This window comes from Zobellia barbeyronii (assembly GCF_018603515.1).
In the GTDB taxonomy this organism is placed as follows: Bacteria; Bacteroidota; Bacteroidia; order Flavobacteriales; family Flavobacteriaceae; genus Zobellia; species Zobellia barbeyronii.
This window is the reverse complement of sequence record NZ_JACATN010000001.1, coordinates 807401-865071: the sequence shown is the minus strand read 5'-3', so window position 1 is coordinate 865071 and position 57671 is coordinate 807401. Positions and strand designations below refer to the sequence as shown.

General features: G+C 36.9%; 37 protein-coding genes and 1 tRNA gene (2 of these 38 running past the window's edge). 16 read left to right on the top strand and 22 right to left on the bottom strand.

The features are described 5' to 3' along the window. The 4 genes from HW347_RS03435 to HW347_RS03420 form a co-directional block, all read left to right on the top strand. Nucleotides 1–12789 carry the 3' portion of a T9SS type B sorting domain-containing protein gene (locus tag HW347_RS03435; RefSeq protein ID WP_214610532.1) on the top strand. Its footprint begins 1782 nt before the window's first position, so 12789 of the gene's 14571 nt are visible here — the last part of the coding sequence; the start codon falls outside the window, past its left edge; its stop codon occupies nucleotides 12787–12789. A 31-nt stretch (nucleotides 12790–12820) separates the two neighbouring features. Beyond that, nucleotides 12821–13774, top strand: a complete 954-nt coding sequence (locus HW347_RS03430) for a PorP/SprF family type IX secretion system membrane protein (protein WP_155595328.1) — start codon at nucleotides 12821–12823, stop codon at nucleotides 13772–13774. A gap of 103 nt (nucleotides 13775–13877) precedes the next feature. Beyond that, nucleotides 13878–14240 (top strand): dihydroneopterin aldolase, encoded by a 363-nt coding sequence (gene folB / locus HW347_RS03425; RefSeq protein ID WP_214610531.1) that lies wholly within the window; start codon nucleotides 13878–13880, stop codon nucleotides 14238–14240. A 147-nt stretch (nucleotides 14241–14387) separates the two neighbouring features. Further along, a tRNA-Cys gene (locus tag HW347_RS03420) sits at nucleotides 14388–14458 on the top strand. Nucleotides 14459–14555: 97 nt separating this feature from the next. On the opposite strand, the gene HW347_RS03415 is transcribed toward HW347_RS03420, so the two are convergent. The 3 genes from HW347_RS03415 to rnr form a co-directional block, all read right to left on the bottom strand. Next, complete coding sequence (locus HW347_RS03415) at nucleotides 14556–15224, bottom strand: LysE family translocator (protein WP_214610530.1); 669 nt, start codon at nucleotides 15222–15224, stop codon at nucleotides 14556–14558. Nucleotides 15225–15346: 122 nt separating this feature from the next. After that, nucleotides 15347–16027: a head GIN domain-containing protein gene (locus HW347_RS03410; protein ID WP_155595331.1), complete on the bottom strand. Its 681-nt coding sequence runs from the start codon at nucleotides 16025–16027 to the stop codon at nucleotides 15347–15349. A gap of 61 nt (nucleotides 16028–16088) precedes the next feature. Continuing rightward, nucleotides 16089–18278: a ribonuclease R gene (gene rnr / locus HW347_RS03405; RefSeq protein ID WP_214610529.1), complete on the bottom strand. Its 2190-nt coding sequence runs from the start codon at nucleotides 18276–18278 to the stop codon at nucleotides 16089–16091. 650 nt (nucleotides 18279–18928) lie between these two features. On the opposite strand from rnr, the gene HW347_RS03400 reads away from it, so the two are divergent. The 3 genes from HW347_RS03400 (at nucleotide 18929) to HW347_RS03390 (ending at nucleotide 20903) form a co-directional block, all read left to right on the top strand. Then, nucleotides 18929–19360: an RpiB/LacA/LacB family sugar-phosphate isomerase gene (locus HW347_RS03400; protein WP_214610528.1), complete on the top strand. Its 432-nt coding sequence runs from the start codon at nucleotides 18929–18931 to the stop codon at nucleotides 19358–19360. 168 nt (nucleotides 19361–19528) lie between these two features. Beyond that, on the top strand, nucleotides 19529–20455 hold the full coding sequence (locus HW347_RS03395) for a cation diffusion facilitator family transporter (RefSeq protein WP_214610527.1): 927 nt from the start codon (nucleotides 19529–19531) through the stop codon (nucleotides 20453–20455). Nucleotides 20456–20459: 4 nt separating this feature from the next. Continuing rightward, entirely contained in the window at nucleotides 20460–20903 is a 444-nt protein-coding gene (locus tag HW347_RS03390) for a GNAT family N-acetyltransferase (RefSeq protein ID WP_214610526.1), read from the top strand. Nucleotides 20904–20948: 45 nt separating this feature from the next. Here the strand turns inward: HW347_RS03390 and HW347_RS03385 are convergent, their stop codons facing one another. From HW347_RS03385 to dcm, 3 genes are all read right to left on the bottom strand, one after another. After that, entirely contained in the window at nucleotides 20949–21323 is a 375-nt protein-coding gene (locus tag HW347_RS03385; RefSeq protein ID WP_155595336.1) for a hypothetical protein, read from the bottom strand. A gap of 261 nt (nucleotides 21324–21584) precedes the next feature. Further along, a complete protein-coding gene (locus tag HW347_RS03380) occupies nucleotides 21585–22199 on the bottom strand; it encodes a hypothetical protein (RefSeq protein WP_214610525.1) in 615 nt (204 codons plus the stop codon). Nucleotides 22200–22229: 30 nt separating this feature from the next. Next, a complete protein-coding gene (dcm, locus tag HW347_RS03375) occupies nucleotides 22230–23456 on the bottom strand; it encodes a DNA (cytosine-5-)-methyltransferase (RefSeq protein WP_214610524.1) in 1227 nt (408 codons plus the stop codon). Between the two features lie 58 nt (nucleotides 23457–23514). Here dcm and HW347_RS03370 point away from each other — a divergent pair, with 58 nt between their 5' ends. Then, nucleotides 23515–24708, top strand: a complete 1194-nt coding sequence (locus HW347_RS03370) for a C40 family peptidase (protein WP_214610523.1) — start codon at nucleotides 23515–23517, stop codon at nucleotides 24706–24708. Between the two features lie 32 nt (nucleotides 24709–24740). On the opposite strand, the gene HW347_RS03365 is transcribed toward HW347_RS03370, so the two are convergent. Together HW347_RS03365 and HW347_RS03360 are read right to left on the bottom strand one after the other, a co-directional pair. Further along, entirely contained in the window at nucleotides 24741–25604 is an 864-nt protein-coding gene (locus tag HW347_RS03365) for a fructosamine kinase family protein (RefSeq protein ID WP_214610522.1), read from the bottom strand. Nucleotides 25605–25634: 30 nt separating this feature from the next. Beyond that, entirely contained in the window at nucleotides 25635–28058 is a 2424-nt protein-coding gene (locus tag HW347_RS03360; protein ID WP_214610521.1) for a glycoside hydrolase family 95 protein, read from the bottom strand. Nucleotides 28059–28228: 170 nt separating this feature from the next. Here HW347_RS03360 and HW347_RS03355 point away from each other — a divergent pair, with 170 nt between their 5' ends. Then, nucleotides 28229–29335 carry an acyltransferase family protein gene (locus HW347_RS03355; protein WP_214610520.1) on the top strand — a complete coding sequence of 369 codons (1107 nt, stop codon included), beginning with the start codon at nucleotides 28229–28231 and terminating at the stop codon, nucleotides 29333–29335. A gap of 40 nt (nucleotides 29336–29375) precedes the next feature. Then, nucleotides 29376–30170 carry a 3-keto-disaccharide hydrolase gene (locus tag HW347_RS03350; RefSeq protein WP_214610519.1) on the top strand — a complete coding sequence of 265 codons (795 nt, stop codon included), beginning with the start codon at nucleotides 29376–29378 and terminating at the stop codon, nucleotides 30168–30170. Nucleotides 30171–30179: 9 nt separating this feature from the next. Here the strand turns inward: HW347_RS03350 and gloA2 are convergent, their stop codons facing one another. The 6 genes from gloA2 to HW347_RS03320 all read right to left on the bottom strand — a co-directional run bounded on the left by gloA2 (nucleotide 30180) and on the right by HW347_RS03320 (nucleotide 37499). Further along, the gene (gloA2, locus tag HW347_RS03345; RefSeq protein WP_214610518.1) at nucleotides 30180–30566 is read right to left on the bottom strand and encodes an SMU1112c/YaeR family gloxylase I-like metalloprotein; all 387 of its coding nucleotides are present in this window, start codon (nucleotides 30564–30566) and stop codon (nucleotides 30180–30182) included. A gap of 18 nt (nucleotides 30567–30584) precedes the next feature. Then, entirely contained in the window at nucleotides 30585–32216 is a 1632-nt protein-coding gene (locus tag HW347_RS03340; RefSeq protein WP_214610517.1) for a S41 family peptidase, read from the bottom strand. A 54-nt stretch (nucleotides 32217–32270) separates the two neighbouring features. After that, complete coding sequence (gene rnpA, locus HW347_RS03335; RefSeq protein WP_214610516.1) at nucleotides 32271–32660, bottom strand: ribonuclease P protein component; 390 nt, start codon at nucleotides 32658–32660, stop codon at nucleotides 32271–32273. 87 nt (nucleotides 32661–32747) lie between these two features. After that, the gene (locus HW347_RS03330) at nucleotides 32748–34607 is read right to left on the bottom strand and encodes a M1 family metallopeptidase (protein WP_214610515.1); all 1860 of its coding nucleotides are present in this window, start codon (nucleotides 34605–34607) and stop codon (nucleotides 32748–32750) included. 6 nt (nucleotides 34608–34613) lie between these two features. Continuing rightward, entirely contained in the window at nucleotides 34614–36245 is a 1632-nt protein-coding gene (locus tag HW347_RS03325; protein WP_214610514.1) for a S8 family peptidase, read from the bottom strand. A 393-nt stretch (nucleotides 36246–36638) separates the two neighbouring features. Continuing rightward, nucleotides 36639–37499, bottom strand: a complete 861-nt coding sequence (locus tag HW347_RS03320) for an MBL fold metallo-hydrolase (protein ID WP_214610513.1) — start codon at nucleotides 37497–37499, stop codon at nucleotides 36639–36641. Nucleotides 37500–37701: 202 nt separating this feature from the next. Between HW347_RS03320 and HW347_RS03315 the strand changes: the two genes are divergently transcribed. Next, a complete protein-coding gene (locus tag HW347_RS03315) occupies nucleotides 37702–39729 on the top strand; it encodes a cation:proton antiporter (protein ID WP_214610512.1) in 2028 nt (675 codons plus the stop codon). An 81-nt stretch (nucleotides 39730–39810) separates the two neighbouring features. On the opposite strand, the gene HW347_RS03310 is transcribed toward HW347_RS03315, so the two are convergent. Genes HW347_RS03310 through HW347_RS03300 form a run of 3 tightly spaced genes read right to left on the bottom strand, consistent with a single transcriptional unit; the run spans nucleotide 39811 to nucleotide 45260 of the window. After that, nucleotides 39811–42120 (bottom strand): type IA DNA topoisomerase, encoded by a 2310-nt coding sequence (locus HW347_RS03310; protein ID WP_214610511.1) that lies wholly within the window; start codon nucleotides 42118–42120, stop codon nucleotides 39811–39813. A 51-nt stretch (nucleotides 42121–42171) separates the two neighbouring features. Beyond that, a complete protein-coding gene (locus HW347_RS03305) occupies nucleotides 42172–44400 on the bottom strand; it encodes a SulP family inorganic anion transporter (RefSeq protein ID WP_214610510.1) in 2229 nt (742 codons plus the stop codon). Then, nucleotides 44397–45260 (bottom strand): universal stress protein, encoded by an 864-nt coding sequence (locus tag HW347_RS03300; RefSeq protein ID WP_214610509.1) that lies wholly within the window; start codon nucleotides 45258–45260, stop codon nucleotides 44397–44399. Before HW347_RS03300 ends, HW347_RS03305 begins: the two co-directional genes overlap by 4 nt. Before the next feature lie 112 nt (nucleotides 45261–45372). Between HW347_RS03300 and HW347_RS03295 the strand changes: the two genes are divergently transcribed. Continuing rightward, nucleotides 45373–47241: a cation:proton antiporter gene (locus HW347_RS03295; protein WP_214610508.1), complete on the top strand. Its 1869-nt coding sequence runs from the start codon at nucleotides 45373–45375 to the stop codon at nucleotides 47239–47241. A gap of 66 nt (nucleotides 47242–47307) precedes the next feature. On the opposite strand, the gene HW347_RS03290 is transcribed toward HW347_RS03295, so the two are convergent. Next, nucleotides 47308–47541 (bottom strand): GTP-binding protein LepA, encoded by a 234-nt coding sequence (locus HW347_RS03290; RefSeq protein WP_155595355.1) that lies wholly within the window; start codon nucleotides 47539–47541, stop codon nucleotides 47308–47310. 254 nt (nucleotides 47542–47795) lie between these two features. On the opposite strand from HW347_RS03290, the gene HW347_RS03285 reads away from it, so the two are divergent. After that, nucleotides 47796–48161 (top strand): hypothetical protein, encoded by a 366-nt coding sequence (locus HW347_RS03285; RefSeq protein WP_214610507.1) that lies wholly within the window; start codon nucleotides 47796–47798, stop codon nucleotides 48159–48161. A gap of 54 nt (nucleotides 48162–48215) precedes the next feature. Here HW347_RS03285 and lepA read toward each other — a convergent pair whose 3' ends face one another. Beyond that, nucleotides 48216–50012, bottom strand: a complete 1797-nt coding sequence (lepA, locus tag HW347_RS03280) for a translation elongation factor 4 (protein ID WP_214610506.1) — start codon at nucleotides 50010–50012, stop codon at nucleotides 48216–48218. A 714-nt stretch (nucleotides 50013–50726) separates the two neighbouring features. Between lepA and cysC the strand changes: the two genes are divergently transcribed. Then, complete coding sequence (gene cysC / locus HW347_RS03275) at nucleotides 50727–51317, top strand: adenylyl-sulfate kinase (RefSeq protein ID WP_214610505.1); 591 nt, start codon at nucleotides 50727–50729, stop codon at nucleotides 51315–51317. A gap of 72 nt (nucleotides 51318–51389) precedes the next feature. Here the strand turns inward: cysC and HW347_RS20810 are convergent, their stop codons facing one another. From HW347_RS20810 to HW347_RS03260, 3 genes are read right to left on the bottom strand one after another with little or no spacing between them, the layout of a single operon-like run. Further along, nucleotides 51390–51737, bottom strand: coding sequence for a GtrA family protein (locus HW347_RS20810; protein WP_225901817.1), 348 nt, complete (start codon nucleotides 51735–51737; stop codon nucleotides 51390–51392). Nucleotides 51738–51791: 54 nt separating this feature from the next. After that, a complete protein-coding gene (locus tag HW347_RS03265) occupies nucleotides 51792–53063 on the bottom strand; it encodes an ArnT family glycosyltransferase (RefSeq protein ID WP_214610503.1) in 1272 nt (423 codons plus the stop codon). Next, entirely contained in the window at nucleotides 53060–54100 is a 1041-nt protein-coding gene (locus tag HW347_RS03260; protein WP_214610502.1) for a sulfotransferase, read from the bottom strand. Before HW347_RS03260 ends, HW347_RS03265 begins: the two co-directional genes overlap by 4 nt. 592 nt (nucleotides 54101–54692) lie before the next feature. Here HW347_RS03260 and HW347_RS03255 point away from each other — a divergent pair. Both HW347_RS03255 and dusB read left to right on the top strand, forming a co-directional pair. Beyond that, nucleotides 54693–57095, top strand: a complete 2403-nt coding sequence (locus HW347_RS03255; protein ID WP_214610501.1) for a TonB-dependent receptor domain-containing protein — start codon at nucleotides 54693–54695, stop codon at nucleotides 57093–57095. 188 nt (nucleotides 57096–57283) lie between these two features. After that, nucleotides 57284–57671 carry the 5' portion of a tRNA dihydrouridine synthase DusB gene (gene dusB, locus HW347_RS03250; RefSeq protein WP_214610500.1) on the top strand. The gene runs 617 nt beyond the window's last position, so only the first 388 of its 1005 coding nucleotides appear in the window; the start codon lies at nucleotides 57284–57286; the stop codon falls past the right edge of the window.

Here is a 57671-nt window from a genome sequence, read left to right as displayed (position 1 = left end):
GGTAGTTTTGATTCTACAGATACCGTATTACAAAATAGCACTTCCAATACCCTAGTTGTAACACAACCGGGAACCTATATTGTAGATAAGATTATACCTGCGCCATGTAAAGGCTTTAGAGAAATTATGATTGTAGAGCGTTTTGGCGCTACTCAAACTAATCCATTAGTCGACTTTTTTAACGACACCAATAATGATGCTGATCCTACTAATGATATTCAAGGTGAAATTGTAGAATGTAGTATTGATGGTGACTTTTTACCTAAAATATTTCTTTGTGGTACGGCAGATATACAACCTATTACATTAGATATTCTAGATGCTCAAAGTATTGCTTGGGAGAAATTAGATGAAGGAAGCTGTACAGCTGCACCTGATGATTGTGCTAATAAGAACTTAGGCTGTACGTGGAATCAAGTGGCTACAGGAAGCGATTATAACGCAGATACAGCTGGAAAATACCGTTTGGTTATTAATTATACCAATGGGTGTTTTAGTCGGTTCTATTTTGATGTATTTCAGAATAATTTGGACATTCTTTACAATGACCGAGATATCATATGTACTACAGATGGTAACATCACTATAACCAACTTAGGCAGTAACTATGGCTACCAATTGGTAGATGTTGCTAACAACGCTATAGTAATACCATTTAGCGCAAACAACGGTCCTAGTTTTGATATTTCTACTAATGGTGCCTATAGAGTTGACGTAACTCAATTAGACGCTTCAGGAAGCCCTATTGAAGATGCTTGTATATTTAGTACTCCAGACATTGGTATACTAGATAGAGACTTTCAAGTAAATGTAACTACCACTCCAGCTAATTGTAATGCTCAAGGAATTATAAAGATTGACGTTCTTAATGTAGAGCCCAACTATGCGTATATCCTAAAAAGAAGTGATGGAACCTTAATTGATGACGAAACTGCAGAACCGGATAACACAAACTCTTTTAATGTAAATGCAGGAGACTACATCATAGAAGTTTCTACCGCAGATGGTTGTGCCTATTCTGAAGATGTAACTGTTACCAGAACACCAGACCCAACTATAACGGCATTAACCACAAGAAATATTGGTTGTACTGCTGGAACTATAACTCTTACAGGTGCTGGTGGACTTCCTAATCCTGATTATTCGTATGCCATTTGGAGTAAAAATGGAACCAATTTATATGCCGATGTAGCATCAATACCTGGTGATGCTTATGATACAAATCCTACTTTTTCTTTCGGTTGGAGAGATTCTGACAGTGATGGTACCGATGAGTATTTTCCAGGAGAAGATGGCGATTATGTTTTCGTAATTGTTGATTCTAACAACTGTTTTGCCTTTTCTAACGAAGTAACACTTAATGATAATGGGGCAATGACCCTAGACTCCATTACTGAAACCGCACCATCATGTAGTGGCGATTCAGACGGAGCAATTACTATAAATACAACTGGTGGTGTTGCACCATTTCAGTTCAGTATAGATGGTGGAACCACTACACAAGGAACTCCTAATTTTGTAAACCTTATTGCTGGTACATATGAAGTATATGTAACCGATTCATCTGGTTGTAATTTTTCACAAACTGTAGATTTAACGGAGCCATTTCCTTTAAGTGCTTCTGCAGGAGTTTCTAGAGATGCTACTTGTGACCCTAATGGTGCAGAAGTAAGAGTAACGAATGTTACGGGCGGTACACCTCCCTATCAATATAGTTTTGATGGAGGTGCCAGCTATGGTTCTTCTAGTACAGCAACGCTTCCTCCTGGAGATTATACGATTATCGTAAAAGATGCTGCTTGTGAATTTCCTATGACCGTTACTGTTGATGATGTTCCTGACGAACCAAACGTAACCCTTACTCCAGAAGTAAGCTATGATTGTGATGGATTGGCTACGGTAACTGCTACCCCAAATATTTCAACATACAATTATACTTTTGCCTTAGATGGTGTGGTAAATTCGCCAGACCCAACAAGCAATGTTTTTGAAAATGTAGGGCCGGGAACGTACACTGTGAGTACAAATTATGTCTCGCAAACCCCACCTACTCCAAGCTTATTATTGGCCGAAGATTTTGGAAGCGGTTCTACAATACCAAACCCAAATACATCTGGGTACTTTTATGAAAATCAGCTTGATAACACAACTCCAAGTGGTGCCCCAATAGACAACGGAGCATACGTAAATGATTACGAATATGCGGTAACGAGTAATATAGAAAGACCTTTCGGTTCTTGGATTAATCCAATTGACCATACATCAGGTTCAAAAGCATCACAAGGTCGTTATTTAGTAATAAATGTAGGTACGCCAAGTCCTGGCCAAATCATATACAGAAAGGCTATAAACGATATAATTCCGAACCAACCATTAAGTATTTCTCTTTGGTTAATCAACCTTTTAAAAAATGGTACCAGTGGTTTGGATCCTGATTTAACTATTGAAGTTCGTAACCCAAGTACAGATGCTGTAGTAGCATCCATCCGAACAGGAGATATTGCCAAAAATACGGGAGCTAGCAACTGGATAGAGTTTTCAGCTGATTTAAATCCTGGTAGTAATACAACACTTGATTTTGTTATTAGAACGGAAAAAATAGGTAACGGAGGTAACGATGTTGCTATTGATGATATTAGTGTTTTTCAAGTACCGGAAGTATGTGTACAAACTGTTGAGACCGCTGTAACCGTTGTTGCAGGTAAAGTTTTTACCACAACTATTACTGGTTCTACAGATGCAAGTTGTAACGGACTTTCTGATGGTACACTTACCTTTGAAGTAGAAGATTTTAATGCAGCAGGATTTCAATATTCAATAGACGGAAGCGCATTCGTAACTTCAACTACTTCACCGGTTACTTCACCAGCAACCCTTGGTGCTGGTTCACATACATTGATTGTTAGAAAAGCAGATGAAACAACCTGTTCAAGAACGCTTACACAGACCATTAACGCACCAGAGGCACTAGAGGCTTTTGCTTCAATTACAACAGAATTAAGTTGTACTAACGGAGGTGCTACTATTACAGCCAGTGTTACCGGTGGTACTTCAGCATATGAATATCAATTAGAAGATAATCTGGGTGCCGTTATCGGGACATTTGATTATGCAACGAACGGAGCAAACACTGTTTTCTCTGGTTTAGCTGCTGGAGATTATATAGTTCGTGTAAGAGATGCCAACACTTGTGAAGACGCCATTAACGCTCCTTTACAGGTAGCAGCAGCAAATCCTATCACTTTTGATGTTATACCTACTGCCTGTTATCCTGGTGGAAATACTGCTACGATTCAAGTAGATGTTACGGACGGAAATGGAGATTATACTTTCAGCATAAACGGGAATCCTTGGGTAATTCCAACTCCTGCAAATGCTACAATACATACGTTTAGTGGTCTTTCAAATGGTACGTATACTATAAATGTACAAGATGCTTTAAGTTGTACTGGTGTTTTACAGACCATTACAATCGCCCCACAATTAACGGTTAGCGCATCGGCTCCAACCATTACAGCTTGTGCAACTGATACTGATATTACTATTGCTGCCTCAGGTGGGGACAACAACTATGTATTTGCTGTTGTAACCAATGGAACTGCAGTCCTTGATGGAGATTTTAGCACAACAAATCCTGTAGCAGTTTCGGCTGCAGGAGATTATGATGTCTATGTACGTGACCATAGTGGTGGAACTGATTATTGTCCGGCAATGTATACTATAACTGTTGCTAAAGATGCGCCAATTGTCATCACTCCAACACCAACAGCGGTGACTTGTTTTGGGGATTCTAACGGAGCTATTTCAATTGTTGTAGATTCTGGTGGAAACGGACCATTTACCTATAGTATTGATAATGGAGTTACTTATGTAACAGAAAGTAATTTCCCCAATCTTCCTGCAGCTACATATCCTGTGCGTGTTAAGGATTCTAATGGTTGTGAAACTATTGCAGAAAACGTAATCGTTACGGAGCCAGCACAACTGGTTGCAGAAGCTACTATTACACAAACTTATACTTGTCTAGTTAATGGAGAAATTACCGTTGGAAACGTTACACCAACAACAGGTGGTTCAACAAACTATCAATACAGTATTAACGGAGGTGCTTGGACAGCTTCTTCTTCAACGGGAGTACATACATTTATTTACCTAACGGATGATACGTATAGTATTAGAGTTAGAGACGCCAATGCCACTTCGTGTGAAATTACTTTGGCCGATATTATTATTTCGCCATTACCAACAGAGCCTACACTTTCTACTTCTGTAACCTACAATTGTGACGGAACAGGAAATATCACGGTGTTACCAAATGATGCTACTTATACCTATAGCATTGATGGAGCAACAGCTAAGACACCAAATCTTTTTAGCAATGTAGCTATAGGAAGCCATACTATTACCGTAAACTACGGTAGTGATTGTACGGTAGGTACAACAGTTATTATTGAAGACGGACATACTTTTGAAGCCTCTATTACCGCTTTCGAAAACCTTGATTGTAATGCAGATAATTCTGGAACAATTACCATAGATGCAGATAACTACGGAGCAGGCGGTTTCGAATACAGCTTGAACGGTGCTACTTTTGTTGGTCCGTTTACAGCAGCAGCACAAATTACAGGTCTTGCTGCACAAGCACATAGTATTGAAGTCCGAGATGTAGATAATGCCATTGCCAGTCTTCCAAATTGTACAGTGTTATTAAGCCAGAGCTTAACTGAACCTAACGTTATCGTTGCTTCGGCCAGTGTTACGGAACAATTTACTTGTAACAACACAGGTGCTACTATTACAGCAAGTGCAACAGGTGGTACACCAACATATGAATATCAATTGGAAGATAATTCAGGTGGAATACTAACTGCTTATCAAACCGAAACAACATTTACCGGAGTAATTGCAGGTGATTATATCGTAAGGGTAAGAGATGCAAATACCTGTAGTGATCCTATAAATACCGCAATAACGGTAACGGCTCCAGCTGTACCTACTTTTGATGCTATACCTACGCCTTGTTATTCGGGAACAAACGATGGCTCTATACAGGTTGATGTTACAGCAGGTAACGGTGGATACAGTTTCAGTATTGACGGCGGACCATTTGTAGCTGCAACCCCTATTACTGGGTTGACACATACATTTGACAACTTAGCCAATGGAACGTACACTATAGACGTTAGAGATTCCTTTGGATGTACAGCTGCTCAACAAACGATTACAATAGACCCACAATTAGTAGTCTCTGTAGATGTTGTTGATATTAGTGCATGTAATGACGGTTCAATAACTGTAAATGCTACGGGAGGAAATGGAACATTGGTATACGCCATTGTACCTGCCAACACAAGCCCTTCTGGTCTTTATACTACAACAAATTCATTGACCATAACCAGCGCCATGGCAACAGCCAACCCAGCAGGTTATGATGTACATGTGTTGGACAACAACGGTGCATCGCCATCATGTTCTTTCCTACAAGAAGATATTATTTTAACTCCTGTTGCCACATTAACCGCAAGCGGAACAGCAACCGACCCTGAATGTTTTGATGGTCTAGGTTCTATTGATGCTACAGTTGGCGGAGGTACAGGTCCATTCACATACCAATTAGTAGACCTTACTCCTGCTGATGGAATTGATTACGGAGTAACAAATAACAACATCGCTACAACAACATTGACCTTCAATGGTATTGGCGTGGGTAATTATGAAATTACGGTTACCGATACCAAAACTTGTACGGTTACTTCGGCTACAATTACTATTAATAATGCTATTGAAATAACTGCAGATATTATTCCTATTTTACCTGCAGCATGTAATGACCCTGATGCCAATGAATACGGATTCCAATTTGATAATGTAACTGCTCCTGCTGGAGGAACTATAGAATATAGTGATGATGGCGGTACTTCTTGGCAACTGTCTAATGAATTAAGAGGTAGTGTTTCAGGTACAGAAGTATTCCCTTCTATTAGAGTTACTTTACCTAGTGGTACCATTTGTCAAATGGATTTTGATAGATACATTATTCCATATCCATTAGATAACCTAGATATCAGTATTAGTGCAATAGTTGTAGACTGTAATGATTTACAAGTGCGTGTTCAAGGTACTGCAGGTGTAGCTCCATATGAATACGCTTTTTCAGAAGATCCAGCCAATTTTGATCCAACTACCACAACTTGGCAGCCAGGTGGAACCATAAATTCTAGTGGTGCTACAGTTCCAGCGGGTGAAGGTTCTTATACTTGGACAGGATTGACACCAGGTAGAACGTATGTTTTCTATGTTAGAGATAATACCGGATGTGTACGTCAAAGTCTTGTGAACGTAAATGACCTAATTGTTGAGCCTATTACAATTACTACGGACGTAACCCCAACTTGTTTTGGTTCTTCAACTGGTGAAATTGAATATACAATAAACCCGACTACAGCATACTCACATATGCGTTGGGAATTCTTTGAAGTAGGTAATCCTATAGCTCTTCAGACCAGTGGAGGAAACATCTTTTATAACAATACTATAAACGTTATTGGTCTACCCGAGGGCAATTATTATATAGAAATAGTACAGTCTGACGGAACAACAGATTCATGTACAGGAGGTAGTGAAAACACCTATGTACCAGAATTAAGGGTATTAGATGCCACAGCAACTGCAACAAGAGACATCTCATGTAACTTGCCAGGTTTAATTACTGTTGACAATATCACTGGCGGTGGTGGAGCTCCTTATACCTATGATGTAACTGGACCTCTAGGTTTTACAGCTTTAACAGACTTAAATACAAACCCGGTTCAAATTCCTGTAAACTCGCCAGCAGGAGCTTACACGGTTACAATCAATGATCAATATGGTTGTTCGTTTACCATGTTACCGGTTAATTTAAGTTTATCGGCAAATCCAACTTTTACATCAATTTCTCAAGATAACTGTAGTGCACCAATTGACCTTACTGTAGTTGGAAATTCAGCCGCAGGCAATATTCGTTATGCTATTGTACCTGCAGGTGACCCTGTACCTACAACGTATCTTGATAATGCCGGTTTGTTCGAAAATGTAACCGCTGGTTCTTATGATATATATATTATAGACGGAAACGGTTGTACCAACTCACAATCTACTTTTGTAGTAAACCCTGTTCTTTCTGCAAAAGCAGAGCTCACCAAAATATTGGATTGTACTGCTTCACCAGATGCCGTAATAGCAATCGAAGTTTTGGATGGTTCAGGTAGTTATGAATATTCAATTACCAATACTGCCGGAGTTCCTGCGGTAACACAAACTATTATTCCTGGTAACCCTTTCAATTACCAAGCCCCTGCTGCAGGAGATTATACAATTACTATTTATGATACCAATACACCTAGTAGTGTAATTTGTAACAGAGAGTTTGTTGTAAACGTTCCAACTAGGGTAGAGCCTGTTGTTAATACAATTGCATTTACCGACGTTACTTGTTTGGGTGATTCTGACGGTACTATTACTATTTCAGCAATAGACAACGCAACAGGACCATATACTTTTGAGATTACTTCTATGGATGGTGCTGTAACAAGTATCAACCCAACAAGCTTTACAAATACTACGGCAACGTTTACTGGTCTTGCACCAACAACAACAGCTGCTGGATATGTAGTAACCCTTACTGGTAATTCTACTACTAACAATTGTACGACAGATAGTGCTGCTATTATCATTGCAGAACCAACAGCTATTGTTGTAACAATGAATCCGGTTGTAGAATTTGGCTGTACAACTGCTAACAATCAAAATGATGCGAGTATCTCGGTAACAAGTGCAGCAGGAGGTTCAAATACCTTTGTTCGTTATGAATTCATTAAAAATGATAACCCAGCTACAGCAGCAATAGAAGCAGATGTTATTGTTCAAAACGGTTCTAATGACACCTACATTGAAACTGATGTATTAGGTGGTGCATATACCATAAATGTTTATGATGATAATGGTTGTTCTGGTTCTACTACCCAAACAATTATTCCTTATGTAGAAATCAGTAATCCTACGGTTACTATTGATACGGATGTAAGCTGTAATCCTGGTAATGATGCTCAGGTTACGATAGGAGTTACTACAACTCCATCTTCAGGGACCGCAACACTAGAGTATTCAGTTGCTGGAACTGACAATGCGTATAGTTCACTAAATCAGCCTACAAGTACATTTAATGGAATAGGAGTAGGAAACTATGAAGTAACAGTTACGAATACCAATACCGGATGTTTTGTACAGACCACTTTTGAAATTGAAGATCCAAATACATTTGAAATTGATGCTACTACTGTCGATGTAGTTTGTAATGGAGATAATGGTTCTGTTAGCTTTACTATAAGCGATGCTACCAATCCATATGCTGCAGGTTTCACATGGCAAATTTATAATTCACAAGGTACAGTTGCCACAGGAGATGATACTATCATTGTTGGAGCAACTGGAACTTCCGCTAATGTAGGTCCCACAACACCATTTAACATTGGAGCGGGAGAGTACCGTGTTGAGGTTACACAAGATAGTAATCCTTCTTGTGTTGCTTCTGAATTATTCACCATTGCAGGTCCTAGTGACCCAATTAGCGCAAACAGGGTATTTACCGATATCACTTGCGTTCCTGGTAACAACGGAACCATAACAATTACCAATGTTACTGGTGGATGGGGTGGTTATTCGTATCTCATCTTTGATGCGGCCGGTCCAGTTATTGACACTACTGACCCTGCAAGCTATATTTCAAACCAGAAAGAAGAGAACTTAAGCGCGGCTACCTACCAAGTTTGGGTTATGGATTCTAGAGGATGTGCTGAGCAATTGGCAGATGTAGTTCTTGCCGATCCAACCCCAATTACTGCAGATTTAAGAATCAATCAACCTAATTGTACCGATTTAGAAGGTGAAATTGAAGTTATTAATGTATTGAATGGTCAAGGTAGTAACTATAGTTATCAATTACAGTTGTTCAACACTGGTACTTCTACTTTTGAAGATATGAGACCTATACAAACCTCAGCTATATTTAGCGGCTTAGGTGCAGGCGAGTATCAAGTAGTTGTTAGCGATCAATGGGGTTGTGTAGGTACTACAAGTACAAACATTGACTTACACGAACCTATTTCACCATTGGCATCCGTAGTTAAAACAATTGATTGTTCTACTACAGATCCTGGTGGACAGATTACCATTTCACAAACAGGTGGTTCTGGAAGCTTCAGATATGATGTACAATATCCATTATCAGCTCCAGCTACAGTAGATGATACCAACAATACAGGTATTTTTACAGGTCTTACGCAAGTAGGTGATTATATATTTACAATTACCGATTTAGATACAAATCATAGTTGTAGTACAACTATAACTCAGCGATTGGAAACAGCAGTGATTCCTGAAATAAATGCAAATTCTTCTACCAATGTAACTTGTAATGGTGCCGATGATGGAACAATTTCAGTTGGCGTTACTGATAATGGAGTAGGACCGTATACATTTAGAATTATTACGGGACCAGGTAGTTCGGCTACTTTCCCAATTGCTGCAACATCATCAACGTCAACCTCAGCTTTCTTTGATGGACTTGAAGGTTCTATTGCAGGTATAACATATACAATAGAAGCAAGAGGTGCTAACAACTGTACTATAACAACAGATATTACTATTACTGAATTAGATGTTATTACCGTAGACGCCATTAGCGTTCTTGAATATGGTTGTACTCTTGGTAATAATGGTAATAATGCGAGTGTATCGTTCACTAGTGCATCAGGTGGTACAGGTACTTTTTCTAGATACGTATTTATACGTGATGGAAGTGTAGTTCAAGATGGTTCTAATACCACTTACTTTGAGACTGATGGTTTAGGAGGTTCTTATGAAATACGTGTGTATGATAATGCAGGATGTTCTGCACTATCAACAGCTGATACAGTTTTACCTTATGTAGAAATAAGCGATGCAACCGTTACCACAACCCAAGAAGCTGCTTGTTCTCCTTTGAACAATGGCGAGATAGAAGTTGGAGTAACAGTTAGCCCTGCCACAGCAACACCTAACTTAGAATATATTGTAACAAGTATAAACGTAACTTATGCACAGACCATTACATCTACTAATAATCCAGAAACTTTTACAGGATTAGAAATAGGTAACTACAGTGTTAGAATTACCAATTTAGATACTGGTTGTGTTATAGAAACTGTTCATAAAATTGAAGATCCAGACGTTATAGAAGTTACTGCAACCAAATTAACTGACGAACAATGTTTGAACGATCTTGTAGATGATGGAAGTTTCAGTGTTGCTATTAGCAACTATACTGGTCCTTACAGTTACCAAGTTTATGATTTAAATGATAATCCTGTTGCCGGATTTAGTGGAACAGGAAACACTAGTACACCTTTAACTATTTCAAATATTGTTGGAGGAAGCTATTACATACGTATTACAGAAACTACCGCACCATTGTGTGATGATGATTCTAATGTAATAACAGTATTGGCTCCAAGTGCTCCAATTACAGCTACGGTTAGGGAAGAAGCCAATGTTTCGTGTAGTAATGATCAAGGTGAAATATTTGTTGATCCAACAGGTGGTGAAGGTCCATATACTATCGTATTAGAAAATACCACTACCTCTACTATATATACTGAAACAAATGTTGAGGCATTCATTTTCAAAAACTTATCTGCAGGCGATTTCCATGTGACTGTTACGGATGCATTCTCATGTGTATTCTCTGATAACCTTACTTTAATTAGACCTGATGATATTGTAGCTGATATAACAGCAACGACCTTATCATGTTTTAACGGAAATACTGCTAGCATATCAACTACGGTAGGTGCAAGAAATATTACACCTACATACCAATACAAATTGAATGTTTATGAAGACATAGCCGGAAGCATTTTGTTGACTACTTCGGTAGGGCAGGCTACAGGTGACTTTAATAATTTAGCTGCTGGTTTCTATAGTGTTACCGTTAGTGATGAAGTAGGGTGTTCTGAAGAAACACGTATTATTGAAATCGTTAATCCTACGGAAGTAGAAGCTTCATTAATAAGAACTAGTCCGTTGACATGTACAACAGGCGTAGAATTCGAATTAAGTGCCACTGGAGGAAGCGGATCATACGAATATAGTATAGACAACGTAACATGGACAGCAATGTCAGGAAACAGCGTTAGTTTACCTCTAAGCGGTATGTTAAGTGCTGGTGTCTATCGTTATTACGTAAGAGATGAGACAAACTCATGTACAGCTGTACAATCTAATTCTATTGAAGAAGACCCTATTGATCCATTAATATTAACAGTAGATGAGACTGCTGCAGTAATTAACTGTAATGGAGATAATACCGCTACCATTTATGCAACTGCAGATGGTGGTTTAGGAAACTATCAGTACTCGCTTTATACTGATGCTTCATTAAGTGTTGCTTCACGTATTGCAGGACCTCAAAGTAATGGAACATTTAGCTCATTGTCAGCAAATACATATTACGTAGATGTAATCAGTCAGGATTGTAGAATAACTACTCCAGAACGAATTGATATTTCTGAGCCTACAGCTTTAGATTATACAGATGATGTTATCAATGTAACTTGTAATGGTGAAGAAGACGGTAGTATAACCGTTACTTTATCCGGTGGTTCAGGAGGTTATCAATATGCTATATCACCAAACCTTAATAAGTTTGATGATGAAAACACTTTTGAAGACCTTGCTCCTGGAAATTACAGGGTAATTGCACAAGATCAAAATGGTTGTTTCATAGAATTGGAATATACTATTGACGAACCTGCTATTATTGAGGTTTTAGGTACATCAACCCCAGAAATATGTGTAGGTGAAGAAAATGGTTCCATAGAGCTTACTATAACGGGCGGTACACCTATTTATAGTACTAGAATGCACACTGAAACTGATTTTGTAGAAGACAGAACAACGTTCACTGATCTGGCTGAAGGAAACTACATCATTTTCATTCGTGATGCTCAAGGTTGTGAAGAAAATATAACCGTAACGGTAGATGCCGGTGTTAATCTAAATGCATCTGTAGAACCAGTATATGGTTGTAATGGAAACACGCCAAATAACTACATCAACATTGTGATGGAAGATACTAGTATTGCGGACCAAGTCCTTTTTGGAGTTGATACTACCGATCCAGCAGAAATGCAACTTAATCCATTCTTTAGAGACCTAACTCCAGGTACACATTATATATCAATTTCTCATGCCAATGGTTGTATTATAACTTATGATATAGAGATAGAAGACTACCAACCTTTGACCATTGTTTTAGAGCAAACCAACATCAACCAGATAACAGCAAATGTTACAGGAGGAAGAGGTGAGTACAATATTACTTTTGGTGATAAAGATAATGGTACCGACAATACATTCTATATTAACCGTACTGATACTTACGTGGTTACCGTAACAGATGAAAATGGTTGCGAAGTTGTAGCCAGTATCTTTATGGAGTTTATTGACCTTGATATTCCTAACTTCTTTACCCCAAATGGAGATGCGGAAAATCAGACTTGGAAACCTAAAAATGAAGATGGCTTCCCAGAGATACTAACCATCATATTTGATCGTTATGGTAGAGAGGTGTACCGAATGGGTGCTGGTGATCCAGGATGGGACGGTCTTTATTTAAATAAAGAACTTCCTTCAGGAGATTACTGGTACGTTATCAAACTCAACGGAGAGAATGACGACAGAGAATTCGTTGGACACTTTACCCTATATCGCTAAATAAAATACTTAACCTACAACCTACAGTACCATGCGCAAATTCATATGGACCTTGCTGCTCCTATCCGGCATTATAACCGCTAGAGGTCAAGAGCTCAATTCGCCTCAACTTACTCAATATTTGGCAGATAACCCGTTTGTTCTATCACCAGTATATGCTGGTATAGGAGACCATGTAAAAATTAGGCTTAACGGTCTTACACAATGGGTGGGTATTAAAGATGCTCCACAAACACAATCCTTGGCAGCAGATATGCGCTTAGGCGAACAATCTGGTATAGGTCTGTTTTTATATAATGATAAAAACGGTTATACAAAACAACAAGGTGCTAGGGTTTCTTTCGCCCATCACTTAACTCTTGATAGATATGACGATGAGTTTCTATCATTTGGCCTTTCATATAACTTTAATCAGTTTAGAATAGACATTGATAAATTTGTGGATGCTAATCTTGATCCGGGTGTTATTAACAACCGCCAAACTAGTAACCATAACTTTGACGTAGGTGTTTTATACCGGTATGGTAAATTCTACATAAGTGGTAATGCATCTAACCTTTTAGGTAAAGATCCAAGTAACTTTACATTTAATGTAGATGAGCCTAATGAGTTAAGAAACTATTATGTGTATACTGGTTACCGTTATAGAAAAAACAAGCATAGCGATTTAGAGATAGAGCCTTCTATTTTATTTAAAATGTTTGAAAGTGATGGCCGTTCTGAAACAGATTTAAACCTAAAATTTAGATGGTATAATTTTGATGATTATTTCTACGCTGGTGTTAACTATCGTTTCTTAAATGATCAAATTGGTAGCCCACTCTTTATAGCTCCTTTTGCCGGTCTAAAGAAAAATAACTTCTATTTTGGATATTCATACCAAATAATTCTTAATGAGTTACTTACGTACAGTACAGGTACCCATGTGGTAACCATAGGTGTAGACTTGTTCCAAGGGCTTAGTAACTGCCGTTGTACGTATTAAGAAAAGAACTGTTTCAATATCTATGTACTTATAAAAATTACATATAAGCTTTCTATCCTTTATTTGAACCGTTTGAATTAAGTTTGCAAAAATATATTTGATTTTGGATAAGGTTAAAGTTAGTAATATAAGGGTATATGCCCACCACGGTTGCTTAAAAGAGGAAACCGCCATAGGAAGTGAATATTTGGTAAACGTATCTGTTGATGCTGATTTAACCAAAGCTTCAATTTCCGATAAACTATCTGAAACGGTAGATTATGTTCACATAAACCATATTGTAAAGGAGGAAATGAAAATCCCTTCTAAACTATTGGAACATGTTGGCAAGCGTATCTTAGATCGCATCTTTTTAGAAATAGAAATTGTAAAAAAAGCTGAGGTTGAGGTTTCAAAAATTAACCCTCCAATAGGTGGTGATGTTGAAAAAGTGACCATAGTTTTGAAGCAAAAGCGAAAAAAGTAACTATCTAAATACCTTAAATTCACCTCCTAAATAACTGCAAATCTTTACACTTACATATTTTCTTACACCTTGTAAATATACATTGTGAAAAAAAAGTAAAGTAAAAATAGCATTTCCATCAAAAAAACTATCTTTGCACCTGCAAATGGCATCGTGGCCGAGTGGCTAGGCAGAGCTCTGCAAAAGCTTGTACAGCAGTTCGAATCTGCTCGATGCCTCAAAAAAAAACCTTCGTTTATCACGAAGGTTTTTTTGTTTTATGACTTTAGGTACTCCTTAAAAAAGGAATTACGGTTAGATTCTTACTACACGATATTATAGCTTTTCTATACGCTCAATACCATTCTCTATGTTGAACTGGTCTTTAGGTAGAAAGCCTTTTACAATAAGTACAATACCACATACAATTAGAATAACGCCAAGTCCTTTCTTTATCAAATAAATTCTATTACCTGTTAGCTTTTTCTTCAATTGTTTCGCTAATAGAATTTTAAAAATATCGGTTACAAAATAGGCTCCTACCATCGTTGAAAAGAATACTACTATCCGGTTAGGGTCATTATTTAAGCTGGGTCCAACTACAATTATAATACCCAACCAAAAAACAAGAACACCAATGTTAATAAAATTGAGTAGAAAACCTTTTACAAAGAGACCTAAATAGTCACTCTTGCTAACCCTAATATCACTATCCACATGCTTAGGAGGTTTTTTAAAAATAGTGGTAATACCATAGACCAGAAGAATTACCCCACCAAAAACATATAGTCCCGGTTGGTTACTTAAATTCTCTAAAAGCTGATAACTACTAAAATAAGCAATGACAAGAAAAACACCATCGGCAAGAATTACTCCAAAATCAAAAACAATAGCAGCTCTAAAACCTTTAATTGCGCTTGTTTCTAAAAGGACAAAGAAAACTGGCCCAATCATAAAGCTTAATAAAAAGCCTAATGGAACTGCTGCCTGAATATCTTCCCACATGTATTATTCTGGGTGTTTCTTATTAGTAGTTTAACTAAGGAATAGCAGCTACTATAACTCTTTTACAAGTAAGTACTAGCTGCTATGCAAAGCTAAGGGTTTAAAATTGGAAATGAAACCGATTACATACGCGTTACAGTACCGCCAAATACAGTTTTTTCATCCATCTTCTTTGGATCACCATACACCAATACTTCACCACCAGCTTTTACACTAGCCTTTACGTAATCTGATGCGTAAATTTCTGCACGAGATCCTGCATTTACATTTATGGTAGAAAACTTGGTCTTGAACTCTTTACCTTCATAAATACCACCTGTATTTATAACTATGTCTTGCAAATTAGAGGAACCAATAGTAGATATGCTTCCACCGGTTACGGTTTTGATCAACATCTGTTCTACCTCGGCATTAATTACCAATTCCCCACCTTCTTGTGCTTTTAACTCAAGAATTTCCTGCTTTATAATTTCTTCAGAGGCAATACGCGCATCTTCGTTAACGTCTATTACAACAAGGTCTTCAGTATAGTATAGATCCACAAATGTGCGATATCCACTAAAAATCTTACCCAATTGCATTCGTATTTTAAGAACACCATCGTTATTAACAATGGCAACTTTATCTATATTCTCACCAGATATGACCGCTTTGTTCACATCAGATTTTATAAGCTTAACAGAAAGACCGTCAAAAGCTTTAACCTCTGAGAATTTAGTTAGGTCTTGTGTCATACTTGCGTCTTGGGCAAAACTAAATTGCAGCCCAAGAATACAAATGACAAGCAAAACGAACTTTTTCATAATGTACCTTTTTAGGTTATTTTGATAGTCAAAGACAAAATCCGTTCCAAAAAACTAATCACTACTCATGCTTCCCTATCAAAGAGAAATCTAAATGACGTTTTATTAAATCGGAATTCTTTACCATAACTACAACTTCATCACCCAATTGGTAGGTTTTCTTAGTCTTTTCTCCTACAATTGCGTACTCCTTTTCGTCAAAGGTATAATAATCATCCTTTATATCGCTGATCCTAACCATGCCCTCGCACTTGTTCTCTATAATCTCAACATAAATACCCCATTCGGTAACACCACTAATAACACCAACAAATTCTTGATTTTGGTGATCTTGCATGAACTTAATCTGCATGTATTTAATAGAATCCCTTTCTGCACTAGAAGCTAAATATTCCATATCTGAAGAATGCTTACATTTCTGTTCGTAAACTTCTTCTTTAACAGAGGCGCCGCCATCCAAATAATGTTGCAATAAACGATGTACCATTACATCTGGATATCTTCTAATTGGCGATGTAAAATGTGTATAGTAATCGAACGCCAAACCATAGTGACCAATATTCTGGGTAGTATAGATGGCCTTACTCATACTACGTATAGTAAGCGTATCTACTAAATTCTGTTCTTTCTTGCCTTTAACGTCGCTCAAAAGCTGATTTAAAGACGCGCTAATGGATTTTTTATCTTTAAAGTCCAACTTATGTCCGAACCTAGAAACAATGCTATTAAGGGCTATTAGTTTATCTTCATTAGGATCATCGTGAATACGATATACAAAAGTCTTTTTCGGTTTTTGTTTTCCTATAAATTCAGCAACTTTTCTGTTAGCCAACAACATAAACTCTTCAACTAATTTATTGGCATCTTTAGATTCTTTAAAGTAAACACCAACCGGCTCACTTTCTTCGTTTAAATTAAAACGTACTTCTACCTTATCAAAAGAAAGTGCACCTTCTTGCATACGTCTACTACGCATGATTTTAGCCATACGATCCATTTCTAAAGTAGCTTCAACTACATCTTCTTGAACGGTATAAGCATCTTCGCGGATAGATATATCCTTTGGTATACTACCTTCTTTGGTTTCTATAATATGCTGTGCTTCTTCATAAGCAAAACGCTCATTAGAATTTATAGCTGTTCTACCAAACCATTGATCCTTGATATTGGCATCCTTATCCATCTCAAAAATTGCAGAAAAGGTGTATTTCTCTTCGTTTGGTCTTAATGAACACGCATTGTTAGATAATACTTCTGGAAGCATAGGAACCACACGATCTACTAAATAAACAGAAGTAGCCCTTTCATAAGCCTCATCATCTAAAATAGTATCTGGAACTAAGTAATGAGAAACATCGGCAATGTGAATACCAATCTCATAATTACCGTTCTCAAGAACTACAAAAGAAAGTGCATCATCAAAATCCTTAGCATCTTTTGGGTCAATAGTAAAGGTCAATACATCTCGCATATCCCTTCTTTTTGCAATTTCTTCTTCTTTAATAGAAGTATCAAGAGTATCTGCAAAACGTTCTACTTCGGTAGGAAAATCGTAGGGAAGACCATACTCGGCCAAGATGGCGTGAATTTCGGTATTATGTTCTCCTGGTTTACCTAAAACCTCTATGATAGTTCCAGTAGGAGAATCATCTTTACTATCCCAACTATCTAATCTAACAATTACTTTATCGCCATCATTTGCTCCTTTTATTCCATCTTTTGGAACAAAGAAATCTGTATACATTCTAAAATCTGTAGGACGGACAAAAGCAAAAGTCTTTTGTATATCTACAATCCCAACAAATTCAGTCTTCTTACGTTCAACAATATTGGCAATCTCACCTTCTAGCTTCTTCCCTTTTCTTCTTGGGAAGATATATACCTCTACTATATCACCATGAAAAGCTTTGTTCACTTTATTAGCTTGTACAAAGACATCGTCATCCATACCTTCTATAACAACATAAGCATTACCACGGCCTGTAAGATCAACCTTACCTGTTTGGTATTTTTTAGTTGATTCCATGGCCATATAATTACCTCTGCCTTCTTCTTGTATTCTATTTTTTTCCTTAAGTTGCCCTAACCTTTTAATCAGTTGATTACGGTCTTGGGTATTATCTAAGCCTAATTTAGCGGCTATTTGCTTATAATTGAAACTCTTTTTAGGGTCTTTTTCCAACACGGTAAAGATTCCTTTTGTTATCTCGTTTGCTTTATGGTTACGAGCTTTCTTCTTGTTATTTGACATTAACTATTTTTAATTTATAGGGTAAATTACGAATTATAATTCATTACCCAGTTATTGACGAACCTTGACCTGAAAACAAGGTTATCAACAACTATATTATATATTTCTTTTTCTTTTAAATTTTAAAAATTAAAATGGTGATTATGATAGTGTGTTAATAAGGCTTATAAAATTATGTGGAAATAGTTGCTCTGAACGACTTAAAGAAGTTGTTGACAATCTTTACAATTATAATATAGCACAGAATCAGGGTAGTAACGTAATTATCAATATTCGTTGATAAACGATATCAACATAAATTATTTAATAAGTAAACGTAAATTTAATGTTAATTACTGGCAATAACATTTTAATAGCCCATTATAAAAAGAGTAAAAGTAAATTTCTCAATTAGAGATTAGTTTTGTAGAGTACTATTCAAGTGAGAAATCAAAATTTAAGATCTACTTTCTGTAGTAAGGTTATTAACATTATAAACACATTTTAACAATAACAAATTAACAATGAATACCTGTTTGAAGAAAACTAATGTTGTGACCACCATGTTTATTGTGGTGAAGTACTAGTATTCGTACCTTTGTGAACAATTAGAAGGTTTTATATAACAGTAAAACCGTATTCAAAAAAAGGTTTAAACAAGATTACGCATAATGAAAATAGCTATTGGAAATGATCACGCAGGTACGGATTACAAATTAGCCATAGTAGGTTTACTTAAATCTATGAATATAGAGGTTAATAATTATGGTACCGATGGAGCGGATAGTGTTGATTATGCAGATTTTGTTCATCCCGTAGCTTCAGATATTGATAAAGGCATTGTTGATTTTGGTATTATTATTTGCGGAAGCGGTAATGGAGCCTCAATGACCGCTAATAAACATCAGCAAGTGCGTTGTGCGCTTTGTTGGACCAAAGAGATTGTTCAATTAAGTAGAGAACATAATGATGCTAACATCTTAAGCTTACCAGCTAGGTTCATTTCTTTACCTCAAGCACTAGAAATGGTAAAGACTTTCTTAAATACTGATTTTGAAGGCGGTAGGCATGAAAGAAGAATAGAAAAAATTCCTTGTAAGTAAAAGTTCAAAGCTTTACTTTTAAATATAGTAGACTCTAATAAAGTCTTGCCAAACCAACCACTTCATAATACTTAACACTAGTTGTTCATAACTTGGGTATTCCTTGTTAAGAAGGCATTTTAGGTACCATTACATATTTAATAACGTATTAATTATTTTCCATATTAAATGGGGCATTCTCGCGAAGACCATTCTCATGGGCACAGTCACAACCATTCTAATTTAAGGGGTAGGAATTTAATTATATCCATCCTATTAAATATACTTATTACGGTAGCTCAGGTTATTGGTGGACTTGCTTCTGGCAGTCTTTCATTACTTTCGGATGCGCTTCATAATTTTAGTGATGTACTTTCGCTTATTGTTAGTTATATAGCTACTTTATTAGCTAAGAGACAAGCTTCTACCAATAAGACTTTTGGTTATAAACGTGCTGAAATCATAGCGGCTTTTGTAAACGCTGCTACACTAATAGTTGTAGCCGTTATATTGATAAAAGAAGCCTCGGTAAGGTTTCTTGAGCCGCAGAAGATAGAATCTGATGTGGTTATTTGGCTTTCCTTATTAGGTATTGTTGCCAACGGTTTTAGTGTACTCTTGCTTAAGAAAGATTCAAAGAGCAATATGAACATGAGATCTGCTTATCTGCACTTATTAACAGATATGTTAGCATCGGTAGCGGTACTCATAGGAGGCTTGTTAATGAAGTTCTATGAGGTGTATTGGATAGATGCAGCCTTAACCTTTGCCATTGCTATCTATCTTATTTTTGTAGGTTATGATTTATTAAAAGAAGCAACACGCGTACTCATGCTTTTTACGCCAAATACCATACAAGTACAGCAAATTGTAGATGAAGTAGATTTAATAGACGGTGTAAAGAATATTCACCATATACATATTTGGCAATTAAATGAGGATGAAGTGCACTTAGAGGCACACGTAGATTTCAATGAAGACATCAGGCTTTCGGAGTTTGACAACATTCTTCAGGAAATAGAGGAGGTCGTTTATCACAAATTCGGTATCAATCACGTTACTATACAACCAGAACACGGGAAAAGCGACAGTAAGCAAATAATTGTACAAGATTGATATTATGAAAATAACGGTAAAATCATTTGGAGCGCTCACAGCAGCAGAGTTATACGACATATTGAGAATTAGATCAGAAGTTTTTGTCGTAGAACAAGAATGTATTTACCAAGATGTAGATGGTAAGGACCAAATAGCATTACACGTTATAGGGACTAGAAAAGGTGAATTAGTAGCTTATACCCGAATATTTAAACCAGGAGATTATTTTGAAGAAGCAAGTATTGGAAGGGTAGTGGTGAACCCTACTGAAAGAAAGTATGGCTACGGAAAAGAAATTATGAGAGCCTCTATCACTGCAATAGAAAAGCATTTTAAAGTAGATGTTATTAAGTTATCTGCTCAGTTATATTTAGAACGCTTTTATCATACGCTTGGTTTTGACCAAGTAGGAGATGGTTATTTAGAAGATGGCATACCACATATAGGTATGGTTAGAAAAAAATAAGGTCCGCAATTGCGGACCTTATTTTTTATATATAGTTACGTGTAATTAAATGCGAATAGGTTCTTTGTTCGTAAGGTTAATATCTTCCAACATATTATCGGTAAACTTATAATGACCTTTAGTGGTTATAATACGAAACCGGTTAGAGTTCATTCTACTTAAAGTATCCAAGAAAAGCCACTTCGTTTTAAGAAGTCTAGGTTTAGATGATTTAAGGCTTATTTCAAAGTAATATTTCCTTCCATTTTTAAGCGCAACAATATCTGGGGTTATCTTAAAATCGGTACCTTTTCTAACGTACGATTTTGGAGTTACATACCCGTCAATATCCGCCTTAATTTCTTCGAAGCCGGTGGCCTCTAGATGGTGAATTGACTTCTCTAAAAATTCCTTGTTTTCTGACTTTTCCGTTGTTACCATAACGGAGAAGATAGTAAAACTTAATGCAACAACAAACTTTTGAACGTTGATTAACAGCATTTTAAGAACTAAAATCAGGGTTATTCAATACAATCTAAAAGATGGTAAAAACAGACCAATCGGTTTGTTGGTTATGTATTGGTTCAGTAAATGGACCTTCCTTTGAGCGATAAAATACCAATTTCAATCGCTGTAAGTGCATAATAGTCAAGATTCTTAGGGTTATAGGAATTTTACAAACCAATTGGTTTGTAAAATTGATTAAGCTAACCTTTTCGCAACTCCTGTTTCTTCTAGAAAATCTAGTTTCAAAATAAGGTTCAAAGGTTTTTCAGCTTTGTTTTTGGTAGAAGCAAAGAGATATCCTTCACTTCTGTGGTGAAGTTCATCAATTTTTATTTTGCCATGAGTACGCTGTTCAGGCAAAATATACTTTTTTAAAGCCGATAATGTTATAGCGCGTTCCGTTAAAAGGTCCAGTAATTTTTGGCGATTTACCAAGGTGATTTTACAGGAAGTAAATGTGTTTGGATCATCTGCATAAATCGAAGTTATTAACGCATAGAATTCTGTTTTTTTTGAGGTATCAAATAGCCAACCTTCTTTTAAAATACCCTTCTTTTCATAACTGAGTTCAAAGGCAAAAGTGGGTAAGTTTTCGTTTATATAATCCAGTTGTGCTTTTTCATCTATATAGAATTTTTTTCCATTCGTTTTATGAATAAAAATCAAATCTATACCGGCCAATTGCTTTGGCATTTCGGATACCCGCTCAAAGGTATAATGCTTCAAATACTGTTTATAATAACGGTCTAATAAAACGCAAAGCTCCTGTTCCCTTTCTAAATCTGACTTAAAATTACTTTTAAGGGGCATATTACATTTGTTAGTATGAAGTTTAAAGAGCTAAACTTCAATTTTATCGGCCAGTGCCTTGCCAATTCTTTCAACAACGCCAACAACTAAGGCATTACCCATAAAAAAGGCCCGTTTGGTATCGCTTACACCTTCTAATAACGTATGATTATCAGGAAACATATTTAAACGCTCTAATTCAACAGGGGTTAAACGCCTTAATCCTTTTTTAGTCTGCACCACATGCTTAAATCTAGATGGAGACTTTCCGCCTTCGCCGGTTATAATAGTTCTTGAAGCATTATCTAATGCATCGGGAAAAATCATTCCACCTTCACTATAATTATAAGTGAAACCTGTTTTAGCCGTTCGAACTTCTTTTTTTGCACCTTTTAAATATTCCCATTTATGGAAATCTTCTTCGGGAATATAAAATGCTGATGTTACTTCTCCGTTTTGAAGCACATCTCCTAAAACGGTTCGTTTACCATCATAACTGGCTTGGGTTTTTACCGTAAAAACTTTTCCGTTTATGAAAACACCTGAATTCTGAAAAGGAGAAAGCTTTTCGCCTAGGTTGAAGTTTTCTGAGATATGCACCAAATCGTCCTTAATTTCAAAAGAAGTTGGTTTTTGAGTGGTTTGCTGCACAGGAAAAGCCGAAGCAATTGTTCCTTCCGAAAGAACCCAATTTGACGGACTGGACTTTTTAAGTGCTTTATAAAGTAATGTAGACTTGTGATATCCTAAGAAAAATATTCGTCTACGTCTTTGGGGCATTCCATATTCTGCCGCATTAATAACACGCCATTCAACTGCATAACCTAAGTCATCAAGACTTTTCAACATAATGGCAAAATCACGTCCGCGCTGGGCAGAGGGTGATTTTAGCAAACGGTCTACATTTTCAAGAAATAGATATTTGGGAGGATTTTTCTTTTCCGATAAAATTCGGTGAATACTCCACCAGAGCACCCCTTTTTTACCAATCAAGCCTTTGGAGTTCTGTAAAGTGGTCGCCACGGAGTAATCTTGACAAGGAAATCCGCCTACGAGCACATCGCCATCGGGAATAACTTCCGTAGAAACTTCAGATATGTCTTCATTACAATGGTTTTCTTTACCAAAGCGCTCCTCGTAAACGATAGAAGCATGTTGCGCTTTTGTAGAAGGTTCCCATTGGTTACTCCAGACTACCTCATATTGTCCGGTTTTTTCTAGTCCGAGGCGAAATCCTCCGACTCCTGCAAAAAGTTCTATTGCCTTGAGTTTGCTCATTTGCGATAAAATTACATAATTTCACTAAAGCAAAGTAAACATGATAATAGATTTAAGAATGAAGAGATATAAGATAGTAGGTTTGCTCACTGGTTTTTTAGTGTTGTTTTTAGGTTCCTGTACCGAAAAAAGTAAAAAGGAAGCAAAGCTTTTAGAGACTATTACTCAGATACGAAAAGAATATGCTCCGGATAAAAGAACAGCTCTTTTTGATGTGCATACCTATATAAATACCAAAAAGTATATTTTAAGAGGAGAGACTAATATGCCTGAGGCTGCCAATGCATTAGAGGCTAAATTGGATAATCTAGATATTAAGTATACCAGTGAAATAGAAATATTACCCTCAAAATCATTGGATGGTAAAACCCAGGCCGTTATTAATATTTCGGTAGCAAACCTTAGGAGTAATCCAAAGCATTCTGCAGAGTTGGCAACACAGGCTACATTAGGCACACCGGTAAAAGTGTATAAGAAAGAGGAGGATTGGTACTATATTCAAACACCAGATAATTATTTGTCTTGGGTAGATGCAGGAGGCATTGTTTTGATGGATGACAACCAAGCTCAAAAATGGAAAAGCACTGCTAAACTCATTTATACCCAAACAGCGGGATATTCGTATCAAGATGCTGAAGTTGGACAGCGGGTGTCCGATTTGGTTGCTGGTGATATTTTAGAATTGAAAGGTGAGACCGAAGAATTTTTTGAAGTGCAATACCCAGATGGTAGAAAGGCCTTTGTGAGCAAAGAAGAGTCGGAACCGTATGAAGGTTGGTTAGAGAAATTGGATCCAAGCCAAGAGAGCCTTGTAGCGACTTCAAAAACGCTTATGGGAGTTCCATATTTATGGGGAGGAACCTCAACCAAAGGAATGGACTGTAGCGGATTTACTAAAACTATATTTTTCCTTAACGGAATGGTCATTCCCAGAGATGCCTCACAACAAGTACATACGGGCAAAGCCATTGATTCCGTAAAAAACTTTGATAAGCTCCAAAAGGGCGATTTATTGTTCTTTGGAAGAGAAGCAACGGATTCTAGCACAGAAAAAGTGGTACATGTTGGTATGTGGATCGGTAATAATGAATTCATTCACGCCTCAGAGATGGTACGCATAAGCAGTATGGACAAAAATGCCGGTAATTATGACGAGCATAACCATAACCGTTATTTGCGCTCAAAACGCATCTTAAAGGAAAATGACGATGCTTTTATCAGCTTGGTTAAAAACCCTGTTTTTAAGGATTAGGCTATAGTTATTAGGGAAATGACAGTAGAAACCTAAAAATACCGCTGCAATATTTCCGTAACCGAAGCTTTATAAGAATTTCCAAAAAGGTTTAAATGCACTAAGAGATAGTAAAGTTGATAGATATCAGTTCGTTCTTTTTCATTACCAATTGGTGCAAAATGTTCTTGATAGGCTTTATAGAAAGAAGCGCCAAAACCTCCAAAGAGCCGGGTCATGGCCAGATCTACTTCATGATGGCCAAAATACACCGCTGGGTCTATTAAATAAGGGGTGCCGTTTTCTGATATAAGGTGATTTCCGCTCCATAAATCGCCATGTAATAAAGATGGTTTTGTGTTGGGAAATAGATTTTTACAAGTTGTTAAAAGCTGGTTTTCGGAAGGAATTTGGTTATCATTCAGTCTGCCAGTATCTTTTGCTAGCTGCAATTGGGGAACAAGTCGTTCTTGCACATAAAATTCAGCCCATTGTGTGTTATTGGAATTGGATTGCTCAAGATTGCCAATATAGTTGTCGGAAGAAAACCCAAATTTATCTTGTGTAGTATTATGGTGCAACGCGGCCAATTGATGACCCAAAAGTTCATAGTCGGTTTCTGTGGGGCGTTTGGGTTCAATATAATCCATCACTAAAAAGCCACCCTTTTCTAAAGGTTCACACAACAAAATATTCGGTACGCTTATGGTTTTGGATTGGGCAATAGCCTGCAAGCCTATTTTTTCGGCTTTAAACAGTTCATACCCGTTTTCCCCATGATTAATTTTACAAAAAAAACGTTCCGTTTCGGTCTCCAGCAAGTAGGCTTCGGAAATATCACCCCCAGAAACAGATTGAATACGCTCAATTTTTACACAGAGTAAATACGCAATATGTTCCTTGAGGTTCTTGTTCATTTTACTTACTACTTAATATTTTTTACATTTTTACCAATTCAACTCTACTGTTTCATTGGGTTTTAAAGTAACCTCTTTTTGTTTTGTGCCGTGTTTTAAAACGGTAGTTCCTCCGGTAATGGAATATATTTTTACTTTGGTCGGAATTTTATTGCTCCAAGTAATGGCAATTTCAAAATTTCCACGGGCTTTTAGACCTTCAACTGAACCATTGGCCCACACATCTGGCAAAGCAGGTAAAAGCTGAATCTCTTTCAAAGAGGACTGCACCAACATTTCTACTACTGCAGCGGCACCACCAAAATTTCCGTCAATTTGGAAAGGTGGGTGTGCATCAAATAAGTTGGGATACGTTCCGCCTCCTTTTTCATAAGAAGCTTGTACACCATCTGGTGCAACGTAGCGTAGCAGTTCACGATATTGTTTATAAGCACGGTTTCCATCTAATAATCTAGCCCAAAGATTTATACGCCATCCTTTTGACCATCCTGTAGTTTCATCGCCCTTAATGTTCAAGGTTTTTCTGGTAGCATCCGCTAATTCTGGTGTCTTTTCCGGACTGATATGATGCCCTGGGTATAAACCGTACAAGTGCGATTGATGACGATGCTTTGGGTCTACGTCTTCCCAATCATGGTACCATTCCTGTAAATTTCCTTTTTTTCCTACTTGGTACGGATATAGTTTGGCAAGAGCCTTTTCTAGTTGAGCTCTGAACTCCACATCGGTTTTTAAGGTTTCTGATGCTGCTATGGTCTGTTGAAAGCATTCCCTGATTATGGCAAGGTCTGCTGAGGAACCGTACAAGGTTGCACCTTGATATCCGTCTGGAGTAATAAACTTATTTTCTGGCGATGTTCCCGGTGAAGTAACCAAGTTTCCATTTTTATCTTCCACCAACCATTCTAAACAAAATTCTGCGGCTCCTTTCAGTAGGGGATAGGCTCTATTTTTTAGAAAATCCAAATCTTGAGAAAAAGTATAGTGTTCCCATAAATGAGAGCTTAACCACGTTCCGCCCATATTCCAGTTGGCCCAATTGATTCCACCTTGGCCAAAATCGCCCACAGGGTTGCTCATTGCCCAAATATCCGAATTATGGCATGCGGCCCATCCGCCGGCACCGTAAAAGGTTTTGGCTGTTGTTTTTCCGGTTTTGGCTATATTTTCTATAAAGCCTAACATAGGCTGGTGCATTTCAGAAAGATTGGCATTCTCTGCTAGCCAATAATTTTCTTCGGCATTAATGTTTAAAGTGTAATTGCTACTCCAAGGCGGTCTTATGTACGGGTTCCAAATTCCTTGTAAATTGGCAGGCACATTTGGTGTTCTTGAACTAGAAATTAATAAATACCGCCCATATTGAAAGTAGAGCACTTCTAGGTTTTTATCTTCTTCCCCTTTTGCATAGCGTTTTAATCGTTCGTCCGTAGACAGGTCTTCTGCAGTAGTTTTTCCAAGGTCTAAATGCACTCGGTTAAAATATTTTTGATGGTCTTTAAGATGATTTTCCAATATGGTATCAAAAGATTTTGAGCTTGCTTTTGATAGTTGTGAGGTAGCAATTGCTTTATGGTCTGCACCTTCCGTAGCGGGGTTCTTATCAAATCCGTTGAAGCTAGTGGCCATTGAAATATAGATAACAGCTTCCGTAGCATTTTTTAGGGTGACCGATTTGTCTGTGCTTTCCAATTCTCCGTCCGTATTCTGTATTTTAAAAAGTGACGTAAAGCGCATTCCTCTATTTGGGTTAAACTGAACTGGGTTTGGTATTTTTCCGCGATAACTTGGCTCTACGTGATAAGGGGCATAACCGCTTACTTCTAAAGTAGATTCGTTACTGGTAACCTCATATTTAAGCAAACTTTTAAATTCAATATTAAAATTAAGTGCTCCTTTTTTACTGCTCTTTAGGCGAATGACCATGGCTTGCTCATCATAAGAAATAAGATACTCACGAGTAAAAGTGATGCCATCTACTTCGTACGTTACCGTAGAGAGTGCTTTTTCTAGCTCAAGCTGGCGGTGGTAGGATATTGGTTTGTTCTTATGTTCAAAATTCAGGTATACAGTACCTAAAGGCATGTACGATTGGGAGAAGCTTCCCTGTAATTTCGTTTGCAAAGAATCTGCAAGTTTGTAATTTTCGTTTTTTAGCGCTTCGCGGATTTCAGGAACATTTTTATAAGCTTCTGGACTCATATTTGGGTCTACGGGTTCGCCGCTCCAAAGTGTAGCATCGTTTAAATAAATAGAATCGGTAGCAACACCCCCAAAAATTGATGCTCCGCCTTTTCCATTGCCCAAAACCAAGGTTTCCTCAAAATGTTCTGCCGGCCTGTCAAACCAAAGGGCATTTGAAGATTGCGAAGAAAGAAGGTTTACTGAGGCCAACGTAAACAAAACAGGTAGTACAAATGCTTTTTTTAGCAAACTAATGAACGGCTTTATCATGAAAATAGAGGTATGTAAAATTAGACGGTAGCAAGATAGCAGCAATTAGTAAACGACAATGGTATTATTTTTTCTAAATTAGGGCAAATTTCAACCTAAAAGCCCCTATTTATCAAGTTAGGACGAAAAACGACCAAAAGAATAAATTCTTAATCTTATCCAACCAGCCTATGTCTCAACTAGCCGATAATGTCTCAAAGCGTCTCTTTTCCTTAGATGTTTTTAGAGGACTAACTATGTTTTTACTCATTGCCGAGGCGGCAGGTTTTCACCATAACTTTTCAGAACTAACGGAAGGAACGGCATTCTCGGGTCTTGCACATCAATTGCATCACCACCCGTGGAACGGACTCCGGTTTTGGGATTTAATCCAACCGTTTTTTATGTTCATTGTTGGGGTGGCCATGCCTTTTTCTTTACGGAAACGTTTGGCATCAGGAGATAAAAAAGGGGTGACCAAACACATTTTACGTAGATGCTTTTTGTTGTTCGCTTTTGGTGTTTTATTGCATTGTGTGTATAGTCACGCGCTGGTTTGGGAACTTTGGAACGTACTGGTACAATTGGCCTTCACCATTTTAATTGCCTATGCGGTAATGAGTCTTCCTAATAAAATACAGATTGGTATATCTTTAGGATTGCTGGTTCTAATCGAAATTTTGTATCGAGCTTATAATCCTGAAGCCCCCTATGCGCAGAACCATGAGAGTTTTGGTTCATATATAGATATGTTGGTCATGGGTCAAGTGAATGACGGGTACTGGGTGTTCGTAAACTTTATCCCAACTGCAGCTCATACAATCTGGGGTGTAGTCTGTGGAAAGGTTTTATTATCACATATGTCTTCTGCCGAAAAAATAAAACCATTTCTTATTTGGGGAACGGCTTTGGTAATTCTTGGGTTTGCAATGGATTTTGCAGGTATTACACCTATAGTTAAACGTATTGCTACAAGCTCTTTCACTTTGGCATCAGGAGGCTTGGCTATTCTTACATTAACACTTTTCTATTGGCTTATTGATATAAAAGGATATCAAAAGAACTGGCTTAAGGTTTTCTCTGTAGTCGGCACGAATTCAATATTCATTTATCTATTTGCCGAAACCGTCGGTGCTCAGTGGTTTCAAGGGTTTGGTCTTATCTGGACGGAGGGCTTGCTGGCTCCCATGGGTATTTCAGAAAAAGTAATCATGGTCATCAATGCTTTCTTTGTACTGTACATCTTTTGGTACATTACCTACTTTTTAGACAAGCATAAGGTGTACTTTAAAGTATAAAACTCATATCTCAATTATAATTTTACTCAACACGAATACTATGAATAGTACTAAAATTGCTCTCTTTATCTCTTCTATTGCCCTTATGGCTTGTAATTCTACCAAGCCAACCGTTGCCGAAGCCGGCTGGGAGGATATGTTTAATGGTAAGAACTTAGATGGATGGACCACTAAAATCCATCATTATGAAACTGGCGATAATTTTGGAGACACTTTTCGCGCAGAAGATGGTATGATTAAAGTGCGCTACGATAAATACGAAGGGGACTTTAACGACAGGTTTGGCCACTTGTATTTTGATAGGCCTTATTCTAGTTTTCATCTTTCTATGGAATATAGATTTGTTGGGGATTTACATCCGGGAGCACCCGTTTTTACCGAAATGAATAGTGGTGTTATGTACCATTCGCAAGACCCAAGAACGATGTTGAAAGAACAGAACTGGCCTATATCCGTAGAAATGCAATTTTTAGGAGGTATTAATGAAGGCGAAGCAAGACCAACGGGTAACATGTGTTCTCCGGGAACTGAGATTGTTTATAATGGAAAAATATACCCAAGTCACTGTTTAAGCTCTTCATCTAAAACCTACTATGGAGACCAATGGGTAAAAGCAGAATTGATTGTAAGAGGAGATTCTTTGGTAACACAAATTATAAATGGTGAAGTAGTTTTAGAATACACCAAACCACAAATTGGTGGTGGTACGGTAGTTGGTTTTGACCCTAAGGTTAAGCAAGACGGAAAACTATTAAAAGAAGGCATGATTGCTTTACAGAGCGAAGGACAGCCTATAGATTTTAGGAATGTAAAAATCAAAAACTTAAAGCCTTAATTCAAAAGGCTATTTTTCATAAAGTTCAAGAGGAAGGTCATCCGGGTCTGCAAAAAAAGTAAATTTCCGGCCCGTAAATTCGTCAGTTCTAATCGGTTCTACGGAAATGCCTTTATCCATAAGTCTTTGCCTTTCTAAGGTTACGTCGTCTACTTCAAAAGCTAAATGGCGTAAACCTTGCGCTTCGGGTCTAGAAGGGCGTTGAGGTGGATTAGGAAACGAGAATAGCTCAATTATGTATTCTCCATTAAGGGCAAGGTCTAGTTTATAAGATTGTCGTTCTTCCCTGAACACTTCTGTCATAATATCTAGACCTAAAATGTCAACATAAAAATGTTTGGACTTTTTATAGTCAGAGCATATAATAGCAATATGATGTACTTTGTTGAAGGCCATAGCTAATGGTGATAGTTCTTATTTTAAGATACCCCAATATTTAGTTTCGTTGCTAAGAAGTTCGGTAGCAGCTAAAATTGCATCATCATTTTTTAAGTAATAATCATACAACCCTTCACGATAGAAATAACGCTTCACGATTTCATCTTGAAGCTTACTTTTAATTTCGCGTTGGTAATCGTCTAAAGCAACAATTTTACTTTTTTCGATATCTAACAATAACGTTTTAAAGTCATTTTCTATAGCATCATTAAAAATAACCTCTTCACGGTTGGTCATGGCCGCTCTTAAAGTTTTTTCAGTTTTGGTCTCGTATGAGAAGTCGCTTTTGGAAACAAAGGTTTTAAAATCTGCATAATCCTTATCGGAAAATTTAAATTTAGCCACGTCATCCATTTGGTGCTTGTAGAAGTAATTGGTAGCGTAATCAAAAATAACATTGTTGTTCAATAGGGCAGTAGTAAGTTCATTTGCTTTGGTAGAAGCAACCTCAATATCTGGCAAAACACCACCACCATCTTGCACTTTACGACCATTACGGGTAGTAAAGTCCTTAAAAGCACTCTTTTTAACAGCGTTATTGTCTTCATCTCGGTTCCAGTAGTCCAAAGACTGTATGCATCTACCAGAAGGCGTGTAATAGCGGCTTATAGTAACTTTTAGCTGCGTACCATAAGTTAGCTTCAACGGGCGTTGTACTAATCCCTTCCCGAAGCTACGTGCACCCATAATTACTGCACGGTCTAAATCTTGTAATCCTCCGGATACAATCTCACTTGCCGAAGCACTGCTTCCGTTTACCAAAACCACTAGCGGGATTTGAGTATCTACTGGTTTGTTTTTGGTCTTGTACTCAGAATTGAATTTTTTGACCTTTGATTTGGTAGTTACGATCAACTCCCCTTTATCAATAAAAAGGTTAGTGACATTTATCGCTTCCGAAAGCAGGCCACCAGGATTGTCTCTTAAATCCAATACAATCTTTTCAGCGCCTTTTCCTTTAAGATCAATAAGGGCTTCTTTTGTTTGGGCAGAGGCTTTTGCATTAAACCTAGACAAAACAATATACCCTGTCTTGTCATCTATCATTTTATAAAACGGTACAGCATCAACTTCTACAGCTGCACGGGTAATGGTGGCTATTTTTGTTTCGCCCTGTCTGTTATATGTAACTTCAACAGCGGTATTATTGGCTCCTTTTAGGAGTTCACTAGCGTTATTGTCAAAGTCGGAAACACTAATAGCACCTATTTTAATAATCTCATCGCCAGCTTTAAGACCAGCTTTGTCTGCGGGATAATCTTTGTAAGGTTCAATAATTAATAACTTGTCCTTGAATGATCGTACCAATGCACCAATACCGGAATACTCTCCAGCATTGTTAATACGATAGGTTTCTACGTCTTGCTCGTTTAAAAATTTGGTATAAGGATCAAGGTCATCTAGCATATTCTTAATGGCGGTATCCATAAGTTCTGCCGGGTTAGTTTCATCTACGTAGTTCATGTTCAATTCCTTGAACAGGGTAGTAAAGATTTCTATTTGCTTGGCAATTTCGAAAAAATCGCTTTTAACGAAACTACTACCTGCCACCAAAATGACTATTGCAAAGGCTGGAATCAATATTTTTTTGCCTAGCATCTTTTTCATTTGTTCTCTAATTTGATGGTTTTTTGGTCGCGGACCAATCTTATATTTTTAATTCTAACTACCGGAACCTGGAGTGTTTTTGCTTAAAAAACGCCTCATAACGTCTTTCATGGCTTTTTCAACATTGTTTTGGGACGGCATCTCTCTACCAAGGTATAAAAATAGAAACGCAAAAGAGCCTTCACTATTGTTAAAAACTAGGTGTTTGTTAAGTCTATAACTTTCTCGCATAAGACGCTTGATGCGATTTCTTTTTACAGCACTTTTAAAATTCTTTTTAGGAACCGCCACACCGGTTTTTATACGGGTGTCTTCTATAAAGTCAGTAGGAAGATAAATAAGTTTTATAGGAAATGCAGAAACAGGCTTCCCCTCAGCAAACAACTGCTCAATAAGCTTTTTGCTTTTCAGCTTTTCTTTTTTCGGGAAAGTGAAGTCGGCCATAAAGGTATTTTAAAAAATTGCCCCCGTTCTACGGGGGCAATTGCAAATCTAATCATTGAATAAAATATAACGACTTTTCGTTGTCAATTACTTTGTATTCTGCCAAACATTATCCTCTTGGTTAATATCGGCCATAAGTTGAGAAGGGTCTAGTACTACTGCTTTAATACTAGCAATTGGCTTACTAATTGTAAAGCTGTAGTTAGATTGTGCCCAAGGCCAATCTTCTAATACCGTTCGGTTTATTTGTGGATAAGGATTTTCTTTTTCGCCTCGCATCATTCGTAATGGGGCGTAAAATGTCTCTTTTGTATCATCTGCATAGATCACTAAAATATCTAGAGGCATTGGCATATTTCCTGTACGCACCATAGAAACCTCGGTTTTACCAGCATTATCCTTAACCTCGGTAATACCGTAATCTATAGTGTTCGTAGTTTGGGTCCAATCTGTTAAATACCAATCTAATTCCATTCCCGATACCTTTTCGGCAGTACGTTTGATATCGTTGGGAACAGGATGCTTAAACTTGAAATCTTCATAGTACTTACGAATGGTCTCCATTAGCTTGTCCTGACCGATGATATAACCAAGTTGAGACAAGAATATAGAACCTTTGCTATAGGCAGCAATACCATAGGCAAAATTAAGGTCATAACGATCTGCATGGGTCGTTTGAGGTTGCTCCTTACCAGAATTAACCAAATTGTAATAGCCTTTGTAGGTACCTTCAAAAGGATTTTCCTTGTTCTCTCCCATTACTTCGTTCATAGCTAACGTAGAGATAAAGGTTGTAAATCCTTCATCCATCCATTCATGCTTGGATTCGTTGGTAGCTAAAATATGTTGAAACCAAGAATGCGCCAATTCGTGTGCAGTTACACCGGCCAGGCTTCCAAACTTGCGTTCTCCTGTAATTAAAGTTGCCATGGCATATTCCATACCACCATCACCTCCTTGAATAACAGAATATTGCTCGTAAGGGTACTCCCCAATGTTCTTACTAAAGAACTTCATAAACTCAGCAGTCTTAGGCTGAAGCTTCTTCCAGTTATCTAAAATATCCTTATTGTCTTTGTATAGGAAGTGGAGCATAGGTCCATTCTCAACTTGGAAAGTATCGTGGATATATTCAGGATCGGCTGCCCACATAAAATCATGAACCATTGGTGCTTTAAAGTGCCAAGTAAGGGTTTTTCCTTTTTGTTTTTTCACTTTGGTGCCCGGTGCTTCGTACCCATGACCAATCTCTTGAGGGTTTTGAAGATAGCCAGAGCCTCCAACTACATAATCCTTGTCTATAGTAAGCTTTACATCAAAATCACCCCACACGCCTTGAAATTCACGTGCAATGTATGGATCAGCATGCCAGCCTTCAAAATCGTATTCGGCTAATTTTGGATACCATTGGCTCATAGATAGGGCAACGCCTTCGGCGCTGTTTCTACCAGAACGACGCACTTGAACAGGAACCTGACCTTTAAATTCCATTTCAAAGGTGGTTTTCCCACCTGGAGGAATCGGTTTTGCCAATTCGACTACCAAAATGGTTTCTTCTTCAACAAAATTTACTTTAGCGCCATCTTGCGTAAGTGACGTAGCATGCAGATAACCGATTTCGTTTTCTTTCAAAGCAGCAATACGGCTGTTCTTTTCTTCATCGGTCATTCTACCATCTGGATCAGGAATGCTTTGTAAGCGCATATCCATTTCGCTACCTGGTTGAAAGGCGTTGAAAAATAAGTGATAGTAAACGCGAGTAAGCTCGTCGGGAGAATTGTTTGTATAAACTAGTTTTTGAGTACCCGTGTACAGAAAGTCATCTACGTTCATATCAACCTCCATGTGGTAATCCACATGTTGTTGCCAGTATGAACTATTTTGCGCAACCACCGTCTGGCCCAATAGGAACATTACGGCGGCAATTCCTTTAAAAAAATACTTCATGGTATATTATAGTTTTATTTTACCGGTAGATACGTTGTCTGCCATGATAAGTGCATTGTAAGCATTTACAATTTTTCCCGAGGTTGAAACTTCATCCAAGGTGGCCGTTTTAGCAGCATCACCACTTAAAATTACTTTTGTTGTTGGTGCAAGACCAGACTCCATAATGATATGCTTTACTTGAGAAGCGGTCAATTTTGGATAGTAAGAACGAATTAAAGCAGCAACACCGGCAACAGCAGGAGAAGCCATTGAAGTACCTCCTTGAAATTCATATTCGTTACCTGGCATTGATGAATATATTTCATCACCTGGAGCAAAAACATCAACGTTTACATCACCATAGTTAGAGAAAGAAGCAACCATTTGAGAACCGTATTTAGATGATAATGCACCTACTGTAAGAACATTGTCCGCAATTTCAGGACCGTTGTCTACTTGGTCATTTGGAAAGTTAGGGTTGGCAGGGTTATCTAAATCTGCACCTTCATTACCTGCTGCATGTACAAAAAGAACATCTTTATCTGCTGCATATTTAATGGCATCATAAACCCATTTAGCTTCAGGAGAAAAAGATTTCCCGAAACTACCGTTTATAACTTTGGCTCCGTTATCTACTGCATAGCGAATACCTAAAGCAATGTCTTTATCATATTCATCACCGTTAGGAACGGCACGTATACTCATAATTGCAACGTTATTGGCAACACCATTTGCGCCTATACCATTATTACGTTTTGCACCTATAATACCAGCAACGTGTGTACCATGGCTTTCATCTTCTTGACGATTCTGTGGGTTTCCGTTACCGTAACCAAGGTCATTAATGTCATAAGGATCATCTCCTACTTCTTTACGACCATTAAAATCTACATTGTAGTTGTAGTTCAATTGATCAGAGAAATGTTTGATGCCCGCTTCAACTTGTTCTAGAACCACAGGAATTGAGTCTTCGTAACTCAACATCTGAGATAAAATGGCAATATTTTGCTGCATAGCGGCATCTGTTGTTTCGATTCCTGCTAAGTCTTCTGCAGTGTAAAGGTCTTTTCCTAATTCCTTTTTAACGGCATCATCGGCATTCTTAACAGTTTGAAAAATTTGCTCGTACTGTTGTTTTTGTTGACTCGCTGTCTGGTATTCCGTATCAACCTTTGTTTTGGCTCTTGCCTGTAATTTAGCATCGCCTAACTTTAATCTTACAATACGGGTAGCTTCTAGCTGCTCGTTATACGATTCGCCTAAAAAGTTGTATCCGTGAATATCATCTACATAACCATTCTTGTCATTGTCTATACCATCACCTGCTTTTTCAGCTTTATTTGTCCAGATTACATCGGCTAAATCTTCATGCTTTAAATCCATACCAGAATCAAGAACGGCAACAATAACCGTTTCACCCTTTCTGTTCTTAATAATTTCAGAATAAGCCTTATCAACGCTCATACCAGGAATAGTATCGGAAACAAGGTCTAAATGACCCCAATTCTTTTTCTGGGCATCGGTTAAATCGGATATTTTTAAAGGAGTAGTATCAATACTTTCAATTGGAGTAGATACTAACGCTGTAGAGCCACAACCCATAAGAACAAGGGCGGCAGATAAACCTAATAAAGGTTTTGAAAAAAATGAAGTCATATAATTGAATTGAGTTTAGTGTTTGTTTTTTGCTATAAAACTAGAGAAGGTAACTTGTTAAAAAGAGGCTTTATTTGCCCGTGAACCAACTTAGTAGTTTAACATAAATGGCTGCAAAGGTAAGATTTGGCACAATTTTTTAACCAAATCATAATGTTTTTATGATTTTTTTATCGGAAAATGGTTTGATATTTCTAAGAATTAGAACAAAACCACAACCATTTTTATACTGTTGAAGCTATTTGTTTTTAGTATGATGAATTTTCCAAGCCTTAGACTCTAGGAAAATATATTATCATCCCTAATATCATAAAATACGGATAAAAATGTGATTTCGTATACGATATAATATTTCCTTTTACCCTCTTTTTTTAATTGAACGACCAAATTGCTTCAATTAAAAACTTGATCAAAGGTGTAGATTTTATTTAATCTCACTCCTTTTTCGGTTTGTTTAAGAGTACATAGCTGATTGTGTGCATCATGCTCAAAAAACAGTATATATTCTTCTTGAACAGCTCTGTTTAGAAACAGTTCTTTTTCTGCGAGGGTTAAAAGAGGTCTGGTATCATAGCCCATTACATAAGGCAGAGGAATATGTCCTACGGTGGGTAATAAATCGGCCATAAATACCAATTGTTTTCCTTTATATGAAATCTGAGGCAACATCTGCTTGTCCGTATGGCCATCTACAAAGTGAAATCCAAAACCTAATTCTGATTCACTCTGGAACTTGTCCGATGTTCTTTCAATGAATTTTAATTGTCCGCTTTCTTGCATCGGTAGAAGGTTTTCCTTCAAAAAGGAAGCTTTTTCACGTGCATTGGGTTCTGTAGCCCATTTCCAGTGGTCTTCGTTCGTCCAAAACGTAGCATTTTTGAATGCGGGTTCATAGCCGGTTCTGTCTTTGTTCCATTGAATACATCCTCCGCAATGGTCAAAATGCAGGTGTGTTAAGAAGACATCCGTAATATCATCCCGATGAAAACCCAATTTCTTAAGAGAGCTATCAATAGAATGGTTTCCCCAAAGGTTGTAATAGCCAAAAAATTTATCGGGCTGTTTGTTGCCCATTCCTGTATCAATCAAAATAAGCCTATTACCATCTTCAATAAGCAGACTGCGAGCGGCAATATCTATTTGATTGTTGACATCTGCGGGGTTCGTACGTTGCCAAATGGCTTTTGGTACTACGCCGAACATAGCACCACCATCTAGTTTAAAATTTCCTGTTTCTATGGGGTATAGTTTCATCTAGATAAATTAAGAATAACAAAGTATTAAAAGCACTATAGATATTTGAACGATAGCTATTTATTGGGTTTTTTTTAACAAATACAGATCAATTTTTGTTGTTTTTTAGCCATTGCTCTCGTTGAGTTTTTGTAGCGCAAATAAGTTGGGTTTTTACGAAAAAACTCACTTTGAGTTTATGTGATTTTTAATTTGGAAACCTATGGAAGAATTTTTAAATCATTTGAGTGAACACTTCAGGTTGCCACTGGACAACCCTGTTTTAATATTTTCCCTAATTCTTTTTATCATACTTCTGGCGCCCATATTGCTGAGCAAGATTCGTGTACCCGGAATTATTGGCCTCATCCTATCAGGTATTATTATAGGACCTCACGGGTTACAGTTGTTAGAAGAAGGGCTTTTTGTACAAGTCTTTTCTACCATTGGGCTTTTGTATATTATGTTCATTGCCGGATTAGAATTGGACATTAATGAGTTTAGGGCGTACAGAAACAAAAGTTTACTTTTTGGTCTTCTAACCTTTAGTATTCCTATGATTGTAGGTTTTCCGGTTTGCCACTATGTTTTAGGATATGGTGTGGATGCTAGTTTTTTGACAGCAAGTATGTTTTCTACACATACCTTGGTGACTTATCCTATAGTGAGTAGGATTGGGGTTTCTAAGAATCAGGCTGTGGCCATAACAGTAGGGGGAACCATATTGACAGACACTGCCGTTCTACTCATCTTAGCGGTAATTATGGGGTCTCATGAAGGTAACTTAGGTTTAGGCTTCTGGGTTAAGATGATTGTTTCTCTCATTGTCTTTTCATTAATAATGTTCAAGGTAGTACCTAAAGTAGCCGCTTGGTTCTTTCAGAAAATGCAGACCGAAAAACACTCGCATTACATTTTTGTGTTAGCTATTATTTTCTTTGCTGCTTTTCTAGCCGAAGTTGCAGGATTTGAACCCATAATAGGTGCATTTGTATCAGGTTTAGCATTAAATAGGCTTATACCGCACTCATCTGCTCTTATGAATCGCATAGAGTTTATTGGTAACTCACTTTTTATCCCATTCTTTCTAATTAGCGTAGGCATGTTGGTAGATGTAAAGGTGATTCTTAGCGGTCCCATGGCACTTATTATAGCTGCTACACTAACAGTGGTGTCAATTTTTGGGAAATGGTTAGCTGCTTTTGTAACGCAACTGGTATATAAATATTCTATTAATCAACGTAATTTGATTTTTGGACTCAGTAGTGCCCATGCTGCAGCAACATTAGCGGTAATTCTGGTGGGTTATAAAGCGAAAATATTAGATAGCAATATCTTAAACGGAACCGTAATTCTTATACTTTTTACCTGCATCATAGCATCGTTTGTTACTGAGAAAGCGGCAAAACGAATTGTTGTTGATTCAGAGGCCGAAGAATTTGATGAACAAGCAACAACAAGTGTCTTTAAAAATGAGCATATATTAATGCCAATTGCGAATCCTGCTAATATGGACAAGGCCTTAGAGTTCGCTATTTTAATAAAGGACAAAAAATCTACACACCCCATTACTATTCTAACGGTAGTGCCAAACAACATTCAAGCAGAAAAAAATATTATGAAATCCAAGGAGCGTTTAGAGCTTTTGGTAAAAGAAGCATCAGCTGCAGAAACTGTAGCTAATTTAGCGGCAACCATAGACCTCAACCCCGCTGCGGGAATTGTGCGCACAGCGCGGGAAACTATGGTAGATACTATTATAATGGGGTGGCCAGAAAACACGGGATTCATAGAAAAATTGGTTGGCGAAAAGATGGATAGTGTATTGAACCAAACCGATAAAATTTTATTTATCTGTCATTTTCACATGCCCTTAACTAACCATAGACGTATACTTTTAGCAGTTCCAAAAATGGCTGAAAGAGAAAAGGGATTTAAACAGTGGGTAGACAAAATTGTATTACTAGCTTCTGAAATAAGTGTACCCATAATGCTGTATTGCAACGATGATACCGAAAAGTATATAAAAGAGTATTTAACAAGCAGGAAAATTAAGTTATCCATTACATTTAATAACCTGACCAATTGGGATGACTTTTTAATAATTTCTAAAGAAATTCAGGTTAATGACCTTTTTATCCTAGTTTCTGCCCGTAAAGGAAGCGTTTCTCATATAGGGGCATTAGATAATATTCCAAAAAAATTAGAAGGATACTTCAACTCTTATAGTAGAATAATTATTTACCCATAAGCTCAAAGAGAGGTATTCTTCAGGGTGTGTCGGGAGTCAAAATACTATAGTGTAAAGAAAACACCAGCAATACCAACACATTTAGTTTTCTCGAAGTATTTTATAAACCAAATCCTTGGTCAGTTGTTGCCCGTTAGCTTTTTTACGAATCTCATCATAACTAAATCTAAAATCGCAACCAGCTTTATATTCACTACAACCATAAGCCGTTTTCCCTTTTAAAATCGTGCCTTTGTTGCATTTTGGACAAATATTTTCTTCTGAAGTGGTTGCTGAAGCATTAACATTTTTAGGAGGTAAATGTTTTTTAGGCTCTAACTTTAGTTTAAAATCATCATCAAATCTAACAAGTCCTTCAACAGTGGTATCATTCACTTTAAAGCCCTTTAAATTTACGGTAGACCCTTTTTGTAATAATCTTACGTACTGTTTTTCTGAAATGGTTTTACCCTCAAATATAAATGGAATAACAAAATCGCAAGTCTTTTTAAATTCGGAACAACCATAGGCTGTTTTCCCTTTAAGAAGTAACCCGTTCTTACATTTTGGACATTTTTCTGATGTTATTCCAGAGGTTTTCTTTGCTACTTTTTTCTTTGCGCCAGCAGGTTTATTATTTACGGACGAAATATTGGCTTTCTTGGTTTCACTTCGTACTTCGTACACCAAACGATCTACCATTTGTTTCATCTGTTTAATGAAACTTCCAGCACTAAACGTTCCTTTTTCAATGTCTTTTAACTGCTTTTCCCATTTACCAGTGAGCTCAGCAGATTTTAATAATTCATTTTGAATGGTGTCTATTAATTGAATACCAATAACTGTTGGGATTACTTGCTTCTTATTCCGTTTTATATATTTTCTTCGAAATAATGTTTCAATAATATTGGCACGAGTAGAAGGACGGCCAATACCATTTTCTTTCATAATCTCGCGAAGCTCGTCATCATCAACCTGTTTCCCTGCAGTTTCCATAGCACGTAGGAGGGAGGCCTCGGTAAACTGATTTGGTGGCTTGGTCTGTTTTTCTAAAAAAGAGGGCTCATGTGGTCCTTTTTCACCCTTAACGAAAGTTGGTAGAATTCCAGGTTCTTTAGAAGGAGAATCTGGAGTTTCAAAAACAACACGCCAACCTTTTTCTAAAATCTCTTTTCCTGTGGTTTTAAACTTTACTTTTTCGGCTTTACCAATTACTGTAGTGTTTGAGACTTTACAATCTGGATAAAACACGGCAATAAAACGGCGAACAATAATATTGTAAACCTGTTGCTGGTTGTACTGCAAATTCATTTGCTGCCCAGTAGGTATTATTGCGTGGTGATCCGTTACTTTGCTATCATCAAAAACCTTTTTAGTCTTCTTTAATTTTTTACCATGCAAAGGAGCTGTTAAAGCTGCGTAATTTGTTAATTTTTGAAGTATTCCCGGTATTTTTGGGTATACATCATTTGGTAAAAACGTGGTATCTACTCTGGGATAAGTAACAACTTTTTGTTCGTAAAGTTTTTGGACAATCTTTAAGGTTTCATCTGCACTAAAACCAAATTTGGTGTTACAATAGACTTGTAAACCGGTTAAATCAAACAGTTTTGGTGCGTATTCGTTTCCTGCCTTCTTTGTAATAGATGCAATTTCAAAATCGTGTTCTTTTACAATATTTGCTAGCTTTTCTCCATCTTCAACCTTAAGAAAACGCCCTTCTTCGTAGCTAAATAGAGTATCACGATAGAGGGTTTGCAATTCCCAGTACGGTTGTGGTTTAAAATTTTCTATTTCCTTAAACCGGTTAACTAACATAGCCAATGTTGGCGTTTGCACACGACCAACAGATAATACCTGTTTATAACCACCATGTTTTAAAGTGTATAAACGGGTGGCATTCATACCCAAAAGCCAATCTCCAATAGCGCGAGAAAAACCTGCGTAATATAAATTGTCGTAATCTTCAGATGGCTTTAGGTTATTAAAACCTTCTTTTATGGCTTCGGTAGTAAGTGAAGAAATCCAAAGTCTTTCAACCTTACCTTTATAATTTGCTTGATTTAAAACCCAACGTTGTATTAGCTCTCCTTCTTGCCCGGCATCACCACAGTTTATAACAACATCTGCTTTATCAAACAACTGTTTAATTATTTTAAACTGTTTTGTAATACCGGAATCTTTAGAGACTTTGGTTTCAAAGCGTTCTGGAAGCATTGGTAAATTGTTTAAATCCCAGCTTTTCCAATGGGGCTTGTAATCGTTTGGTTCCTTTAGTGTACAAAGGTGTCCAAAAGTATATGTTACAGCATAGCCATTGCCTTCATAATACCCATCACGTTTGGTGTTACACCCAAGAACGGAAGCAATTTCTCTTGCTACAGATGGTTTTTCGGCTATGCAGACTTTCATTTAATATGCAGAAATTTAGTAATGCGAAGTTAGTTATAAACAGTCTTGTGATTATGAGCTGACGACGACTGTACTGCTGACCAACTCACAAAGTTGCTTACTGAAATAGAGCATTGCTTTTATTTCAGTAACACTAAGTAGCCTTTCTTTCTTAAGAATTAAAAGGGATGAGCCATTAGATTCTATATGATAGTAAGGGTTACTTTCTAGAAACAAAATTAACTCATCAGTGAATAATGCTTTAATATTTTCAGGATTTTCTCCGCTTAGGTAGAATCTTTTATTAAAATCGGGATGATTATCAAGGTCAATATCTTTAAAACCTGCCAAGCTATATTTAAAGTCCAAAAGGCCTTCTTTATCTAAGGTGAAAACAGGAATATCCTCTTCTAATTGCATATGCATTACAGTGGTTTTTACTACCTCATAGGCAATAAAGGCACCTTCTGTAAACTCTACATCAAACAAATTGTATTTTCCTTGTTTGTCAGAAAGGGTGTTGTAGATATATGGAATTTGACGTCTTCTAAAGAAAACAAAGCTATTTAAGAACTTAGTTTTTTTGTTCTTCTTAGCGTTATAGGTCCACTTAAGCTCTTTTGCGGTGCTTTCTAATAAGCCTTGTCTTTTGGTAAAATACCTACCAATTTGTTTTAGCTTATTAATTGGAAGTACTTTTCGTATCGCAAAAGGATGTGTTGAATCTGCTCCATGTTTGTCAAGGCCAATAATTTCTACACTACCTCCTTTTTTAGCAAAAGTCTCGGCGTAGTTTTCCAAACCTTCCATAGCCGTATGATCTACAAAAGTACAGAGAGAGAAATCTAAAATTACGTTTTCGGTTTCTGGAATAACGTCTAGTTTATTCTTCAGTTTATAGAAATTCAAAAAGTTACAGAAGTACTTAATGCTCACATAAAAATTGCCACCATCGTTTTCTTTAAACAGAAGCACGTTTGGTTTTGAAATATGGCTAAGAAACAAGGATAAACTTTTGTTTATTAGTACATGAACAATAAAAGTCACCAAAATCCCAACGGTTATACCCGTAATTAAATTGGTAAATAATGTAGTTAGTAATGTGGCCAAGAATATGAGAATTTGCTCTTTACCAATCTTAGCAATTTTCTGAAGGGTTTTAGGTGTTGCTAACTTATAACCTGTAAAGACTAAAATTGCAGCTAATGCTGCTAGGGGAATCCTCCGTAATTGATCTTGAAATAGCAAAATAAAGATTACCAAAAAGAGGGCGTGAAATAAATTGGCAGAGCGATTTGTAGCCCCGTTATTTACGTTTACGGAACTTCTTGCAATAACGGTTACTACATTCAACCCACCTACTAAACCGCTTAGTGTTGTTGCAAGGCCAAGAGCCTTAAGGTCTTTGTTTACATTGGAACGCCTACTAAGAGGATCCAGCTTATCAACTGCTTTAATACTCAGTAAGGATTCAATACTAGCAATTAAGGTTATCGCAAAAACGACAAGGATAAAATCTGTTTCTAAAACTTTAGAGAAATCGGGAAAAGCCATGTTTCTAATGGCATCATCGGGTATGTTTACCAAATATTCAGAACTCATTGGGTATGGAGCATCTGTCCAAACAAAGAAGTAACTAAAGCCTATGGATAGAATTAAAATCCACATTGGGGCTGGCACTAAATGAAAGTATGGGTTTCTTATTTTAGCATAGAAAACCATAATTAGTAAACTTATGATACCAATTGCCGCAGCAATAAGCATACTACTATCAGGGTTCTGAAATAAAGCAACAACAGCCAAAGGTATTTTTCCTAAAAGAGCAATAATGCTTCCAGAAGCTTCATTGTTTCCTACCATGATATGAAACTGCTTTGATAAGATTCCAAGTCCTATTGCGGCAAGCATTCCCTCAATGGCGGAAGCAGGAAAAAAGTCGGCCAATCTTCCTAGTTTAAGAAATCCTAAGAGTAACATTAAAATACCTGAAAAAACAATGGCTGCAAGGGTAAATAAATAACCTTGATACATATCACCGCCACCAAGAGTTGTAATAGCGCCCAAGAGCACAATAACCAATCCATTACCAGGACCGGTAATAGTGACGTTAGAACCACCCAAAATAGAGACCACCAAACCACCAACTACTGCTGCAATAATGCCTGATATGGGTGGAGCCTCACTTGCTAAAGCCAGACCCAAACCTAATGGCAGGGCAATAAGAGACACGACAAAACCAGAAAATAAATTTTTAGGAAGCGCTTTTATAAAAGTTTTGGTTGGACTGGTTTTTGGAATCAATTAGTTTTTCTTATGATTAAAAGGTCGGTTGGTAAATCTGAAAGTATATATTCAATATCATGCGGAAACAAACGGTCTAAAAAACCGGTTTTAGAAGGGGCGTTCATAATTAAAAGGTCAGCCCTAACTACTTCTGCATAATGTCCAATAGAATACCCTCTTTTACCAAAGATACTTTGTGTTTTTACGGTAATATTATCTGTTAGATATGGAGGTAGGCCATTAATGATTTTACGTACTCTAGATTCTTCGCGATGTTTTAAGCGTTCCTTCATAAGGTTCGCTTTTTTAAGCGAGCGATCATCTTCTACCGTTACGTGTATTTCTTTTTGTAATATCTCTTCTACTATGGTCAATTGCTGTGCCCCAAAGGCATTGGCGGCATAAAAAGCATTGGTTATGGCAAAATGGGTTTCAGGAGCATCAAGGCCATTTACAACAATATGCTTACAAGGTACTCGTTCTGCGGATGGTTTTATTAGAAGCAAAACAGAACAACATACTTTACGGGTTAGTTTTCTAGCAATGGAACCCACATAAAACTGAAACATGTTTTCATTTTGCATGGCACCAAGAATCAATAAATCAATTTTTGATGTTGTACATGTACTTGAAATCACACTATATGGGTCACCACTTTCCCATTGAATTTCTACTTCTAAATTTTGATGCGCCGTTTGCTCAAGAATCTGATTAATTTGATTCGATTTCTCCGATGACTTTTCTCCTACATGTAATAATATCAGCTTCGCGCCAAAAAAATGTGCGATACGCGCAGTTTCAATCACATTTACCTTCAAAGAAGGAGAGAAAGCAAAGCCAAATAAAATAGTTTTAAACGGTTGTAGTTCTGAAGCCATGATTGTATAATGGGAGCCCAATATAGCATAATAATAAAAAAGGAATATCTTGACTTATTGAATTCTATTTTTCGAGATAAAATAGTTATTTTTCAAGCTTAATGAAAAAGCTATGGTAGAACTTGCAGGAATCATCATTTTAGGAATATTAGCGCAGTGGTTTGCATGGCGTTTAAAGTTACCTGCAATTCTTCCTTTAATCCTAATTGGGCTGCTAGTGGGGCCAATTGCGTCTTTGTACACTGTTGATGGGCAAAAACTTATAGAGCCTATCTGGAATGGCGAAATAGGACTCTTCCCTGGCGATTCACTCTACTATTTTGTTTCGCTTGCAATAAGTATTATTCTTTTTGAAGGCGGGTTAACTCTAAAACGTTCGGAAATTAGAAATGTAGGCCCAGTAATTACAAAGTTAATTACGTTAGGGTCACTGGTCACATTTGTATGCGCAGGGATTGCCGCGCACTATATTTTTGGGTTGAGCTGGCAGGTTTCTTTCTTGTTTTCGGCTTTAATTATTGTTACGGGGCCTACCGTAATAACACCTATTTTGAGAAATATCCCTTTAAAGAAAGATGTTTCGGCGGTATTGAAATGGGAGGGAATATTAATAGACCCTATTGGAGCTTTAGCGGCTGTATTGGTTTTTGAATTCATAAGTGTTGGAGAGGGAAAAGCCTATACTATAACGGCTTTAATAGAATTCGGTAAGATTTTACTCTTCGGTTTTACATTTGGTTTCACGTTCGCACATGCGCTAACCTTTGCTATTAAAAAGAATTTTATTCCACATTATTTATTGAACGTGGCATCACTTTCTACAGTGCTTCTTGTTTTTGTAATGTCAGATTCTTTTGCACATGAATCAGGGCTTTTAGCAGTCGTGGTTATGGGTATGGTTATGGGTAATACGGAACTTCCTAATATTAAAGAACTTCTATATTTCAAAGAGTCACTGAGTATTTTATTGATTTCTATCCTATTTATTTTATTGGCCGCAAATATTAATATCTCAGACCTTGAATTGATTTTTAACTGGAGAACCGCAGCGCTATTTGCTATTATTGTTTTTGTAATTAGACCGCTGGGCGTCTTTTTAAGTTCGTCCGGTTCAAACCTGAAATTCAATGAAAAACTTTTTATAGGTTGGGTTGGACCAAGAGGTATCGTTGCTGCTGGTATTGCTTCACTGTTTGGTTCTAAGCTGCTCGCTAAAGGAGAGCCTGGGGCTGAATTTATTACTCCTCTAGTATTCATGATTGTATTGGGAACCGTACTCTTGAACGCTACTACAGCACGTCTGTTTGCTAAGGCAGTAGGTGTATTTTTGACCAAATCAGAAGGCATACTAATTATCGGGGCATCAAAAGCATCTCGTCTTATTGCAGACTATCTTAACAAGAACAGCCGTCATGTAGTTTTAATTGATAATAACCAGACGAACATAAACAAGGCTAAGAAATTAGGGCTTGAGGCTTTTACGGCAAATATTTATTCCGATACGTTAACTGACAATATAGAACTCAACGACGTAGGGTATCTTATGGCATTGACGGGTAACTCAGAGATTAACAAGTACGCGGTAAATAATTTCAGTAAAGATTTTGGAGCGAACGGTTCTTTTAGGTTGGTAAATGCCGATGAGATGAATAACCCGGAAAATAATCCTAAAGAAGGGCTGTTCTCACATACCGATGACTTTATTAAATTAACGGAAACCGCCCGAAAATTTCCTGCAGTACACGAAATAGAATTAAAGGATAAAGAGCATTACGAAGCATTGATAGAGATTACCAAAGCCGATGAGAATATAGTGCCTATCTTCTTAAAAACACCAAAAGGCGATTTACAGATTATTTCTAGCTTTAGCACTGACTTTGAGGATATCACAGACAAATACCGATTGGTTTACCTAGGTAAGGTATTTGATGTTGACGAGACTGAGGACGAAGTTGAAATTGACCAAAAAGAGGAAGAATAGCCAAAGGTAATAGGGCGCATTTATGCTTTAATATTTTTAAAATTCTTCTTGAATAAAACTCAAGGACTAGCCTGAAAATGGCATGGTCTTGTATACGAATATATCTATATCATCTTGCTTCACTTCTATGTATTCATCTCCTGCAAGGCTATAAAAATGGATAGATGATTCCCTTTTGATTTTATCTTCTAGAAGATTTATATCTATCTCACCACTTTCTTGTTGCCAAATAAATATGGAGTTCTGTTCCGTAGGAATCGTTCTGTGTTTTGCGTTAAAATGGGCTATATACGTGGTCATTTTTTGCGAAATAGTTTTACACTATTAAAACAGATACTAGGATTAAAAATTGCCCAAAAATTGAAATATTTGTAAGAAAAAGAATATTTCCACGTAGGAATAACAGAAGTGTTTGATTTAGAATAATTTACATTGAACACTATTTTGTAAAGAGTGTTACATAGAATTTTTTGGTTAATCGTGTTATGGCAATATTCTAAAGTGTGAGCCGTTTTATTATCACTTAACCTATTACTATTTTAACAAAATTTATTATGAAAAAACTGTTTTTATTTTTTGCTTTAGCGAGTACCGTAGCCTTTACCAGTTGTTCAAAAGATGAAGATGATACCGATGCAATAGTCGGCACTTGGTTAATGGAATCAAGTACCACTTTTGATGGACAATCAACCACAACTTATGAAGATAAGTGGGTGTTTAAATCAGATTTATCTGGTGATTATTCAGAGAGCTATAATGGTGAATTAGATTTAGAAACTACATTTACTTGGTTGAAATCAGAAGACTCATATATTGTTGAATTTTCCGATGATGAAGGTACTGATACGTATACTATAGGAAAAGTATTAGGTAACACCACACTTATGGAAGGTGATAATATTTTAGCTGTAAAGGAATAATAGTAAAAACAATTATATAAAAAAATCCCTTGCTCGAAAGAACAAGGGATTTTTTTAATCATTTAGTTTTAACACTGCCATAAAAGCTTCTTGAGGCACTTCTACGTTACCAACTTGGCGCATACGTTTTTTACCTTTTTTCTGCTTTTCTAACAGCTTACGTTTTCTAGAAATATCACCACCATAACATTTTGCCGTTACATCTTTTCGTAAAGCTTTGGTAGTTTCTCTAGATATTATTTTTGCACCAATAGCAGCTTGAATTGGAATATCAAATTGCTGTCTTGGTATAAGTTCCTTTAACTTTGAGCAAATCTTCTTACCAATGTTCACTGCATTGTCTGCATGTAATAAAGCAGAAAGTGCATCTACAGGCTGCGCATTTAGTAAAATATCTACACGTACTAATTTTGAAGGACGCATTCCTATTGGAGCGTAATCAAAAGAAGCATATCCTTTTGAAACGGTTTTTAATCGGTCATAAAAATCAAATACAATCTCGGCCAATGGCATGTCAAAAGTAAGTTCAACACGTTCCGTGGTCAAATAGGTTTGATTGGTAATCACCCCTCTTTTTTCAATACATAAAGACATTACGTTACCTACAAAATCGGCCTTTGTAATAATCGTTGCTTTTATATAAGGTTCCTCTACGTGATCAATGCTTGACGGGTCAGGCAAATCAGTAGGGTTGTTAACTACAAGTGGTTTATCAGGGTTTTTACGTGTAAACGCATGATAACTTACGTTGGGTACGGTAGTAATTACGGTCATATTAAATTCCCGCTCTAAACGCTCTTGAATAATTTCCATGTGAAGCATTCCTAAGAAACCACATCTGAAACCAAAACCAAGGGCTGCACTACTCTCTGGAGCAAATACAAGTGAAGCATCATTCAATTGCAATTTTTCCATAGAAGAACGTAATTCTTCAAACTCATCTGTATCTACAGGGTAAATACCAGCAAAAACCATTGGTTTTACATCTTCAAAACCTGCTATTGCATTTTTTGTAGGGTTTGCAGCATCAGTTATTGTATCACCAACTTTTACTTCACGAGCATCTTTAATACCCGTAATTAAATAACCTACATCACCAGCCTTTACACTCTTCTTTATTTCTTGTGTCAACTTTAGGGTTCCTACTTCATCAGCGTAGTAATCTTTATCAGTAGCAACAAATTTTATCTTTTGTCCTTTTTTAATTTCGCCATTAATCACCCTAAAATAGGTTTCAACACCACGAAACGGATTGTATACAGAGTCAAAAACAAGAGCTTGTAAAGACTCATCAACATTACCTGTAGGTGCAGGAATACGTTCAATAACGGCAGCTAATATTTCTTCTATGCCAATTCCGGTTTTTGCACTCGCCGGGATAACCTCTTCGGCCTTACAGCCTAAAAGTTCAACAATATCATCAGTAACTTCTTCAGGGTTGGCACTAGGTAAATCTACTTTATTTAGTACAGGAATGATTTCTAAATCATTTTCTAAAGCCAAATATAAATTAGAAATGGTCTGTGCTTGAATACTTTGTGCCGCATCTACAACTAAAAGCGCACCTTCACAGGCAGCAATTGATCTAGACACTTCATAAGAGAAATCAACATGGCCAGGGGTATCTATTAAGTTGAGAATATATTCCTCGCCCTTATAGGTATATTCCATCTGAATGGCATGGCTCTTTATAGTAATGCCACGCTCTCGCTCTAGGTCCATACTGTCTAAAAGTTGTTCTTTCTTCTCTCGGTCAGTTACAGAGCCAGTAAATTCTAACAAACGGTCAGCCAAGGTACTTTTACCGTGGTCAATATGGGCGATGATACAAAAGTTTCTTATGTTCTTCATTGATGGTGAGCTCATTTAAGCAAGCAAATTCTATTACGTATAAGTGGGTAAAGATACGTTATTTTAATCCTGTATCATCAAAGCGTATATAGGCATAGTATTTTATGGTCTGTTTGTAGAGTTGGCTGATTTAAAATAACCTAAACTGTGTTTGCCACTATTATAATGATGGGGTTTTTTAAAGGGTATGTTCAATACATTTTTTGAGACGAAACCAGAGATTTCCGATTACGCCGCTATCGATTATGCTTATATAAAGTGTTGATGGTAATTTAAAAAGTACAAACAACAAATGTCAAAAAAATTAATCCATTATTTTACAGTTATTTACAATCAAAAGGTATTATTTTAAAAAGTGCATTTATAATAGATGAGCAATTATGTCCGATAAATAATCCCCCATTTTTTTAAAACTCAAGTAAAAAAATCTATATAAGGATTTTATTTAGCTTTTATTACTCAACATATCATTTACATTACCTTGAAATTTTCATCAAATCGAAGCCTTGATAAAAATTATGCTTTTACCGCTCCAAAATATGCTTTAACATCTGAACTTAGATGGATTTGAGTATATACCTTTTTAAATCCAATGAGGTACTTTCAACTAGTAAATAGGCTTGTTAGTCTAGAATTAAATTTATTCTTAAAAATTAAGTGAACCTTTAACCATATACTATTCCATATGACAAAAAAGTCAATGGGTAATAAAAAATGGAATTAAATCTAACAAAATATCAGTACAAAATTAAAAAAGAACAGCGCATCGCCTTAAACGGGCATAGCTCTTTTTTATTACTATTTACGGGCTTCTCAGGGTCGGGAAAATCTACAATAGCTAATGCAATTGAATATGCATTGCACAATCAAAAAATCCGTACCTATGTTCTTGATGGAGATAATATAAGAAAAGGTATTAACCAAAATCTAGGATTTTCGCCAGAAGATCGTTCTGAAAATAATAGACGAGTTGGTGAGATTTCTAAATTGTTCATTGATGCTGGAAATGTGGTCTTGTCAGCTTTTGTAGCTCCATATAAGAAAGATAGAGAAAATATCAAACAAACCGTTGGAGCCGCTAATTTTATTGAGGTCTTCGTTAATACCAGTCTTGCAGAATGCGAGCGAAGAGATGTAAAGGGGCTTTATAAAAAAGCACGTGCAGGCGAAATAACAAATATGACGGGAATTTCAGCTCCATATGAAATTCCTGAAAATCCAGATATTGAAATAACCTCCGATTTCTCAATAGAGGAATCTGTAGCATTAATTTTAAATCGAATATCACATAGACTCAAAATATGATTAATGTGAAATTCACTATCAACTCATTCAACGGCCTCTAGACAAATTTGTTTGTAATGCTCGTATTAATAGTTACTTGAGAAAAACCAGCTTCTTTCTAACAAGAAAATTGAACACCGCAATTACTGCGACAATCAGTGTTTTCGAAATTACGTACGAAATAGGTAAATAAGTGGTCATCAAATACATCAAAATTACATTCAAAAGAAGTCCCATGAGCGAAAAAGAGAAGAATGCTAACACCTCTTTGCCTTTTGAATGGCGCCCTCCCTTGAAAACAAATTTAGCGTTCAATAGATAACAAACGAAAATGGTAATCAACGAGGCGATTAAATTGGCTAAATTTACTTCCATATACCAAAACTCAACAAAAAGTAACAAAAGGACTATGGATACGACGTAGCAGACCCCGCCGACCATTAGAAACAAAAATATTTGTCGCAACAGCGGATTTTCTATTTTATCCTGAATCATTTACACTTGATTCTTTGGTCTCAAAAATTTAATTTTTAAGACATTACTGGAAACATAGGTTATACCCAAGAGTAAGGAAGGTACTATCATGATGAAATACCTTGGCTTTCCATGAAGGAGCACCATTCCACCGCAATAGGCAAAAGCAAAAAATAACGTCATCCTGATCTCGACCGGTACGCCTTTCCAAGCTGTCATCATGGGATAAGCGCTCAAGAGCACAAGGATGAAGAGAAAACCGTTAACTACCACATAGCCAAGCGCATTTAAACTTTGAGCCTTGTAAGAGTTTGGGTAGTTAAATAACAGCCGTCCTATGTTTGTTACCGTATTCTGTAGAAATTTCAACGGGTAGTTTTTTATATTATCAATAGCTCTCGCTTTAAAGGCACTATCCCTTTCCATATTGGAGAGCGGTTCCAATTGAAGATAAAAATCGCGGTGGTTCGCCTTTAGTTTAGCAAAGTCATAGGCGATTATGGTAGATGTTGTCGTTTGCTCTGGCTCGAGGATTTCGGTCTCAGAAATCCAGTTGCCATATTCTCCTTCGAAAGGGGTAGTTCTGTGGTAAAGTATTTCACCCCCCCGAGTACTTAGGTAAAGGAATTTATGGGTTACTGAATAAGTATAGATAATATAGGGAGTAATAACCAAGAAAGCTCCTAATAGGATGTATAATGGGAAGCGGTAGCGATATCTTTTTCGAACTAACAAGTAGATGCCTAGTACCAAAAAACTCACGAGCACTACTTGAAGAAAAATCACCTTTGTAAGAACAAGAATTCCCAGAGATAAAGATGCCAAAACACAGGTTTTCCAATTCTTCTTTTTGGTTTGGAAGGCAGAACAAAAGTAGAAAACAACACCATTGATCAGCATAAAAGCAAATGCATCGGAGTACAGACGCGTCATCCACCAGAGCATTGGGGGATATAGCCCCAAGGCCACTGCAATCAGCATTGCATATTTGGTTTTGGTGTAATAGCACAGTGTCCGATAAAAAAATATTACACCGGCCAAGACGAAAATACCGTTTAAGAATTTGGCAGCGATAAAATCGATATGAAAGGCTACAAAGGGTGCTAATAACAATGGGTAGGCGGGACCATTGGAAAGGTCAGGGTCGTTCACATCGGTATAGGAACCATTGATAATATTGCTTGCATAGTTAATGTAACGAAGTTCATCACCTTTTGGAGGGTTTTCGAGCAGTAAAATCAGCAGTACATAAATGACTAAGAGCGGCGCTAAAAACCAAAGTCGCTTATTCAAAATATATTTTCTTTTGTACGTTTTTCACTAGTAGTTAGCTCATCAAAAAAGGCTTCGATACGTTTAAATTCATCATCGTTCAAGCGCTTACCGTTCGAAGCTTTGGAAAATTGCAGCTCTTCTAGCTCTTTTGATTCTACATTTTGACCAAGGGCCTCGAGACCAACAATTTTAACAAAGGCTCCTGGGTTCTCGCAGAAATCTTTAAAAGCTATTCTAAAATATCTTTTGGGATCAATTTTTTTTCTATTCTCCGCGATTACCTCGTTCACTTGGTGCACTTGGTTACAAATATCGTCTATGTACGCGAGGGGGTCATCATTTTTCTTAGAATCCGTACTCAACAATCCCCAACCAATTTTATCATTACCTTGAACAGTTCTACGGGATAAAATTATGGACTGTGCTACAAAAACGGGATTGCGATATATTTCTATAAAGAAGACGTTATCAAATACCTCTGCAAACATAGGGGCGCAGAGCGAATTACGATTGTTCTTATTGACGAAGGGTTTTTTTGTAATATCGAGCCAAGCATTGAAAAAGCGTTTCATATCGGCTTTAGCTACCGCAGAAATCTCTTTGGCAACGTCGTTCCGGTCTTCACCCAACCACCTATTCCAGAAAACAAACCCATCATTGGGCCCACCAAATCCTTCAACGCTTCCGAAAAAACTTCTAAAGCTTGTCTTTGATTTAGGAATAAGGGGTTTAAAAAATTTGAAGGCGTTCAAAGGTGAACGTTCAAAAGATGCGATAAAATTACTGAAATAACTCACGAGCAAATACTGTACCAGGGTCTGGTACAGTAGAGTTGTGCCGCTTCTTGACCCTCCCAAAACCAAAATAATCGGAAGCTTTGTAACCTTCCTATTTTTTTGTATCTGTTTCTTTTCGGAGTATTTAAGAAGGTAATCTATCGGTTTTAAAAGGAGTGTGGTAAATTCCCTCTTCAAAACAGAATACGCTACTTTGTTCCCCGAAAGAAGCATACGTTTTAGTAGCCCAAAAGGGTCTTTAAAATTTGAATAACTCATTTTTACAATTGGTTGGTGCTAGTCTTCATAAAAAAAAATGATCACTGGTGAAAGTCGTTCTTTCTTGTCTATTTTCAAGGCCTTTATCGATTAACTTTACTATAATCTCGTTAATTGGCCTAATTTTTAATTCTCTCTAAAAATCCGAACTAAAATCTATTAAAAGGCACAAAATGTAAAGAGCCTTGTCATTTTACAATTTTTTTGATTACACTAGAAAAGTTCTGAAAATTAAATCCGAATAGTAAAAAGTACATCAGCAAAATTATTGATTCTAAGAGGAAGAAAAAATAATTAACTCATGCTGTATTTAAATGGACTTAGACATTTAGTACTTTTAAAATATTACTTTTTACTTTTTGAAATATCATCAACAAAAGTTCTTATTAATTTTCTTAGCTACATCCCCGCTTCTTAAATGATTGATATACTTGTGGAAGGTGTTGTATGCAGATTCAATAATGAAAATTTAAGAAATACATTATCCTTACTTATTTGTAAGGTAGTTATATAGAATGTTGAATCTTAAATTACATTTATTGTAAGATTTTATCCTTAAAAGTGTTACATTTGAAACAGAACCTATCATTTAGTGAAGAATTTTATTTACCCCTTATTTTTACTATTGTCCTTCAACTGCCTACTTTATTCCCAAGAACTAACTGTTACTGGCGTTGTAAAGAGTCAAGAAGATAATGTGATTTCTTACGCGAACGTACTCTTATTAAATGCTGCCGATTCTACATTAGTTACCGGAACTTCTACTGGTGAAGATGGGACCTTTAAAATCATTAAAATATCTGCAGGCAGTTATTTAATCAAGGCTAGTTTTATTGGCAACGAAAGCGCTATAAAAGCTTTTATACTTGAAGCGGATAAAAAGCTAGACCCAATAATCTTGAACGAGTCTGATCAAAGGCTTGATGAGGTGGTGGTTACTTCCCAAAAGCCTAGATTAGAAAGAAAAATAGACCGATTGGTTTTTAATATCGAAAACACTGCCTATGCGGATGGCGACGTGTGGGATATTCTCAAAATTGCGCCTAGCGTATTAATTTTAAATAACAAGTTAACGGTGCAGGGAAGTTCTGCCATAGGCGTTTTAATTAATGGACGGAAAATCAATATACCTTATGAAGATATTGTCAACCTTTTATCTGGAACATCTGCCGCCAATGTGTTGTCTATTGAGATTATAAACAACCCTCCAGCAAAGTATGGAGCAGAAGATAATGCCTTGATTAATATTGTAATGAAAAAGAATATCGTTGCGGGTTATAATGGCGCAATCTATAATAAATACACTCAGGGTATCCTGCCCAAACATACTGTTGGTACAGATCACTTTTTTAAGGGTAAGAAAACACAATTATCAGTCAACTATAGTTTTCGCCAGGATAGGGATGTTACGTATTATACGGACATTACCAATTTTTCTCAAGATGATGGGCCTGTTTCAACTTGGACAGCAGAACAAGAATATTTGAGCAATCAGCAACAGCATAACCTTTCTGTATTTTTTGATTATGATATAGATGAAAAAAAACGGCTAAGTTTTACGAGTATTAACCTTTGGCAACCAAATAGGTCTCGTGTTTATGATACGGACACAGATGTGTCTAACCCAAGTGCATGGTCAGATTTTCACACGATTAATAATTCAGAACAACGGAAGCTGAATACTTCTTATTACATAGATTATATACAGGACTTAAATGACAAGGGAGCTCAATTGTCATTTAATGGCCACTATACTTTTTACGACAATAAAAATGATCAGGACCTTAACTCCATATTCTTTAATACGGATAACAGTGTTTTTGGTGAAAACGATTTTACTACGGATACGGAACAAAAAATCAACTTATATAGTGTTCAAGGAGATTATGAATCTCCTTTAGGTGAGGCAGGAAGAATAGAAACCGGTCTGCGTTATGCGGGAATTTCATCCCGAAACACCATTATTCAAAGGGGTTTTGATAGAGACCAACCAGGAGTTGCACCTGCTGATTCAGGTACTTTTAATTATGACGAATCTATCTATGCAGCTTATATCTCATATTCCGGCAAATGGGACCATTGGAAATTAAAATCAGGTCTACGCGCAGAATATGCAGAAACGGCTGGGACTTGGGATAGTGGAGCGCAACGAAACGAAAACCATAATTTTGGATTGTTTCCCTCGGCTTCGCTTGAATATTCACCTAATAAAAAGCACGATTTTAAAATATATTCTTTTAGAAAGGTCAGTAGACCAAGGTACAATAGTGTCAATCCTTTTCAAATTTTTCAAAGTACCTTCTCAACTATTGAAGGAGACCCAAAATTACAGCCGGCTACTAGATTTTATATTGCCGGTGGGTATACATACAACAAAACGTATACAGCAGAGCTGTTTTATAAAAAGGCAAAAAATGGACTCGCAAGCTTAATCTTCCAGAATAACGATAATAATTTGTTGCAGTTTATTTCTTCTAATTTAGATGAAAATGTAGCTTACGGGATTGATTTCACCATTAATAAAAGCTTTTCCAAATTTTACAATTGCTATTTTTTAGCTAGTTTTTATAATGAGACTTCTAATTTTAAGAACCCTACTACAAACATAGAGGTAGACCAACAACAGTTTAGTTGGTTTATAAGAAACAGTAACAGCTTTTCATTTCTTAGCGATCAATCTCTCTCAGCAGATATTAATTTGTTCTACTCATCCGCATTAATAGCGGAGAATGCCATATTTGATGCATTTGGGGCAGTGAACTTCATGATGAGAAAGACGCTTTGCAATAAACAATTAAGTGTATCCATGGGTATTGAAGACATCTTCAATCAGGGAAACCAGTTCAATACCAGAAATTATCAAGACCAAAGCGGTACATCTCTAACAAAAGGAGAGAACCGATTGTTTGTTGCGAGCCTTCGCTACAAGTTTGGTAATTCTAAAATGCGCGATAATAAGAAGTATAAAAGGGTTGATGAGCGTAACCGTATCTAAGTCTCTAATTGAAGTTTATTAAAATCATTCAGGTACTTAAAGCCTTCAAACATGCCGTAATCTGTTGTATAATCATTTTTATACCAAAGAGTATTATTATAACAAGTGGTGTTACATCAATAGCATTCAGAGAAGATAGTTATGTTCCGGATTTTAACGGCTTGTAGATTAGTTGTAAATTTGCGGCCATGCCAAAAATAGGAGACATACAACTACCTGATTTTCCGTTGCTTCTTGCACCTATGGAAGATGTTAGCGACCCACCATTTCGCGCGCTCTGTAAAGAGCAAGGTGCAGATGTGGTGTATACTGAATTTATTTCTTCGGAAGGATTAATTCGCGATGCTGCAAAAAGCGTCATGAAGTTGGATATCTATGAAAAGGAACGGCCTGTAGGCATTCAGATTTTTGGTGCCAACTTGGAATCTATGTTGCGATCGGTAGAAATTGTTGAGAAATCAAGACCGGATATTATCGATATTAATTTTGGTTGCCCTGTTAAAAAGGTGGTTAGTAAAGGTGCCGGTGCGGGAATATTGAAAGATATTGATTTAATGGTATCGCTTACCAAAGCTA

Bases quoted from the DNA above. Each gene is read 5' to 3' on its own strand.
- HW347_RS03380 (WP_214610525.1), bottom strand. From the start codon at position 22,199: ATGCCCCTTAAAAGTAATTTTAAGTCAGATTTAGAAAGGGAACAGGAG.
- HW347_RS03310 (WP_214610511.1), bottom strand. From the start codon at position 42,120: ATGAAAGTCTGCATAGCCGAAAAACCATCTGTAGCAAGAGAAATTGCT.
- HW347_RS03415 (WP_214610530.1), bottom strand. From the start codon at position 15,224: ATGTGGGAAGATATTCAGGCAGCAGTTCCATTAGGCTTTTTATTAAGC.
- cysC (WP_214610505.1), top strand. From the start codon at position 50,727: ATGGAATTAAATCTAACAAAATATCAGTACAAAATTAAAAAAGAACAG.
- HW347_RS03410 (WP_155595331.1), bottom strand. From the start codon at position 16,027: ATGAAAAAGTTCGTTTTGCTTGTCATTTGTATTCTTGGGCTGCAATTT.
- HW347_RS03340 (WP_214610517.1), bottom strand. From the start codon at position 32,216: ATGAAAAAGATGCTAGGCAAAAAAATATTGATTCCAGCCTTTGCAATA.
- HW347_RS03355 (WP_214610520.1), top strand. From the start codon at position 28,229: ATGTCTCAACTAGCCGATAATGTCTCAAAGCGTCTCTTTTCCTTAGAT.
- HW347_RS03330 (WP_214610515.1), bottom strand. From the start codon at position 34,607: ATGAAGTATTTTTTTAAAGGAATTGCCGCCGTAATGTTCCTATTGGGC.
- HW347_RS03290 (WP_155595355.1), bottom strand. From the start codon at position 47,541: ATGACCACGTATATAGCCCATTTTAACGCAAAACACAGAACGATTCCT.
- HW347_RS03395 (WP_214610527.1), top strand. From the start codon at position 19,529: ATGGGGCATTCTCGCGAAGACCATTCTCATGGGCACAGTCACAACCAT.
- HW347_RS03320 (WP_214610513.1), bottom strand. From the start codon at position 37,499: ATGAAACTATACCCCATAGAAACAGGAAATTTTAAACTAGATGGTGGT.
- dcm (WP_214610524.1), bottom strand. From the start codon at position 23,456: ATGAGCAAACTCAAGGCAATAGAACTTTTTGCAGGAGTCGGAGGATTT.
- HW347_RS03295 (WP_214610508.1), top strand. From the start codon at position 45,373: ATGGTAGAACTTGCAGGAATCATCATTTTAGGAATATTAGCGCAGTGG.
- gloA2 (WP_214610518.1), bottom strand. From the start codon at position 30,566: ATGGCCTTCAACAAAGTACATCATATTGCTATTATATGCTCTGACTAT.
- HW347_RS03325 (WP_214610514.1), bottom strand. From the start codon at position 36,245: ATGACTTCATTTTTTTCAAAACCTTTATTAGGTTTATCTGCCGCCCTT.
- HW347_RS20810 (WP_225901817.1), bottom strand. From the start codon at position 51,737: ATGGTCGGCGGGGTCTGCTACGTCGTATCCATAGTCCTTTTGTTACTT.
- HW347_RS03360 (WP_214610521.1), bottom strand. From the start codon at position 28,058: ATGATAAAGCCGTTCATTAGTTTGCTAAAAAAAGCATTTGTACTACCT.
- rnpA (WP_214610516.1), bottom strand. From the start codon at position 32,660: ATGGCCGACTTCACTTTCCCGAAAAAAGAAAAGCTGAAAAGCAAAAAG.
- HW347_RS03350 (WP_214610519.1), top strand. From the start codon at position 29,376: ATGAATAGTACTAAAATTGCTCTCTTTATCTCTTCTATTGCCCTTATG.
- rnr (WP_214610529.1), bottom strand. From the start codon at position 18,278: ATGTCAAATAACAAGAAGAAAGCTCGTAACCATAAAGCAAACGAGATA.
- HW347_RS03315 (WP_214610512.1), top strand. From the start codon at position 37,702: ATGGAAGAATTTTTAAATCATTTGAGTGAACACTTCAGGTTGCCACTG.
- HW347_RS03400 (WP_214610528.1), top strand. From the start codon at position 18,929: ATGAAAATAGCTATTGGAAATGATCACGCAGGTACGGATTACAAATTA.
- HW347_RS03430 (WP_155595328.1), top strand. From the start codon at position 12,821: ATGCGCAAATTCATATGGACCTTGCTGCTCCTATCCGGCATTATAACC.
- HW347_RS03365 (WP_214610522.1), bottom strand. From the start codon at position 25,604: ATGAACAAGAACCTCAAGGAACATATTGCGTATTTACTCTGTGTAAAA.
- HW347_RS03260 (WP_214610502.1), bottom strand. From the start codon at position 54,100: ATGAGTTATTCAAATTTTAAAGACCCTTTTGGGCTACTAAAACGTATG.
- lepA (WP_214610506.1), bottom strand. From the start codon at position 50,012: ATGAAGAACATAAGAAACTTTTGTATCATCGCCCATATTGACCACGGT.
- HW347_RS03370 (WP_214610523.1), top strand. From the start codon at position 23,515: ATGAAGAGATATAAGATAGTAGGTTTGCTCACTGGTTTTTTAGTGTTG.
- HW347_RS03300 (WP_214610509.1), bottom strand. From the start codon at position 45,260: ATGGCTTCAGAACTACAACCGTTTAAAACTATTTTATTTGGCTTTGCT.
- HW347_RS03390 (WP_214610526.1), top strand. From the start codon at position 20,460: ATGAAAATAACGGTAAAATCATTTGGAGCGCTCACAGCAGCAGAGTTA.
- HW347_RS03385 (WP_155595336.1), bottom strand. From the start codon at position 21,323: ATGGTAACAACGGAAAAGTCAGAAAACAAGGAATTTTTAGAGAAGTCA.
- HW347_RS03285 (WP_214610507.1), top strand. From the start codon at position 47,796: ATGAAAAAACTGTTTTTATTTTTTGCTTTAGCGAGTACCGTAGCCTTT.